Here is a 56,999-nt window from a genome sequence, read left to right on the forward strand (position 1 = left end):
CCGGCTCCGCATTCGCGCAGTCGGCCAATCTCACCATCTGGAGCTGGAATGTTGCCGCATCGGCATTGAAGTCCACGCTTCCAGGCTTCAACAAGCAGTTTCCCGATATCAAGATCACCGTCGAGGACCTCGGCAACAGCCAGGTCTTCGACAAGACGCTCGCAGCGTGTGCTGCCGGCGGCGACGGCTTGCCTGACATTGTCAGCATCGAGAATTTCGAGGCTGAAATCTTCTGGAGCCGTTTCCCGGATTGCTTTGCCAATCTGAAGGAGCTCGGCTACACGGCCGATATCCAGGCGAAATTCCCAGATTTCAAGCGCACCGAGCTTGAAGTCGGCGATGTCGCCTATGCCATGCCGTGGGATTCCGGTCCTGTCGCCGTCTTCTACCGCCGCGATCTTTACGAAAAGGCCGGCGTCGATCCGAGCACGATCAGCACCTGGGACGATTTCATCGCTGCCGGCAAAAAGATTTCCGCCGCCAATCCCGGCGTCGTCATGGCGCAGGCCGACTTCAACGGCGACAGCGAATGGTTTCGCATGATCGCTAACGAACAGGGCTGCGGCTACTACTCGACCGACGGCCAGAATATCACCATCAACCAGCCGGCCTGCGTCGCCTCGCTGCAAAAGGTGAAGGAGATGAAGGATGCCGGGACGCTGACGTCGGCCAACTGGGACGAAAAGATCCAGGCCAATACCGCCGGCAAGGCCGCAAGCCAGCTGTATGGCGGCTGGTATGAGGGCACCGTGCGCTCGACCTCTCCCGATCTTAAGGGCAAGTGGGGCGTCTACAGAATGCCGAGCCTGACGGCCGATGGCCCGCATGCGGCCAATCTCGGCGGTTCGTCGCTCGCCATTTCGGCGACATCCGCGAATAAGGAAGCCGCCTGGAAATTCGTCAACTACGCCCTCGGCACGGATGAGGGCCAGATCACCATGCTGAAGGAATTCGGTCTGGTCCCGTCGCTGCTTTCGGCTGAGAAGGATCCCTTCGTCAATGAGCCGCAGCCCTATTGGGGCGGCCAGAAGGTCTGGGCCGATATTCTGGCGACACTGCCGAAGATCGTACCGAGCCGCGGCACCGCCTTCCAGAGCGATGCGGAAGCCATCTTCAAGGCAACGCAGACGAAGTTCTTCGCTGGCGGCTATCCCGATGCGAAGGCGGCTCTCGACGATGCCGCCAACCAGATCGCATCGGCGACCGGCCTTCCGATCGCGCAATGAATGACGATGCCGGGCGCTTCAGGCGCCCGGCTTTCCCCCGGTTTGCAAAGCGGCCGGTCATTCGTTCGTGAGGAGGAGGCTTGATGCCGTTCAGAACCCGGAGCGCCTATGCGTTCCTCGCCCCCTATCTGCTGGTCTTTGCCACCTTCTGGGTCTGGCCGATCATCAATTCGTTCCTGATTTCGTTTCAGAACACCCGAATCAATCCGTGGAAATTCAGTTTTCAGGCCAATTGGGGCCGGCTCTTCTATGACCCGGCTTTCTACAACGCTCTCTACAATACGCTGATCATCCTGGTGATCCAGGTGCCTGTGATGATCGCGCTTGCGACTGTTATGGCCGTAATGCTCAATTCGCCGCTCTTGAAAGCGCGGCCGCTCTTCCGCTTCGCCTTCTTTGCGCCTGTCGTCGTCGGCGAGGTCGCCTATGCTGCCGTCTTCCGGCTGATGTTCAGCCTCGATTTCGGGATCATCAACAAGCTGATCTCGGCCGTCGGTCTCAGCCCGGTCTCCTGGTTCGACAACGCGAATGCCGCCATGGCGCTGATCATCCTTGCCGTCACATGGCGCTGGGCAGGCTACAACGCCATCATCATCCTCGCCGGCCTGCAGTCGATTCCCGATGATGTCTACGAGGCAGCGACACTCGACCGGGTGAGCAAGGTCCAGCAGTTCTTCCACATCACCCTGCCGCTGCTGAAACCGATCATCCTCTTTTGCGTGGTGCTCTCGGTGATCGGCACGATGCAGCTCTTCACCGAGCCCTTCCTCATCACCAATCGCGGCGGTCCCGGCGGCGGTACGGAGACCCTCGGCCTGCTGCTTTATCGCCAGGGCTTCACCTCGCTGAACTTCGGCTACGCCTCGGCGATCGCCTATACGATGGCGGCACTCGCCGTGGCGATCTCGCTTCTCAATCTCTGGGTCGGGAGGGATCCGAAATGAAATCCAAATCGCAATCCCTTCTGCTGCGCCAGATCGCGTTGCATGCCGCACTGGCGCCGCTGGCGATAATCTGGCTGTTTCCGCTCTGGATGATGTTCGTCTTCTCCACGATGCCCGACAACGGCATCTTCAGCCCTGACATCGTGCTCTGGCCATCGACCAACTTCGTCGAGAATTTCAAAAACCTGCAGGCCGATACCGATTTCATCGGAGCAATGGTGATCTCCATCGGCGTGGCGCTCATCTATACAGTGCTCTCGGTGCTGCTGACTTCGATGGCCGGCTGGGCACTGGCACGTTACCGTTTCGTCGGCCGCTCCGTCGTCATCGCCATCATCCTCGGCACGATCACGCTTCCCTTCTCCGTGGTCGTCATCCCGCAATTCATCATGGTGGCGCGCGAGTTCAAGCTGGCAAACACCTGGGTAGCTCTGATCGTGCCGCCACTGTTCAATTCGCTCGGCGTGCTGTTCATGCGGCAATCCTTCTCGATGATGCCGGGCGAGCTCTTCGATGCGGCCCGGGTCGAGGGCGTCAAGGAATGGCAGATCTTCCTGCGCATCGCCTTGCCACTGGCGCGCCCGACCATGGCGGCATTGGCGATCATTCTCTTTCTGCACTCGTGGAACAATTACCTCTGGCCGCTGCTGATCAATTCCAGACCGGGGATGATGACGGCGCCTGTGGCATTGGGAACGCTGATCGGCCTCACCAAGGTCTCCTGGGGCGGCATCATGGCCGGCGCGGTACTGCTGACGGCGCCGATCCTCGTCATCTTCGTGGCTCTTCAGCGCCATTTCATCGCCGGCATCGCGGCCGGCGCAATCAAATAATCGGGAGGCTGCATGGCAGAGCTTTCACTCAGCAACATCGTCAAGCGCTTCGGCGGCTTTGAGATCATCCACGGCGCCAATCTGGAGGTGAAGGACGGCGAATTCGTCGTCTTCGTCGGCCCCTCCGGCTGCGGCAAGTCCACGCTGCTCAGGATGATCGCCGGCCTCGAGGACATTACATCAGGCGAGCTTCAGATTGGCGGCAGGGTCGTCAACGACGTCGAGCCGGCCGATCGCGGCATCGCCATGGTCTTCCAGTCCTATGCGCTCTATCCGCACCTGACCATAGAGGAAAATTTGAGCTTCGGCCTGCGCATGAACGGCAACCCCAAAGCCGACACCGAGCGGCGCGTGCGCCATGTCGCCGAGATCCTGCAGATCACCGAGTTGATGAAGCGGCGGCCGAAGCAGCTTTCCGGCGGCCAGCGCCAGCGTGTCGCGATCGGCCGCGCCATCGTCCGCGAACCACAGGTCTTCCTGTTCGACGAACCTTTGTCGAACCTCGATGCGGAACTGCGCGTGCAGATGCGCGTCGAAATCTCCAGACTGCACAAACAGCTCGGCACGACGATGATCTACGTCACCCACGATCAGACGGAAGCGATGACACTCGCCGACAGGATCGTCGTGCTGCGCGCCGGCAATATCGAGCAGATCGGCGCGCCGCTCGACCTTTACGACGACCCCGCCAATCAGTTCGTCGCCGGCTTCGTCGGTTCACCGAAGATGAATTTCCTGAAGGCCGTGGTGGTCGAGGCGCAGCCGGGCAGGGCGGTGATCGCGTTGGAAAGTGACGCCAATACCCGTCTGACGCTGCCGGTCACCGATCCGATCGAAGCCGGTGCAAAGGTAACACTCGGCATCCGTCCGGAACATTTCGTCGATGCGGGCACGGGCGATGCCGACCTCACCGTCACCATCGACGTCGCTGAACATCTCGGCAATACCAGTTACATCTACGCCACCATCGGTCCCGAGCAACTGATCATCGAGCGGCCGGAATCGCGCGTCGCCGGCAATCGCGAAACGCTGACAGTCGGCCTTCCCGCCAGCCGCACATTCCTTTTCGACGGCGCCGGCAAACGGCTTCGCTGAACCAAATCCCAGGACAGAAAGACGAAAGAGGATTTTCCATGACTTCAGATCAACCAATCCGCTGGGGCATCATCGGCCCCGGCACCATCGCCCGCACCTTTGCCGATGGCGTCGCTCATTCTCGCACAGGGAAGCTGGTGGCGATCGCCACCCGCAATCCTGCAAAGCCGGGCCTTGCCGAAGGTTTCCCCGGCGCCCGCATCGTCGATGGTTACGAGGCGCTGCTGTCCGACAAGGAGATCGATGCGATCTATATCGCCGTCCCCCACACCGGCCATGCCGAATGGGGGATCAAGGCGGCACGCGCCGGCAAGCACATCCTGGTGGAAAAGCCGATCGCCCTCTCGGCCTATGATGCCGAAGCGGTTTACTACGAGGCGAAAAAAGCCGGCGTCTTTGCCGGCGAGGCCTTCATGTACCGCGTGCATCCGCAGACCGAGAAGCTGGTCGAGCTCGTCAAAAGCGGCGTCATCGGCACCGTTCGGATCATCCGCTCGAGCTTCGGCTTCAATATGGGCAGCTACAAGCCGGAACACCGGCTTTTCGCCAACGATACCGCTGGCGGCGGTATTCTCGATGTCGGCGGTTATCCGGTCTCGATGGCCAGGCTGATATCAGGCGCCGCAGAGGGCAAGGCCTTCCTCGAACCGGAGAAGGTTTCGGGCGTCGCCCATCTCGGAGAGAGCGGCGTCGATGAATGGGCATCTGCCGTGCTCAAGTTCCCGAACGAGATCATCGCCGAAGTCTCCTGCTCGATCATGGCGCAGCAGGACAATGTGCTGCGCATCATCGGGTCCGAGGGCCGGATCGAGGTTCAGGACTTCTGGTTCGCCTCCGGCCATAAGGGCGGCGTCGGCAAGATCGAAATCTTCAAGGGCGGCAGCCGAGAAACCGTCGAACTGAGGGAAGACCGCTGGCTCTATTCCTTCGAGGCGGATGCGGCCGGCGATGCCATCCGCGCCGGCAAGACCGAATTCAGCTCTCCTGGCATGAGCTGGGCAGATTCGATCGGAAACCTGCGTGTACTCGACCAGTGGCGCGCCTCGGTCGGTCTTGAATACGGCGTGGAAAAAGCCAGCAAGCGCACGGCAAACATTGCTGGCGGCACGGTCGCGCGCGGCAACAGCGTTCCGCAGCGTCAGATTCCCGGCATTTCCAAGCCGGCCTCGGTGGTGACACTCGGCTTCGAATTCTTCCCGAATTTTGCCTCCGCCTCGCTGACGCTCGACGCCTTCTATGAGGCCGGCGGCAATGCCTTCGACACGGCCTATGTCTATGGCGGCGGCAAGACGGAGGCGATCTTCGGCGACTGGCACACGAGCCGAAAGGTGCCGCGCGAGGAGATCGTGCTGATCGGCAAGGGTGCGCATTCGCCGCTCTGCTATCCCGATATGATCGCAAAGCAGCTCGACCAGTCGCTTTCCCGGCTGAAGACCGACTATGTCGATATCTATTTCATGCATCGTGACAATACCGACGTGCCGGTCGGCGAGTTCGTCGATGCCATGGATGCGGAGGTCAAGCGCGGACGCATCCGCGGCATATTCGGTGGTTCGAACTGGACCCGGGCGCGTTTCGACGAGGCGATCGCCTATGCCGAAAAAACCGGCAAGACGGCGCCGGCAGCACTTTCCAACAACTTCTCGCTCGCCGAGATGCTCGACCCGATCTGGGCCGGCTGCGTCGCCGCTTCCGATGACGACTGGAAAAAGTGGCTGAACGAGAAGCAGATCCCGAACTTTGCCTGGTCGAGCCAGGGCCGCGGCTTCTTTACCGACCGCGCCGGCCGCGACAAGCGCGACGATGAGGAGATCGTCCGGGTCTGGTATTCCGAGCGCAACTTCGGACGCCGCGACCGTGCCATCGAGCTTGCCAACAAACTCGGCCGCAATCCGATCCACATCGCACTCGCCTATGTGATCGCCCAGCCTTTCCCGGTCATTCCGCTGATCGGGCCGCGCACCGTCGCCGAGTTGGAAGACAGTCTCTCGGCGCTCGACATCAAGCTCACACCCGAGCAGGTGAAGTGGCTGGAAGGCTGAAGCAACAGGAAAGGGCGCGGTTTGAACCGCGCCCTTTGCATTTCTACTTGCGCAGCTCGGAAGCTTTCTTCCTGGCTGCGTCGTCCATCAGCTCATACCACATGGCGTTGAGGACGGCGAAGGCGGCGGCCAGCGGCAGGCCGAGGATCCATGCGAAATACCACATCGTTTCATCTCCCTCAGAGCAATTCCAGGAAAAGTGCGAAGCGGTTTTCCGTCCGGAATTGCGTAAAAACAAAAGGTTAGAGCGGTTCTGCTGAGCCGCTCTAGTAAGCGTGGCTATTTTTATCGGTGATCGACTTCTCATCGACCTTGCCCCACAGAACCTTGTAGACCCAGGCTGTGTAGGCGAAGATGATCGGCACGAAGATCACCGTCACCACAAGCATGATGAACAGTGTCATGTGGCTGGAGGATGCATCCCAGACCGTCAGGCTCGATCGCGGATCGAGCGAGGAGGGCAGGATGAACGGGAACATCGACAGGCCGACCGTCGAGATGATGCCAAAGATCGCCACCTTGCTGAAAAGCAGCGTCATGATCTCGCGCCTTGCCCGCATGGCAATGAAGGCCAGTGCCGCGCCGACGAAGCCGAGGACGGGTGCGATGATCATCCACGAATGAGCGCCGTAATTGGCAAGCCACGCGCCTTTCTCCAGCGCCACGGTCTTCAGCAGCGGATTGGAGGGACCGATCGGGCTGATATCGCTGGTGATGCGATAGCCACCGACGCCGATCCAAAGGAAGAGGCCGCCGAGTGCGAAAAGCACGATAACGGCAAGGGCGGCGATGCTGCCATAGCTTCTGGCACGCATTGCGACCGGGCCACTCGATTTCAACACCAGCCAGGCCGCACCATGCATCGTCAGCATGGCTAGGGAAAGCAGGCCGCAGAGCAGCGCATAGGGGTTGAGCAGCGCGAAGAACGAGCCCTCATAGAAGATCCGCATATCGTCGGCAAAGCGGAAAGGCACGCCCTGCAGCACATTGCCGACGGCGACGCCGAAGATCAGCGACGGCACGAAACCGCCGACGAAGAGCGCCCAGTCCCAGCCGCTGCGCCAGCTGGCGCTTTCCCGCTTAGACCGGTATTTGAAACCGACCGGGCGCAGGATGAGTGCGAAGAGGATCGCGAACATCGCCAGATAGAAGCCCGAGAAGGACACCGCATAAAGCGGTGGCCAGGCAGCAAAGATGGCGCCGCCGCCGAGGATCAGCCAGACCTGATTGCCTTCCCAGGTGGCGCCGATGGTGTTGATCGCCACGCGCCGTTCCGTATCGGTCCGGGCGACGAAAGGCAGCAGTGTGCCGACGCCGAGATCGAAACCGCCTGTCGTCGCAAAGGCGATCAGCAATACGCCGAGCAGCAGCCACCAGATGAGACGCAGGGTTTCATAGTCGATGAGTTCGTGAAGGATCATGGCAGGTCACTCCGCGGCCGGGACGAGGGTTTCGGAAATCAGATGGGCTTCCGGCTCGTCGTCCGGCTCCGGCCCTTGCCTGATCGCCTTGATCATCAGGCTCATCTCGATGACGATCAGCGTCGTATAGAGTGCCGCAAAACCGATGATGGTCAGAAGCACCGTGCTGGCGCCGAGGCTGGAGACGGCAGCAGCCGTCGGCAGCACGCCTTCGATCACCCAGGGCTGGCGGCCGAACTCGGCGACGATCCAGCCGAATTCGATGGCGACCCAAGGCAGCGGAATGGCAAACACCGCGATCCGCAGAAGCAGCGGGTACTTTTCGAGCTGGCGCCGCGCCGACAGCCAGAAGAAGGTCGCCGTCAGCAGGATGAAAAACATACCGAGACCGACCATGACGCGGAAGGACCAGAAGAGCGTCGGCACGTGCGGGATGGTGTCGCGCGCGGCCTGAACGATCTGCTCGTCGGTCGCCTGGCGCGGATCGTCGACGTAGCGCTTCAGAAGAAGAGCGTAACCGAGATCATGGCCGAGATCCTCGAAAGAGGTGCGCACTTCCTGCGCAACCTGGTCCTGTGCCGGTGCCGAACGGATCTGCATCAACGCGTCGTAAGCCTTGATGCCGTCGCGGATGCGGGTTTCGGCCTGCTGTTCGAGCTTGTCGATGCCGGGGATTTCGGTCGTCAGCGAGCGCGTGCCGATCAGACCCATGACCCAGGGAATGTGCACGGCAAAATGCGTTTCGCGCGCCTCCTGGTCGGGGAAGCCAAAGGCGGTGAAGGCCGCCGGCGCCGGTTCCGTCTTCCACATGCCCTCGATTGCCGCGAGCTTCATCTTCTGGTTCTCGGTCGCGAGATAACCGCTCTCGTCGCCAAGCACGACGACTGATAGAGCCGAGGCGAGGCCGAAGGAGGCGGCGACCGTTATCGAGCGCTTGGCAAGTTCGATATGCCGGCCCTTGAGGATATACCAGGCGGAGACGCCTAACACGAAGATCGAGGCGCAGACGTAACCTGCCGACACCGTATGGACGAATTTCGCCTGGGCGACGGGATTGAAGACCACGTCGAAAAAGCTTGTGATTTCCATGCGCATCGTCTGCGGATTGAGCGCCGATCCCACGGGGTTCTGCATCCAGCCATTGGCGATGAGGATCCAGAGTGCCGAAAAATTCGAGCCGATCGCCACCGCCCAGGTGGCGACGAGATGCCCGACCTTCGACAGCTTGTCCCAGCCGAAGAAGAACAGTCCGACGAAGGTCGCCTCGAGGAAGAAGGCCATCAGGCCTTCGATCGCCAGCGGCGCACCGAAGATGTCGCCGACATAGTAGCTGTAGTAGCTCCAGTTCATGCCGAACTGGAATTCCATGACGATGCCGGTGGCGACGCCGAGCACGAAGTTGATGCCGAACAGCCCGCCCCAGAATTTGGTCATCTGCCGCCAGATCTGGCGGCCGGTCATGACATAGACGGTTTCCATGATCGCCAAGAGCACGGACAGGCCGAGCGTCAGGGGCACGAACAGGAAGTGGTAAAGCGCCGTCAGCGCAAACTGGAAGCGCGAAAGCGCTACGATATCTAGTTCCATTGTCTTTCTCCCACGGTCCCACGCGGTACAGGCGTTCCTCAGCGCCGATCAGCGCTCAGGGCATGCGGTTTTGCTCAGTCCGGCCGAAGCCGGTCGAGCGCCTTTTCGAACGCCGCCTCTCCGCGGCGCGAAATTTCTGTGATACGGCCGCCTTCGATGACGGCGATGCGGTCGGCAATCGCAGCCTCGCGGCGGATATGCGTTGCGATCACCAGCGAGCGGCCCGCCGCCATCGCGGAAAGACGGGCGAGCACGTCGCGGGCAGTGACACCATCGAGGCCCTCGGTCGGCTCGTCGAGCAGCCAGAGCGGCGTGTCGCGCAGGAAAAGCCGGGCAAGCGCCAGACGGCGCGACTGGCCGCCTGAAAGTCCAAGGCCACCTTCGCCGAGCCGCGTATCGATCCCCCCAGGCATGGCCTCGACATCGGTAAGCAGGCCGGCGGCGGCAAGCGCTTCGCGAAGACGGGCCTCGTTCGCATCCGGGTTCGCAAGGAGCAGGTTGCCGCGCAGGCTGTCTTCGAAAAGCTCCGTCCGTTGCGTCAGCAGCGTTGCCGTCATCGCGGCAACGCTTCCCCTCCTTGCCGGAAATTCGCCGGAAAGGAGGGCAAGCAGGCTCGACTTGCCGGCACCGCTGCTGCCGATGACGGCGAGGCGTTCGCCCGGTTGAAGCGTGAGTTCGATATCCTCGAGCGCCGGCACGGTGGAGTTTTCATGGAAGGCTGACACCTTCGCCAGCGAAAAAACGCCTCCCGGCAACGGCACCGCCAATGGTTCGGGTGCCGCCGCAACGGCAAGCCGCGGCGCGATGCGCCTTGCCGCAAGCAGCGTCCTACCGAGTTCCAGGGCACCACGGCGTAGCGCTGTGAAGGGTTCGACTGCCGCAAAGGCGACGAGCAGGCCGAGTGCGGCGACAGGAGCGGTAATCACCTTCGTTTCCGCAAGTGCCACAACGGCAAGCAGCGATGCCGTCAGCAGCAGGGTCGAGACAAGGCCGAAGCCGAATGTCAGGCCGGTTTCGACACGGTTCAGCCGGTCGTCGGCGTGGGCAGAGTAGGCGTCGGCCGCAGCGATGATACCTGTCTGCGCGGCAAGGCGGCCGGCCATCAGCAGATCTGTCTTGCCGGCAACGAGATCGATCGTTCGCGACCGCAGCGCCTCGATGCCATGGGCGCGTCTGCGGGCATGTTTGCGCGCCGCCCGCCCGGCGATCAAGGGCAGGGCGAGGCCGGCACCGGCGAGAAAAAGGCCGAAGCACAGACCGAACAGGGGATGCATCAACCCCAGCACCACGCTTGCCGCCAGGGCTGCACCGATCGCGACCGCGGCCGGCACGAGGATGCGCAGGTAGAGGGAATCGAGCGCATCGATATCGGCCGTCAGCCGGAAGAGCAGCTTTGCGGGACGATGCAAAAGGGTGCGAGCCGCACCCGGTTCGGCAAAGCCGCGAAACAGCCTTTCGCGCAGGGCGGCGAGCACACTGAGGGTTGCGTCATGGGTCGCAAGCCTTTCGCCGTAGCGCGCGGCCGTACGGACGATAGCGAGCAGGCGGATGCCAGCTGAGGGCGCAAAGACGTCGAAGGTGATGGCGGCAGCGGCCGAAAGGCCGGCGAGCGAGGTGGCGGTGATGAACCAGCCGGACAGGCCGAGCAGGGCGATGCCGGCTGTCACCGTCGCTGCCGAAAGTGCTGCACCGAGCAACAGCGCACGCCGGCGCTCGGCAAGGAACAGACGCAGGATCGGCTTGAGGTCTGCAGCAAATCCGCTCATTCAGCGGCCTCCCTCATAACGATGTCGGCATCGATGCGCATGGCGCGATGCATGCGGGCGGCAAGCAGCGGATCGTGGGTCGCGACGATCAAAGTGCGGCCCCTGGCGAGCGAAAGCAGGCTGTCGGTAACCTCGGCAGCGGTGGCGGCGTCGAGATGCGCTGTCGGCTCGTCGGCCAGGATAATCCGGAGATGCGGATTGCAGGCGGCCCGAGCGATCGCAAGCCGAAGTGCCTCGCCGCCGGAAAGCCCGATCCCGCCTTCGCCGAGCGGCCGGTTGCCATAGGCGGCGGCGACTTTTCCGAGCCGGGCGGCGTCAAGTGCATCTGCCACATCGCCGCGTGGGATACCGGGCCTGCCGAGCGTGATATTGCCGGCGATGGTGCCGGCGAAAATATGCGGTCTCAGGCCGATCCACGCCATGTTGCCGCGCAAGGCGTGGGCGCTGTCATCCGCAAGTTCGATGCCGCCGATGACGATGCGGCCAGCGGTGCAGGGCGCCAGTCCTGAAATCAGCGAAAGAAGCGTCGACTTGCCGGAACCGCTGGCGCCAAGAAGCGCCAGATGTTCGCCGGCCGCGATATCGAGGTTGAAATCGTCGAGGATCAACGGCTCAGTGGCGGCGTAGCGGAAATCGACATTCTCAAGACGGATGGCCGGCGCTTCGGCGACGGCAGAGACCGCTGGCGCGACGTCGACTGCTCCTCGAATGGACAGGCCGCCGGCAGCGAGGGCGTCCAGGGCCTTCAGCGCCGCTTCGCCGGCCGCCCGATCGTGCCAGACAGCCGAGAGTTCGCGCAGGGGCTCGAAGAAGGCCGGCGCAAGCAGCAGGATGAACAGTCCCTCGGTCAGGTCGAGCCGGCCCACCCAAGTGCCGAAGCGAATTTCGCCGAGCAGGCTGAAACCGACATAGACCGCAATCATCGCCACGCCGAGCGCGGCGAAAAGCTCGAGCACCGCCGAAGACAGAAAGGCAATCTTCAGCACCGCCATGGTGCGCGCGCGCAGCGACTCCGCCTCCGACCGTAGGCGCAGTGCCGTTGCATCGACTGCGTCGAGCGCACGGATGGTCGCCAGTCCGCGCAGCCGATCGAGCAGGAAGCCGTTGAGGCCGCCGGTCGCGACGAGCTGTTTTTCGCTGGCCGCTTGGGCACGCCAGCCGATCAGCGCCATGAAGATCGGGATCAGCGGCGCGGCGAATAGCAGAACCAGCGCGGCGATCCAGGAGACCGGCAGGATGAAGGCAAGGATGATGAGCGGCACGAGGCTCGCCTTCATGCGCGCCGGCTGGAAACGGGCGAGATAAGGCACGATCAGTTCGGCTTGTTCGCCAATGACACTTGCGGCTTTACCAGAGGCGGGGCGGCCGCGATCGATGGGCGACGACATGGAAAGGGCCGCGGCGGCAATCTGCCGCCTGCGGCTGAGCTCGGCGCGGGCGGCGTGAAAGGCCAGGCGGCCGCCAGCCGCGTCGAGACAACTTCTTGCAAATCCGAGGACAAGGATGCCGAGGGCTGGCCAGAGAACGTCATGCAATCCGCCGCCATCGGCGATGCGCCCGACCGAGACGGCCAGCAATCCGGCCTGCGGAATCCAGATGGCCGCAGCCAGCGCCTGCAGCATCGCCGCCCTGCGGAGCCCGATTTTCGCCCCGTCGCGGCCGGGCGTAACGGCACCACCATCCCGTGGCCGAGCCTCTTGTGTGTCCTTCGCGTCGAAGAAAGCAGTGCCCATGGCGCTAACTCTTGTTCGCAGGGTTCGGCTGGCGGCTACGGCCGAGCGAAACGACCCGGTCCTTGGCCTCCAGAAGCTTGGTCACTTTCGCGCCGAGCGAGAGTAGCGTTGCAAGCCTTTCTGTTTCAAGTTGTTTCACGTCTTCATACCAATGCGTCAGCTGCTCGATCAGCGTGTGCATCTCGCTCATGCGCTGCTGCGCATGCCGCTCTGCGTCGCTCGCCGGCCGTTGCATCAGGATCTCCCGCAGAACCGAAAGCGTCGGATCGACTTCACGCTTCTTTCTCTCCTCGGCCAGCGTCCTCAATATGTGCCAGACATCGTCCGGCGTGGTGAAGAAATCGCGGCGATCGTCCGGCTTGTGTTTCAGGATGACGAGGTTCCAGGCCTGCAATTCGCGCAGGCTCATCGACACATTGGAGCGCGAGATGCCGAGCGATTCGGCGATCTCCTCCGCGCAGACGGGCGCGGGCGAAACGAAGAGCAGGGCGTAGATCTGGCCGACCGTGCGGTTGATTCCCCAGCGCGACCCCATTTCGCCGAAGTGGAGAACGAAGGACTGGACGAGAGGCGGAAGGTTCATGGTCGTTTCCGTTGCGTCTGTGATTTCAGAAATTTCTGAAATCACTATACTGACCTTCGCGTTCCTCCGGCAATCGGCAAGGCTGGCCTGCGTCAATTTGGATGTCCCTTCGTTGATCCTTGGCTAGATATAGCCGGACGCGACGTGGCTGAATTTGACTTGGATCAAATCCGTAGCGCTTTGCAGCGACGACGCAAAAACGCCCGGCGATGCGTTACGCATGCCGGGCGTTCTGTCGGATTGAGATGTCCAGGCCGCCGCCTGGTTTTGGTTCAGAAATGCCGTCAGGCTCAGATCAAGCCGGCCAGAAGACCGACGCCTGCTATGGCGGCAATGCCGCCGGCCGTACGCGTCACGAAAACGCCCTGACGTTCACCGGCCCGGCCGATGACGTAACCAAGCGCAAGGCCGGCGAGGTGCAGCAGTGCGGTTGCGATCATGAAGCCGGCGGCATAGGCGGCGCCGGCGGCATTTTCCGGCATTTCGGCGCCATGTGCGTGACCGTGGAAGATAGCGAAGACGCCGATGACACCAAGTGCTGCGGCCAGCGGCGCCTTGACGTTGAGCGCAACGACGGCGCCGAGGACGACGACGGACAGCGCGATGCCGATTTCAACGAAGGGAACGGCAATGCCGGCAACGCCGAGGGCACCGCCGAGCGCCATCACCAGGACGAAGGTCGTCGGCACGAGCCAGGTGGCGCGGCCACCGAGCTGAAATGCGAAAACACCGACCATCACCATGGCGAGGACATGATCGAGGCCAGAGATCGGATGGGCAAAGCCATGGCTGAAGCCGGCAGCTTCGCCGATCGCGGGATGGGCCGAGGCGACGGCTGGAAGCGCTGCGGCAGCCAAGGCAAGCAGGCCGCTCTTGATTGCTGATTTCATTGCTCATTCCCCTCGTGAATTTTCGAATATCCTGCGGCTGCCGAACACCGGCATGGTTCCAAGTCGCGTACATCACGCTAGTTCAAAGAATTCGCGCCGTCAACGAAAATGCCATGAAATACCAAGCCAATTCAAGTGCTTATCTGATAGGCAGATGCCGCTTTCGATAGCTTCTCCCAGCGCCCCGCGACTCAAGATCGAACTGGAAACCGTCCCCCACAGAGGCTATCAATCGTCCGGCAGAGACGGCGCAGACCGCCGTGATGGAGGAGACGCCATGACGAATACCGAACGGCCGCTGGCGATCAGCGCGCCCGAGCCGCGCACGCTCGATCTGATTTTCAGCGACAAGGCGCGCGCCGAACTGCATGCGAAATACGAGATCGTCGAGGCCGATCCCGAGAATATCGCCGGGCTCGGCGACGAGATCCTCGGAAGCGCGCGCTACATCATCGGCCAGCCGCCGCTTTCGGCCGAAACACTGGCCAGAATGCCGGCCTTGCGCTCGATCCTCAACGTCGAAAGCAATCTTCTCAACAACATGCCCTATGAGGTGCTCTTCCAGCGCGGCATCCATGTCGTCACCACAGGGCAGGTCTTTGCCGAGCCGGTCGCCGAAATTGGCCTCGGTTTCGCGCTGGCCCTAGCGCGCGGCATCGTCGACGCGGATGTCGCTTTCCGCCAGGGCACGGAACTCTGGGGCGGTGAGGGGAATGCAAGCGCGCGGCTGATCGCCGGCTCCGAGATCGGCATCGTCGGCTTCGGCGATCTCGGCAAAGCGCTGCGCCGGGTCCTGTCCGGCTTCAGGGCCCGCATCAGGGTGTTCGATCCCTGGCTGCCGCGCTCGGTCCTCGAGGAAAACGGCGTCGAGCCCGCAAGCCTTCAAGACGTCCTGACAAAGAGCGATTTCATTTTCGTCGCCGCCGCCGTCACCAGCGAAAACAGCAAATTTCTCGGCACTGAGGCCTTCGCCAGCATGCGCAGGGGCGCGGCCTTCATCCTGCTCAGCCGCGCCGATGTCGTCGATTTCGATGCGCTGATGGCGGCCGTATCGTCAGGCCACATCGTCGCCGCGAGCGATGTCTACCCCCAGGAACCGTTGCCGACCGATCATCCGGTGCGAAGCCTGAAAGGCTTCATCCGCTCGGCGCATCGGGCTGGGGCGCTTGACAGCGCCTTCAAGAAAATGGGCGACATGGTGCTCGAAGACATGGACCTGATGGATCGCGGCTTGCCGCCGATGCGCTGCAAGCGGGCGGAACGCGAGACGGTTTCCCGCATGCGTTCCAAACCGGTCGAAGTGAACTAGAACAGAATGCCGACGTGACGCGCCGCCTCAGGCGGCGCGCTGCTCGGAACCCTGGATCGCGGCGAGCTTCCAGTCGGCGTCGGGCTTGCGCACGAAGGTCCAAACCTCGGTGCTTTCGCTCGGACGGCGGTCGTCGCCGGAAACAACGCGGCCGCTGTCGCGTTCGACCATGGCGTCGACCGACGAATAACGCATGGCGAGCGTCGCAAATTCCTGGCCGTCTTCGCGCCAGGCCTCGGCGATATCGCCTTGCAGCAGCTTGACGTCGGAGACGCGGTTGCGCACGCCGTTGGTAGCGTTTTCGCCGAGTTCCTCGGCAAGATAGGACATCGCCTCGGGCGTCGTCAGCCGGCGCAACGTGCCGTAATCCTCGGCACCGTAAGCGGTCTGCACCTGGGTCAGCAGTTCTTCGAACTGATCGAGATCGGCCTGCGCCAACCCGATCTCGTCGCTCGGCCGATTGCTGCGCGACTGCCCACCGAAACCGCCTCCCGACCCGATCGCCGGGATTTGGAAGGACGACTTATTCGTCGGCGACATGTTATAGGACTGGCTCTGGCCGCCGACGCCGTAGGAAGGCTGGCGGCGGTTGGCGAAATAACGCATGGCGAGCATGACGGCGCCGCCGATCAATGCGATCTGCAGCAACATTCCGAGGAAGCCGAAGCCGCCGCCGAAACCGTGGCCGAGCAGCATGCCGAGAAGGCCACCGGCAATCAGACCGCCGATCATCGAACGGCCGAAGCCGCCGAAGAAACCGGGGCGCTGAGCGCCGAGGGGCTGCTGAGCGGTAGCAGGTGCCGTGGTCTGCGGACGCGGCGTCATCGACCGTTCGATCGGCGCTGCGGGGGCAGGTGCGGTGCGGGTGACAGGCGGGGCCTGGAAGGTGCGCGTGCCGCGGCTTCCGAAACCGAAGCTGCCGGCGCGGCGCGCCTCGGCATCGTCGAGGGAAGCAAAAACGGTGGCGCTCGTCAGTGCGGCAATTGCCGCGATCTTGGCAAAACGCGAAACGGCACTCGGCATTCCTGATCTCCTGTCATGCACAATCACGGCATGTCGGGACCTAATATAGGTACTCTTTCCCCGGTGTGAAGTTCTTCGGCTTCATTACTGGCAGACGTCGACCCAACTGGCGCCGGTCAGCTCGGCCAACCGCCCAGTTTCGATGCGCACGGCCGAGTTCGTCGAGCCGGCCGCCGGCACGACTTCATCGAAGCGTTTCAGCGAGATATCGCAATAGATGGGCAGTGGCGAAGGCAGGCCGAAGGGGCAGACGCCGCCGACCGGATGGCTGGTGATCGCCACGACCTCCTCAGCGCCGAGCATGCGCCCCTTGGCGCCAAAGGTGTCTTTGAACTTGCGATTGTCGAGCCTTGCCGTGCCGCCGGCTACGACCAGCATCATCTGCTCGCCGACGCGCAGGCAAATCGTCTTGGCGATCTGGGCTGGCTCGACGCCGTGGGCTTCGGCGGCAAGCGCCACCGTCGAGGAGCTCTCGGCGGTTTCGATGATTTCGATATCGGGTGCGTGGGCGCTGAGGAAGGCGCGGACAGATTCAAGGCTCATGACGCGATGCTAGCCCAGGAAATACGCAATTTGAAGCGTAAAAGACGCCTGTCGAAAACCGCCGCTTGCAAGTCGCGCGGACATCGTCATAATAATTTTGCACACGTGCTCAATTTTGTCATTCGGCCGTTACGTTCAACCCCTAGAGCGGGATACGCCACGTTTTCGTGGGGTTTCGGAGCGGTCATCATCAGCAGTGCTGACCCGTCAAGAGGCCTCACACTGCTCTTCTAGGGAGACGAAGAAGATGACCATTTTGCCGACTCTGAAATCGCTTGCCGTCGCAGCCGCCATCCTGGCCTCGACCTCCGCAATTGCACTCGCCAAGGACGTTCACATCAGCGTCTGGGCCGGCGGCACCGGCCCGAACGACGTCTATCGCCTCGACGCCATCGAGATCGCAGCCCAGCAGTTGCAGCGCGAAGCCGCTCTGAAGGGCGAAGACCTGAAGATCACCGTCGAGAAGAAGCCTTATTCCGGCTGGGACGACTTCAAGCAGGCGCTGACCCTTGCCGCCGAAGCCAAGACCGCCCCGAATATCGTCGTCAGCGGCCATGAAGACATCGCACCCTGGTCGCAGGCGGGCCTCATCGTTCCGATCGAAGATTATGTCGATCTCGACTCATGGCCGCTCAGCGACATCTATGAAAACCTGTTGAAGATCGCGTCTTATAACGGCACCGTCTACGGCATCCCGCAGGACGCTGAATCCCGCCCGATGTTCTTCTGGAAGCCTTACATGAAGGCGATCGGTTACAGCGATGCCGATCTGGACGCGCTGCCGCAGAGCGTCCAGGACGGCAAGTACACCATGAAGAACCTGCTCGAAGACGCCAAGAAGATGCAGGACAAGGGCCTCGTCCAGGCCGGCTACGGTTTTTATCCGCGCACCAGCAACGGCCCTGATTACTGGCAGTTCTACACCAGCTTCGGCGGCACGATGGAAGAAGGCGGCAAGCTCGTTTTCGACAAGGCGGCGATGACCCGCACCTATCAGTTCTTCGCCGATGCCGTGAAGGCAGGCGTCACCAAGAAGAACCACATCGGCATGCCGGGCGACCAGTGGTGGAAGGAAGTCGCCACCGGCAAGGCCGGCATCTGGGACGGCGGCACCTGGCACTATGCCCGCCTCGTCAATCAGGAGGGCCTGAAGGACTTCTTCGGCAACGTGATCTTCACGCTGATCCCCGCCGGCGAAGGCGGCAAGGCCAACACGCTGACCCATCCGCTCGTCTACCTGCTGACCGCAGGTCACGACCAGGAAGACACCGAGATCGCCGCCCAGCTGGTCAAGATCGCCTCCGAGCCGCGCACCAACGCGCTGCATGCGGTCAAATCAGCTCATCTCGGCATCTCCAAGTCGGAATCGACGGTCGACTTCTATTCGGCCGACCGCTGGACCCGTGAAGCCACCGAGCGCCTGCTGCCGCATGCCAATGCGATGCCGAACAATTCCGATTTCGGCAAATATTGGAACATCATGTGGAAGAACCTCGAAGCATCCTGGACCGGCGCCAAGACCGTAGACGCCGCGGTCAGTGATGCAGAGAGCGAGCTGAAGAGCACGCTCGGCGACAAGATCGTCATCCGTTAAGATCGAAGCACTCTTCCGGGCGGCGGCAGCGCCGCCCGGTCGGTCCGCGACGAGGGGGCTTCCATGAAATCGTCCAGAACGCTCGGACTGGTGATGATCGCGCCTGCCGCGATCATGATCATCCTCTTCTTCCTGATGCCGGTCGTTCTGACGGCGGTCTTTTCGATGACCAGCATGACGACGGCGACCGGCATATCAGGCGGTGTCTACCAGATCGCACCGAATTCCCTGATTGCGCTGAAATCGGCGCTGCCCGATATTGCCGCCGAAATGGCCGAACCGCGCTACACGATCGACGAGGCGGGGATCAAGGCTGTCGAGGGCCTCGGGCTGACACCGGGGATTGCCGCGGAATTGCGCACCAAACATGCAGGTGAGGTGTTCACCGCACGCCGCGACGTCGAGCGCATGATCAAGGATCTCGCCGACCGGCCTTCGACGCGCGATGTCAAGCAGATCTCCGAACAGTTCAACCGCTCCGTCCTCAACACCCGCTTCGACAGCAAGGAGCAGCTCTTTTCGGCGCTGGATAGTCTGGGTTTCAAACTGACAGCTGAGCAGAAGGAAACGGTCGCCAAGGCCACCTATACCGGCTGGGTTTGGACGACCGACAATTTCTCGCGCATGACAACCTCACCCGACATGGCGCGCGTGCTCTTGAATACCGTGCTCTACGTCGCGCTGGTGCTGATGCTGTTCAATGTCGGCTATGCGCTGCTGCTGGCCATCTGGACGCATTACATGCCGCCGACGCCAGCCTCGATCTTCCGCGGCATCTGGCTCCTGCCGCGCATCACCCCTGTTGTCATCTACGTCATGCTATGGAAGTGGCTTGCCTGGGATACCGGTTTCATTTCGATCCTGATGGGCAAGTTCGGCTATCCGCCAAAGAACTATCTTCTCGACAACGCCTATAACGCCTGGTTCTTCGTCGTGCTGATCAACGGCTTCATCGGCGCCTCGATGGGCATGCTGGTCTTCTCCTCGGCGATGAAGGCCATTCCGAAGAGCCAGTTCTATGCGAGCGAGGTCGACGGCGCCTCGCGCTGGCAGCAGATCCGCTACATCATCCTGCCGCAGATGCGCTGGCCGATCCTCTTCGTCACCTGCTACCAGACGCTGTCGCTGCTTGCCTCCTTCAATGAAATCCTGCTCGCGACCAATGGCGGACCGGGCAATGCGACCGAAGTCTGGGCGCTCTCTGCCTATCACACGGCGCTCAGAAACTATGCCGGCAACCTGGAATACGGGCTGGGTGCCGCCATGGCGCTGGTGCTCGTCGTCATCGGCGTGACGCTGTCGCTGCTCTATCTGCGCGTCTTCAACTACGGCACGCTTGTCGCCAAGCCCTTGATCGAGGATTGACCATGGCCGAACGATCGCAGCCCTCGGCAAATTACCGCAGCTGGCCGGTCATAACGGCGCTGACCATCGTCAGCCTGCCGCTGCTCCTGATGTATGTCTATCTCTTCCTCGACACTGTGACGGTCAAGCAGGCGGATGCGCTGCTGCCTTCGGGCTTGACGCTCGACCACTGGCGCTTCCTGTGGCAGACGACGGAGGGCAAGGCGAACATCTGGCAGGTGACTGTGAATACGCTGCTCTTTGCTGCCTGCACCACCAGCCTCGTGCTTATCGTCTCGTCGATGGCGGGCTATGTGCTGTCACGACTGAACGTACCGGCGCGCGGCTTCTTCCTTGCCGGCGTCATGGTGCTGCATGCCTTCCCGTCCGTGACGCTGATCATCGCCATCTTCATCGTGCTGCAGATGATCGGCCTCTACAATTCGCTGCTCGGCGTCATCCTGGTAAAGGCGGCGATCGACCTACCGCTCGGCATCTGGCTGATGAAGGGCTTTTACGACACAGTGCCGTGGGAAATCGAGATGGCCGGCGTCGTCGACGGCGCCTCGCGCTTCCGGGTCTGGCGCAGCCTCGTGCTGCCGCAGGTCAAGCCCGGCATCATGGCGCTCGGCCTGTTCTCTTTCCTCTCCGGCTGGGGCGAATTCATCCTGCCGCAGGTGCTGGCGCCTGGTAATCAGGTGCAGGTGCTTTCGGTCTATCTCGCGGCCTTCCTCGCCGACGATAACAATTATGACTTCAACATGTTCAAAGCGGTCGGCGTCTTCTACCTCGTTCCGGTGCTGATCGTTTACGCGCTCTTCAACAAATATCTCATGAACATCTATGGCGGCGGGAGCAAAGGCTGATGCGCATCCTCCTCGACAATTTTTCGAAGAGCTTCGGCTCCACCAAAGTCATCGAGAACATGACGCTCGAAGTCGGCAGCGGCGAGATGCTGGCGCTGCTCGGCCCTTCCGGCTGCGGCAAATCGACGACGCTGTTTTCCGTCTGCGGCATCCACCGGCCGAGCGGCGGGCGCATCCTCTTCGGCGACCGCGATGTCACCGATCTGCCGAGCCAGGCCCGCAATGTCGGCGTCGTTTTCCAGTCCTATGCGCTCTATCCGCACATGACGGTCACCGAGAACATCGGCTTTCCGCTGAAGGTGAAGGGCATGCCGGCTGCCGAGATCCGCAAGGAAGTCGACCGCATCGCTGCCCTCGTTCAGATCGGCAACCTGATGGGCCGCAGGCCGGCCGAGCTTTCCGGCGGCCAGCAGCAGCGTGTGGCCCTGGCGCGCGCGCTGATCCGCAAGCCGGATGTGCTGCTGCTCGACGAGCCGCTCGCCAATCTCGACGCCAAGCTGCGCCTCGAAATGCGATCGGAAATCCGCCGCCTGCAGCGCGAAACCGGTATCACCGCCATTCTCGTCACCCACGACCAGGTGGAGGCGATGAGCATGTGCGACCGCATCGCCATCATGAAGGAGGGCGAGATCGTCCAGATCGCCACGCCGGCTAAGATGTACAATGATCCGAAGACCGCCTTCGTTGCCGGCTTTCTCGGCAATCCGCCGATCACCTTCCTGCGCGGCGTCGTGGACAAGGGCGCCTTCACCATCCCGCAAAGCGAGATCCGCGTGCCGCTGCCTGTGACCATCGGCGCCGCCGAAGGTACCAAGCTGATGCTCGGCGTCCGGCCGGAGCATTTCACGCCGGCAGGCGACATTACCGTGCCGGGCAAGGTCACCTTTGCCGAAACGCAGGGCCGCGAGAACCTCTACGACGTGGCTCTTCCCGGTGGACCGCTGTTGCGTTCGATCCAGCCGGTCCGCAGCGATATTCACGTCGGCGACGACGTCCGCTGGGCGATCGACAGCCGCGGCGTATTCGTTTTCGACGAAAATGGCAGGAGGCTCTGATGACCCGCGATTTCTCGGCATTTTTCGAGCGTTACGGCTGGCCGTCGGGCAAGGGCCGGCTTCCCTTCTGCATCGGCCATCGCGGCGCCAGCGGCCATGAACGCGAAAACACCATCACCGCCTTCCGCCGCGCCGCCGAACTCGGGGCTGAGATGTGGGAGCTCGATACGCAACTGACCAAGGACGGCGTGGTCGTGGTCTCGCATGACGACCACCTCGAGCGCGTCTTCGGCATCGACCACCGCATTTCCGAGATGACGGCGGCGGAGCTTGCAGGGCTCGACGGCGTCGACGTGCCGAGTTTTTCGGAAGTTGCCGCTCTCGGCCGCGAGACCGGAACCGGTCTCTACGTCGAACTCAAAGCGCCCGGAACCGGCTTGCTTTGCTGGCGGCACCTTGCCGAGATGAACCAGCGTTTTGCCTGTCTCGGTTCCTTCGATACGGCTCAGGTGCGCGAACTTCGCGACGCCGCCTGCGATTTTCCGCTTTCCGTGCTGATCCGTGTCGGCCACGATCCGCATGCGCTCGGCGACGAGGCCGGCGCCGATATTCTGCATCTTTGCTGGGAGAGGGCAGGCGAGCGTCCGCAGGATCTGGTGACGGACGCGCTGATGCGCCGCGCCTTCGAGGAAGGCCGCGAAATCGTGCTCTGGCACGAGGAACGGCCGGCCATCCTCGCTGATATCATGAAACTTCCGGTTCTCGGCATCTGCACGGATCTGCCCGATCTGATGCGGCCCCCGGCAGGCAGGGAAAAAGCAGTTGGCAGACAAGGGTAAGGGACCGCGCAAGGTAACCTCCTTCGACGTGGCGCGCGTGGCCGGCGTCTCGCGCGCTGCCGTGTCGCGCGCCTTCACGCCGGATGCCAGCGTCTCGCCGAAGACGCGCGAAAAGGTCTACCAAGCCGCCAAGGAACTCGGCTACCGGGTCAACTATCTTGCCCGAAGCCTGACCAACAAACGCTCCGATCTCGTCGGCCTCGTCGCTGCCGGCCTCGACAATCCGTTCCGCACGCTGCAGATCGAGAATCTGGCAAGAGTGCTGCTCGCCCGCAATTTCCGCCCCATCCTGCTGCCAACCTCGCCTGAGGCCGATACTTCGACGGTCATCGGCCAGCTGCTGCATTACGCCGTATCAGGAGTCATTGTCACCTCGGACGCACCGCCGACCGAGATCTGCGAGCAGTGCGCGGCCGAGGGTGTGCCGATCGTGCTGATCAACAAGGGCAACGACATTCCCTTCGTCGACCGCATCATCTCCGACGACCGCATGGCCGGCCATCTCGCCGCCACCCACCTGATCGACAGCGGTGTGCGAAAGCCCGCCGTGATGGCCGCCCCTGCCATATCCTATACGGCGCGGCGGCGCAGCGAGGCCTTCATCGCACGCTGCAAGCAGTTCGGCGTCGAGGCGCAGTTTCTGCAGGTCAGGATCAACAACTACCGGAGCGGCTACGACGCTGCAGCCGAACTTGCCGCATCCGGCATCGACGGGCTGTTCTGCGCCAACGACTACATGGCCTGCGGCGTGGTCGATCGCATCATGCAGGGCCGCGGCCGCGAGGATGCGCCGCCGCTCTCCATCATCGGCCATGACGACATTCCTCAGGCGAGCTGGGCCGCCTACGATCTCACGACCATCCGCCAACCCTGCGACGTCCAGGCCGAAAAGACGGTCGACCTGCTGATGAGCCGCATAGTCGAGCCGGACCTGACGGCGCGTGTCGAATTCACGCCGGTGACACTGATCAAAAGAAGGACTGCGTGATGAATTCCGTATTCGATCCCGCCGCCATCCGCGCACGGGCGGAGGTCGCCATCACCGTCGCCCTCGAGGTCGGACGGGAGGTTGCCCGGTTTCGGCGCGACTCTGACCCCGGCTCGCTTGCCGTCGAGAACAAGGGATTGCAGGATTTCGTCACCATCGCCGACAGGAGGGCCGAGCAGGCAATACGCGACGGCCTACTCTCGCGTTTTCCTGATGATACGTTCATGGGCGAAGAGAGCGGCGGACGATCGGGCGAGGGCGGCACCTGGGTCGTCGATCCGATCGACGGCACGACCAACTATATCAGGGGCTTCCGGCACTGGGGCGTCTCGATCGCCTTCGTCGTCGGCGGAAAGGTGGAGATCGGCGTGGTCTACGACGCCGCCGGAGACAAAGTCTTTCACGCCGTGCGCGGCGGTGGCGCCTTCAAGGACGGGATTCCGGTCCGTGCTGCGGCGACCGCCGATCCGGCCAATGCTCTTGTCATTCTCGGCCATTCCCGCAAGACGAGTTTCGACGACCATCTCGCGCTCTCGCGGCGGCTCCACGAACGCGGCATGGATTATCGCCGCATGGGCGCGGCGGCGATTGACCTCGTTCGCGTTGCCGAGGGTGCTGCCGACCTTTATTACGAACGCCATCTCAATGCCTGGGACATGCTCGCCGGCGCGCTGATCGCCGAAGAGGCCGGCGCTGCGGTGGCGATGCCACCGGTAGACAAACTGCTTGCGCAGGGCGGACCCGTCATCGCCTACTCGCCGGGGCTTGCCGGCGAATTCGCCTTCATCCTCGACATCGAGGGGCTATAGATACACCTCTCCCACAGACGCGATCCGCCTGATTTGTGAGACTGCGAACTTTGCCCGAAGTTAGGGAACGCCTGTTACGCAACAACGCGATTGCGACCGGTCTTTTTCGCCGCATAGAGATTCTGATCGGCGATCGCCAAAATCTCGTTCGGAGACTTGGCAGACAGGGTACTGGCGAGACCTATGCTGATCGTGACGTGCAGCCCGTTGCAGATCTCAGACCAGTCCCATCGTTCAATGGCCGAACGCAGCCTTTCGCAGAGATCTGCGGCGCCTCGGGGAGCGCCGGCGAACAGGACGACGAATTCCTCGCCGCCAAAGCGAATTGCCTGATCGGTAATGCGTAGCTGGCTGCGCAATATGGTTCCAATGGCACCCAGGACCCGGTCGCCGATCATGTGAGAGAAGTTGTCGTTGATCGACTTGAAGTGATCGACATCCAGCATCGCGATGGAATATGGACGCTTCTCGGATGTCAGCGCTTTAAAGCGGCTGTCGAGATATTTGCGATTATAGAGCCCGGTCAGTGCGTCCAGATAGACGGCATTGGCAAGGATATCGGTTTGCTCCTGCAATTTCTGATAGGAGGCCTCCAGCGTGTCTGCGCGCTTCGACTCCGTTTCGGCAACTTCCTTGAACCGTTTGGTTTCATAGTAGATTTCGGCGAGACGTGCGCGTCGCTGCGTACTCTCGGCACTATTGCGCAGATAGGCTTGGTGGTATTTCTTATGTGCCTCCAGCGCCGGATCGAACTGCCCCAGCCCCTCATAGGCCTGCGACAGATAAAGATAGATCTGCACATAGGAATCGAAACTTCCGCCGGCGTCGATCAGCTCCACCGCCTCGAGCAGCGGCGACAGGGCTTCCGTAAATTTTCCGGAATTGTTGTAGATCTGGCCCAAAGTGTAGAGATATTGCTGCCTGTCCCTGACATAGCTGTTCTCTTGAAACAGCCGATAGCGGACCATGCACTGGAGCGCCTTCTCATGCTCGCCCAGGTGGCTGTAGAACTCGGCTTGGTTGCCGAGACAGAGGCGAGCGGCCCAGCTGTCGCCGATCTCGATTGCGATGTCGAGCGCCTGTTCGGTCAGTGCCAGCGCTCTGACCAGCATCTGGTGTTCTTCCTCCGGCTGGCCGAGCGCCCGCGCGATATATCCGCCTTCCGAATGAGCGCCGCCGAGATTGATGAGCCACCAGCATTCATAGTTCTTATTGCCAATCGATCTGGCGAGTTCGACAGACCTCTCGCTCATCAGGATGGCCCGGTCGGGCTGTTTGTTGCACCAGAAGATAATTCCGATGACGTTGGTGGCCAGGCTTTGTGCTTTCGGGTCCGCGGCCTTGTCGGCCAGATCCAACGCGCGGGTCGCTTCTTCGATTGCTTCCTCCGGCAAGCCCAGTTCCAAGAGCAACCATCCGAAATAGGCCCGGGCAACGGCTTCCTCTTTGCGCTCCCCGGTCAATTTCCAGAAGTCTATCGCCCGCCGGACATGCGTCAGTCCAAGTTCGGCCTTGCCGATTTGAAAACAGTACCAGGCAATATCCGTGTCGCATTGCGCGGCGAGCCGGTCGTCGCCCCGCGCCTTGGCATCAACAAGAATTTCGCCGGCCAGTGTAAGGGCCTCAACCGAACGGCCTGTACATCCAAGGTGCCACGCTTCCTGTAAGCTGGAATTTGCTTGTCGAGTATTTGCTTCGGCATCAACAACTTGCATATCGGACACCAACATTTGTCTGCTGGCTATGGATAGCATCAGAAGTTTAAAATGATGCAAACTGCAAAAAGCAGGCGACAAACCTGGAAACAGGGTATCGAAAGCCTCTCACACCTTTCGCCATCATGCTCCAACGTCCGCCGGTTAATCGGCCATGCGGCGGCGCCAGGCGCGTTCGGTCGCCGGTGCCTCGTCCGTGGTGATCTGATCCGGCTTCAGGGCCATCAGCGTCGAAAAGCCTAGCCATTCCTCTTCGCTGAAACCTGCCTCCGGATCCTTCAGGGTGAAGGTCCAGGCATCGACGCGTTTGCCTTCGTCCTGGCAGAGCGCGATCATGTCGAGGCCTTCATTGGCGGCACCAAGGATCAGCGGCCAGTGGAGATAGATCGTGTCCGGTTCGGTCGGGCCGCGCAGGTCGGCACGCAGTTCCGTCTCGACCGCCTTCCAGCCGTTGGCCTTTTTGATATCGTAGAGCTTGTCGGTCGGATCGATCCCTCGCAGAAGATGGGGAAGCTTCTCCTTGACCGCGACGATGAGGTCGAGGCTGCCGCCGCTGACGATCACCGAGGCGGCGATATCCTGGAAATGCGCGGCCAGATGCGCAATGCCCCTGGCGCCGATCGCTTCAAAGTCGTCCTTCATGTCGAATTGCAGCAGCGCGGCCGGGTGGGCCGATTGGAGCATGGCGGCGAGATCCTCGCTCAAGATCAGCGGCCGGTCGCCCTCCTGCATCCTGATAGCGGTGAGGTCACCGATGCTCTTCTTGCCGATCGCTCCCTGCCCAGTCGTTTCACCTTCGAGCTCCTCATCGTGCAGCACGACGAAACCGCCGTCGGCGCGGACGCGCAGATCGAGCTCCATCGAGGCGCCTGCTGCAAATCCCTCCGCCATCACTTCGGCTGAGAACAACGGATCGGCAAACCGCTTGCGCAACCGGTGCCATTTCAGGCGGGTGCGATGCCCCTCATGTGAAATCTCCAGGCCCTGCGCATCCAGCAATCTTGTCATCTGCACCAAGTCTCCGCGATTGCTACTCTCCTGCCTTGATGAACCATGATTATCAAGGGCCGAATACGGCTTTCATCGACTGTAGGCTGCGGATATTGCCTCCGAAGCGGCTGATATATCCGAGGGATGGCCTGCCTGCCTGAGGGCGGCGCCATACGCCACGACATTCGACAGCACCGTCTGGAATGCGGCGCGCGGACCCGTGTGGTTCAGCCGCACGAGACGGGCCGGCGCGGTTCCGACGCCTTCGGTCACCTCAACCCCGAGCTGCCCGGCAGCTGCGATCAGCGCGGCAGGCGCCAGCGCCTCCGGCACAGGCACGGCCGTGACCAGGTTCGACGCTTTTACTGCCGGCACCCAGGCTGGGGCTCCGAGTGCGGCAAGCCCCGCTCGTGTCGCCGATGCTGCCAGCGCATGGCGGGCGACGACATTTTCCAGGCCTTCAGCCTCGATGCGGTCAAGCGCCGCCTCCAGCGCGAAGAATTCCAGCGGCGGCGGTGTTCCCGGCAGGCCGCGTCGGCCGCCATCGACCCATGACTTCTGATCCGCCAACGACAATATCGAATCGCGCGCGGCGCCATCTCTGAGAATGAGATCCCAGGCGCGGCCGCTGACCGAGAGTGCGGACAGACCGGCCGGCCCGCCGAGCGCTTTCTGCGGGCCGATCACGGCGATGTCGATGCCGAGATCGTCGACATAGAGCCGGTGGCCACCGACAGAGGCGACCGCATCGACGACGGTGACGACACCGCGGGCACGCGCAAGCGCCAATATCTCCGGCAGGGGGTTGAGAATGCCGCTCGCGGATTCGGCATGAACCAGCGCGAGCACGTCGATCTTCGGACCCGTCTGGAGCGCTTTGGCGACTGCTTCGATCTCGATCGGAAGGCCCGGTTCGGCGACGATATCGGCGACCGCCGCGCCACCCCGCCGCAGCCATTGCCCGAACCAGCCGCCATAGGAGCTGGTGACGATGTTGAATGCTGTCAGGCCAGGGCGCGCAAGGCTCACCGCCGCCGCCTCGAGCGCCACCACCGCTTCTGCCTGCACCAGCAATATATCGTTGCGGCTGTGCAATATGCCGCCGATCCTGTCGGCGAGGACGGCGTAGCGCTCCGCGGGATAGGAGGGCACGCCATGCAGGGGATTCCAACCAAGATCGGGCATGGATACTTCCTTCAGCAAGGATCGGTCACGAGACGAGGGACGGCTGCAACGAGTGCGCGGGCGGCCTCCGATTGCGGCGCGGCAACGACCGCCGCTGCCGGGCCGGTCTCGACGATCCGCCCGCCATCCATGACGGCGATGCGGTGGGAGACGGCCCGGACCACGGCAAGATCGTGCGAAATGAACAGACAGGCAATGCCCTGTTCTTTCTGCAGATCGACCAGGAGCTCGAGGATCCGGCCGCGCACGGTCACATCGAGCGCCGAGACCGCCTCGTCGAGCACCAGCAGCGATGGCCGCGTCGCAATCGCCCGCGCAATCGCCACACGCTGCCGCTGACCGCCGGAGAGCGAACGCACCGGACGTGCGGCATGATCTGCGGTGAGGCCGACACGCTCGAGCAGCATGGCGATCTCGGCGGGGCGCTGGTTCTTCGCGGCGACGCCGTGGATGCGAAGCGGATCGTCGAGCACCGCACCGACGCTCGCCAGCGGATTGAAGGCCGCAAGCGGATCCTGAAACACCATCTGCATACGCGCCCGCCGGCGGCGCAAAGACGCGCTATTCAGCGCGAGCCAATCCTCTCCCTCGAAACGGATCGAGCCGGCATCGGCGCTGAGAAGCCGCAGCAGGATGCGCGACAGCGTCGATTTTCCACTGCCGGAGGCGCCGACGAGACCGAGCGTTTCCCCTGCCGCGATGGTGAGCGACACATGATCGACGGCAGCAACCTGGCGGCCTGAGGAAGAAAACCCTTTCGACAGGTTTTCGACGGAAAGCAGCATGTCGTTCATGACGCCACCTCTTCGATCAGCGGTGGCGTCGCGAGGTCGCGATGGCTGGCGATGAGGGCGGCGGTATAGTCGCTTTTCGGCGCAGAAAGCACCGAACGGACGGGGCCTGCCTCGACCAGCCTCGCATTGCGGAAAACGGCGATGCGATCGACAAAGCCGGAGGCAAGCGCGATGTCGTGGGTGATGAAGAGCAGCGTCAGGCCGTCCTCGCGCACCAGCCCGTCGAGCAGGCCGACGATCTCGGCCTGGACCACCATATCGAGCGCGCTGGTCGCCTCGTCGGCGATCAGCAGCGCCGGTTTCGCAGCGATGGCCGCCGCGATCGCCACGCGCTGGCGCTGGCCGCCGGAAAGCTGGTGCGGAAAAGCCCGCATCGCCTTATCAGGCTGCGGTATCCGCACCCGCCCGAGCAATTCCTCGGCCCTGATATACGCCTGTTTCCAGCTGAGGCCGAGATGGCGCCTGGCGCCCTCGGCGATCTGCTCGCCGATCGTCAGGACGGGGTTGAGGCTCGAGCCCGGGTCCTGGAAGACAAGGCCGAAATCGCGGCCCGGGCGGGGTGGATGCCCAAGTGCAGGCCAGAGCAATTCGCCCTGGACCTTCGCTCCCTCCGGCAGCAGGCCGGCAAGTGCTCGCGCGAGCGTGCTCTTGCCGGAGCCGCTTTCGCCGATGATCGCCAGCCTATCGCCGGCTGCGATATCGAGGTCGACGCGGTCGAGGGCGGCATTCCTGCCGCGACTATAGGTGACCGAAAGCTGCCGCAGGCTGCAGAAAATGCTCATGCCGCCCTCGCACCGTCGTCGCCAAGCGCCTTGCCGAGGCCTTCGCTGAAGAGATGGACGCCGAGCACGGTTACGGCCAGTGCCGCACCCGGTATGACGGAGAGATAGGATGCCGAACGCAACACGCTGCGGCCCTCGGCGATCATCGAGCCCCAGGTGGCGATATTGGGGTTGCCCAGACCCAGGAAGGAAAGTGCTGCTTCGGTGAGGATCGCGCCGGCGACGATGGTGGCGGAAAGCGCCAGCACCGGCGGCAGCGCGTTCGGCAGGATTTCCCGGAGGGCGATCTCGGCCGGATGCATGCCGATCACCCTTGCCGAGGCAACGTAATCCTGCTCGCGGATCGCCAGCACCTGCGCTCTCGTCAGCCGGGCCGGATCGGCCCAGGTGCCGAGCGCAATGGCAATGACGACGACAGGCGTCGACACCCCGATGGTGCTGACGAAGGCAAGGGCGAGCAAAAAAGCCGGCACGATCTGGAAGGCGTCGACAACCCGCATCAGCGCCTCGTCGACGAGCCCGCCGGCAAAACCGGCCGCCATGCCGACGCAGAGCCCCAGCACCATGGCCGAAAACGCTGCCGCCAGGCCGACGGCGAGCGAGGTTCGCGCGCCATAGAGCAGGCCCGCCAGGACGTCGCGGCCGAGCCGGTCGGTGCCGAGCGGAAAAGCCGGATCGGTGAATGGCGTCAGCAATGCACGGCCGGCAATTCGCAACGGATCGCCCGGTGAAAGGATAGGGGCGAGCAGTCCGGCCAAAATCAGGACGAGAAGGATCGCAAACCCGATCACACCTTCCGGCGTGCGCAGCAGGCGGCTCATGCACCGCCCTCCGAGGCGCCGATGCGCGGGTCGAGCGCGGCATAGACGAGATCGACGAGGAAATTGACCGAGATGACGAGGACGGCGCTGGTGACGACGATGCCCATTAACAGCGGCGCGTCGCGGCCGTTGACCGCCTCCTGCGCCAGCCGCCCGAAACCCGGGATTGCGAAGACGCTCTCGATCACCACGCTGCCGCCGAGCATCGCCGCCGATTGCAGCCCGAGCATGGTGACGAGCGGCAGCAGCGCATTGCGCGCCACGTGGCGCAGCACGATCCGGCTCCGCGATAGACCCTTCGCGCGGGCGAACAGCACGAAATCGAGCTTCCAGGCCTCGGCCATGCCACTGCGCATCACCCGCAGGAACAGAGCGAGATAGATCAAGGCGAGCGCGCCGACCGGCAGAACCAGATGGTCGGCGATATCAAGAGCGCGCGAAAATCCTGTGTTGCCCGAAGCGATCGTCTCGACGCCGGCGATCGGAAACCAGCGCAGCTTCACCGAAAAGGCGATGCTCAGCACCAGGCCGAGCCAGAAGCTCGGAATGGCATAGACGATCAGCGAACCGATCGACAGCAGCCGGTCACGCAGGCTGCCCGGCCGCGCCCCGGCGAGGATGCCGAGCGCCGAGCCGAGGCCGAAGGAGAGTGCGGTGGCGCTGCCCATCAGCAGCAGCGTATTGGGCAGGCGTTCGGCAATGAGCGCACCGACCGGCCGGCCGAAGGCGACCGACCAGCCGAGATTGAGCCGCGCCAGCGAGGAAAGATAGAGCCAGAGGCGGGCGAACATCGATTGGTCGAGGCCGTAGCTCTCGCGCAGCGACTGCCTAAGTGCGGCATCGCCGCCGCCGATCGAGCCGAGATAGGCGTCGACGGCATCGCCCGAGGCTGACTCAAGCAGGAAAAAGGTGAAGATCACCACGATCAGCAGCACCGGAATGCTGCTGATCGCCCTGCGCCTCAGGAGGATGATGGCTCGTTTCACGCCGGACAGGGCCTCTGGAAGAGAATTGCCGCCGATTCTATCACGATTGCAGCGCGGTATCGCCCCAGTTCGAGACAGCCCAGCGCGGATTGTCCGCGACGTTGAGCACGGTGTCGCGCGCAACAGTGATGAAACCCCATTCCGCGACGTTGATCAGCGGCAGGTCGGCGACGACGAGTTGCTGGAACTTGCGGTAGAGATCGGTGCGCGCCGCCGTGTCGATGGTTTCGGATGCCTGCAGGATGATCTTGTCGAGTTCCGGATTGACGTAGCCACCCTGGTTGGAGAAGGGCACGCCGGCTGGCGTACCGGACTGGACGAGAATGGTGGTGGAGATCGCCGGGTCGCCGCGGAAGACCGGCGGGCCGACGGCGAGATCGAAGTCGTGATCGGTATAAACAGCCTTCTGGTGCGCGGCCGCATCGGCATTGACGATCTCGGCATTGATGCCGATGACGGCCAGCGCCTGGCGAAGGTAATCGCCGAACTGGCGGGTTTCGTTGAAATAGGGCGCGGGGCGAAGCTTCAGCGTAAAGCGGTTGCCATCGGGCCCCTGCTTGTATCCGGCCTTGTCGAGAATGTCGTTGGCCGCCGCCGGATTGAAATCATAGGCCGCGACATCCGGCGTGTAGAACTGCGGCGCATTCTTCGGCACGGGACCGGTGGAGGCGGCGGCGTAGCCGAGGAAGATCGTGTCGACCACGAATTTCTTGTCGATTGCCTGGGCGATCGCCTGGCGCACCCTGAGGTCGGCAAGCTCCTTGCGGCGATGATTGATCTCGACGACGAGCTGGTAGGTCAGGGCCTCATAGCCCTTCGAGATCACCTTGATGCCGGCGACCTTCGAGATACGATCGAGATCGGCCAGCGGCACAGCCGAGAAGGCGGCAAGCTGGATTTCCTCGGCTTCGAGCGCCGAACCCGCTGCTTCACGATCGGGCAGCACGCGGAAGATGATCTCGTCGAGTTTCGGCTGGTCCTTGTCCCAATAATTCTCGTTGCGCGCCAGCCGGTAATATTCGCCGGGCTTGTGTTCGGCGAACTTGAACGGACCGGTGCCGACGAGCGTATTGTTGGCCGGGTTGGTGGCGATATCGGTCCCGTCGAAAATATGCTTGGCAACGACGCTTGTTACAACAGGCAGCGCGTTGCGGATCAGCTGGAACGGCGTCGGCTTGGAGAAGCGGAAGATGGCGGTGTAATCGTCAGGTGTATCGACGGCTTCGAGATTGGCAAAGACCAGGCGGCCGAGATTCTGCAGCGGCTTCCAGATGTTGAGTGCAGAGAAGGCGACATCGACCGAGGTGAACGGCTTGCCATCGTGCCAGGTGACGCCATCGCGCAGCTTGAAGGTGACGGAGAGGCCGTCATCCGAGCCCTCCCAGGAGGTGGCGAGGCGCGGCGAAAGCCCATCCTTGCCGTCGAACGACGCTTCGGCGAGCGGCTCGATCACCTTGCTTGCGACGAAAAAGACGCCGTTCGAGGCGACGATGGCAGGGTTGAGGTTCTTCGGCTCGGAATCGGCCGCAACGATCAGCCGGCCGCCGCTGGGTGCAGCCTGCGCAAACGCCTGCCGGGCGAGCGCCGTCGAAGCAAGCAGCAGGGCGGTGCCCTTCATCAGCGTGCGCCGCGAGATAGATGATACGGTCATGACCCCTCCTGATCGGTGAAATTCGGGTGCCCATATTCAGGGCGAAATGCAAATTGTCATAGAGGTTAGATTCGAATGGTTGGGCTGGGCGAGATATTTTTTGTCACCCAGCCATTATTCGCTCAGCCGTTGGCCGCGACACGGGCAGGCTCGGTGAAGAGATTACGATAAGCGGCACCCGGATGCGGCGCGACAAGCCGCGGCCCCGCTCCCCCGAGTTTTTCCCGCAACGTCCCCTTGGCGTAGTCGGTCTTGTAGACGCCGCGCTTTTGCAGTTCCGGCACCAGCAGATCGACGGCATCCTCGAAACTCTCGGGCGTCACGGCATAGGCGAGGTTGAAGCCGTCGACATCGGTGTCCTCGATCCATTCCTGCATCAGATCGGCGACCGTTTGCGGCGAACCGACGAAAACAGGACCGAAACCGCCGATGCCGACCCAGTCGGCCATTTCGCGCACCGTCCATTCCTTGGTCGGATCGATGGTGGTGAAGGTCTCGACAGCCGATTGCACCGCATTGGTATGGCGGTGCCGCAGCACCTCGTCCGGCCCGAACTGGCCGAAATCGATGCCGGTCCAGCCGGAGATCAGTGTCAGCGCGCCCTCGAAGGAGGCGTATTTGCGGTATTCGTTGAACTTCCGCTGCGCTTCCGCATCGGTTTCGCCGAGGATCACGGTCTGCAGGTTGAAGGCGAGGATTTCGCGCGGGTTGCGGCCGACCCGTTCGGCCGCCTCGCGGACATTGGCGACGTAACGCTTCAGCACCGCCTTCGACGGAGAGGCGACGAAGATGCATTCGGCATGGGCGCCGGCGAAATCCTTGCCGCGGCTGGAGGCGCCGGCCTGATAGAGCACCGGTGTACGTTGCGGCGAGGGTTCGCTCAAGTGAATGCCGGGCACATTGAAGTGCTTGCCGGAATGGCGGATCGGATGGACTTTTTCCGGATGGGTGAAGATACCGCTTTCCCGGTCGCGGACGACGGCGCCGTCTTCCCAGCTTCCCTCCCAGAGCTTGTAGCAGACCTCGAGATATTCCTCGGCGAGATCGTAGCGGTCATCATGCTTCGTCTGTGCCGGCTGGCCGATATTGAGCGCGCCGCTGTTGAGGTAGGAGGTGACGATATTCCAGCCGACACGTCCCTTGGTCAGGTGGTCGAGTGTCGAGATGCGGCGGGCGAAGGTATAGGGATGCTCGAAGGAAAGCGACGCCGTCAGGCCGAAGCCGAGGTGCTCGGTCTCGTAGGCCATGGTGGGGATCAGCTGCAGCGGGTCGTTGACCGGCACCTGCGCCGAATGGCGAAGTGCGGCATCGACATTGCCGTTCAGCACATCGTAGACGCCGAGCACGTCGGCGATGAACAGCCCGTCGAACTTGCCGCGCTCCAGCGTCTTTGCCAGATGCACCCAATAGTCGAGATCCTTGTAGGTCCAGGACTTGTCGCGCGGATGGCGCCAGAGCCCTGGCGACTGGTGTCCGACGCAATTCATGTCGAAGGCGTTCAGCCTGATTTCGCGGGTCATGTCTTTCTTCCTTGGAATTAGGGATTGCTGCGGCCGAGGCCGTAGGTCAGCGCTAAGGCTCCGACGAGCACGGCGCCCTTGACGAAATCCTGGGTGTAGTAAGGGGCGTTCAGCATGGTGAGGCCGTTCAGCAGCACACCGACGAAGACGGCGCCGGCAATGGTGCCAAGCACGTTTGGACGTCGCAGCTTGAAGACGGCAAAGCCGATCAGTGCTGCGGCAACCGAATCCATCAGCAGCGAGCCGCCGGAGGAAATGTCGCCGCGCCCGACGCGGGCGGCAATCACGATGCCGCCGAGCGATGCCAGCGTGCCCGATATGACATAGGCGAGCGTCTTCAGCCGCACGGTCGAGGCACCGGCAAGCCGGGTCGCGACCGGTGGCGACACCGGCCCTAGCCGCTTCGGCCGGGCTACGCGGCGCAAAGGCGCGGCCATCGAGCCGAACCATGCCGCCATCGGCCGGAAGCACGCCGGAAAGGATCTTGACCAGCGTCGATTTGCCCGCGCCGTTTGCGCCCATCAGCGCCACGATCTCGCCGCGCTCCATAGAAAAATCAGCGCCGGCAAGCGCCCGCGTCGACCCGAAACTGCGGGTGATATTTTCAATGTGAAGAAGCGGCATCGACAAAGGTCCGGGACTGCAATCGAAGCCGGAGTGTGCCCTGTCCGGGCGGTCGAACTCCAGGCACGCCTTTCCCCCGCGAACTGCCCTCGGGAAACAAAGAATCTCCCGCAGCCCATAAAATCGGATCATTTACTCTACTAAAAACATAGAGATTATATCTAATAATCCGACGCGTCGCGAGGGCTTCCAGACCTGTCAGACGACGCTCCCGATTGCTAGAAGGAACGCGACGATGAAATCCCTCGCACGGCTCGCACTGTCTGCCGCCGTCATTCCGTTCATTTTCATTCAAGGCGCAAAAGCCGACGGTCTGTCCGGCGCTCCTGCCCCTTTCGACAAGGGCGGCGTCAAGGTCGCGCTGATCAGCTACATCTCGGCGGGCGATTTCTTCCAGGCCTATCAGGCGGGGGCTGAAGCCCAGGCCAAGGCGCTGGCTATCGACCTGCGCATCTTCCCCGGCCGGCAAGACGCCGCCGAGCAGCGCGAGCAGATCCTCCAGGCGATCAATCTCGGCGTCTCCGGCATCGTCATCGACCACGGTCTGCCTGAATCGCTCGGCGACGTCGTGCAGCAGGCGCTCGACAAGGGCATCAAGGTCGTGGCCTTCGACGTCAACCTCAACAATCCCAAAATTCCGCAGGTGGAGCAGAGCGACCACGAACTCGCATCATCGGCGCTTGAACAGGTGGTGAAGGACAACGGCAACAGCTTCAGCGCCGGTTATGTCTATGTTGCGGGCTTCGCGCCGCTCGACCGCCGCAACGAGGTCTGGGACAAGTTCAAGACGGACAATAAAGGCGTGGTCGAAAAGGCCCGCTTCGGCAATGTCAGCGACACGACGGCGACTTCGACCGCCGATCAGGCGAAGGCCGTGCTCACTGCCAATCCCGATATATCGGTCGTCTTCGCCCCCTATGACGAATTCGCTCGCGGCGTGAAGCTCGCCGCCAACGATCTCGGCATCGCCAAGAAACTGAAGATCTATTCGGCCGACGTGTCGACGGCCGATATCCAGGAAATCACCGAGGAAGGCAGCCCGTGGGTTGCGACCGTCGCGACCAATCCTGCCGTCGTCGGCGCCGTCTCCATTCGCGCCGCAGCCCTCGAAATCGCCGGGCAGACGGTTCCCCACCAAATCACCGTGAAGCCGACGCTTCTGACGCAGGAGAGCCTGCGTGCAGCCGGCGTCAAGACGATCGAGGAACTGGCCGAAAAGATCCCGGCCTTCAGCACGAGCGATGCGGCGACCGCCAGCTGGATCCCGGACAAGCTGTTCTGAGACCTCGCACTTCGATCCTTCCGGCGGAAGCGTGTGGCTCCCGTCGGATCATCTTTTTGGAGAATTGGAGTTCCGCCCATGAGCCAATCCAATGTCGTCTTCGCGGCCAGCCGCAACCCGACGCGCGACGACCTCTTTGCCCGTGCGGAGGATATCTCTGCCGACCTTTCCAGGCGCGCCGCAGACCTCGATCGCGAAGGCCGACCGCCGCTTGGCGAAATCGTCAAATTGAAGAATGCCGGCCTGCTCAATGCGCTGCATCCCCGTGAGATCGGCGGCGGTGGCCTCGATTGGGTGGACGGGCTGAGGCTGGTGCGCATTCTCGCCCGTGGCGAGAGCTCGATCGGCCAGCTGCTCGGCTACCACTATGTCAACAGCCAGTACATCTATTGGGCGCTTGATGCCGCCCGCGCCCATGCGCTGGGTAGCGATACGGTCGCCAGGAACCTCTATTGGGGTGCGGCCGTCAATCCGCGCGATCCCGGGCTGGTGCTCACCCGTCGCGGCAATGGCTATGTGCTGAACGGACGCAAGTCCTTTTCCACGGCGGCTCGGGTCTCCGATTACATCAATGCCAATGCGACGCTCGACGACAAGATCGCCGGTTTCGCCGTGCCGACCAATCGTCAGGGTTACGTCGCCAATGACGACTGGGACAATATCGGCCAGCGCCTGTCCGACAGCGGCAGCGTCGAGTTCCGCGACTTCCCGGTCTACGAGGAGGACTTCGTCGGCGCGCCGGCAGCAGCCGACGCAGCGCCGCCGGTGCTTTCGACCTTCAATACGCCGTTCATCCAGCTGGTCTTCGTCAACTTCTATCTCGGCACCGCCGAAGGCGCGCTGCAGGCTGCCGTCGACTATGTCCGCACCACCACCCGGCCGTGGATCACCTCCGGCGTCGAGCGTGCGGCGGATGATCCTTATATCCTCGAACGCGTCGGCGAATTCACCGCAGCTGTGAAGGCCTCGGCAGCCCTTGCCGACAATGCGGCATCAGCCGTGCAGGCGGGCCTTGCCCGCGGCCGCGATGTGACGGCGCGCGAGCGCGGCGAGGCGGCGGCGGAAGCCTATGCCGCCAAGGTCCACGCCACCCATGTCTCGCTCGACATCACCTCGCGCGTCTTCGAGCTGACGGGCGCGCGCTCGACGGCCGACAAATACCGTTTCGACCGTTTCTGGCGCAATGTCCGCACCCACACTCTGCACGATCCGGTCTTCTACAAGGCGAAGGAAGTCGGTGAATTCGTGCTGAACGACAAGATACCGGAGGTCAGCCTCTATAGCTGAGGCGCCACGCTGTCATCGAAAGCAAAAACCCCACTGCCGGCCCCGGCGGTGGGGTTTTCGGTTGGAAGACGGAGAGATTTCAGAGTGCGCCGTTCTTCGGCGGTGTCACACCGTTCAAATGGTAGTTGCCGACGACGTGATATTTCCAACGCACGGGATCATGCAGCGTATGGGTGCGGGCATTGCGCCAGTGGCGGTCGAGGTTGAGGCCTGTTTGTACCGACGAGGTTCCGGCAAGCTCGAAAAGCGTGTTCGAGGCCTCGAGTGCCACTTCGGTCGTCAGCACCTTCGCCGCAGCGACCGCCAGCGTCGCCGCGATCACCTTTTCCTCCGTCGTCTCGACCTGCGCGGCATCGACCTTGTGGCCGGCGCGCTCCACCAGAGCCGTTGCGGCTTCCAGCCGGATGGCGATCTGGCCGACTTTGGCGATCGTCAGCGGATCGTCGGAGGCACGCTCAAGGCCGCTATCCATCCAAGGGCGCGATTTCGTCCTGACGAACTCCAGCGTTTCGGCAAAGGCCGCCCGTGCGATGCCGAGATCGACGCCGGCATGGATGATCTGACCAACGGAACCGATCGTCGTCGGCCGCTCGAAGCCCTTGTGATGGAAGACCACGGAATCGGCGCTGACATAGACATTGTCGAGGATCGTCGTGCCGCTGCCGGTGGTGCGCTGGCCAAAACCGTCCCAGTCGTCGACGATCTCGACACCTTCGGTGCCCTTCGGCACGAAGGCCATGGTCAACCGATCCTCCGGATCGAGCGCAAAGATGGTGATCCAGTCGGCGAAGAGGACGCCGGTCGAATAGAATTTGCGCCCGTTGATCCGGTAACCCGGACCGTCGCGGCTGATGCGCGTATTGTAGTGGCCGACCGTCTTGGTGCCGCGCTCGGAAAGCGCATTGCCGAAACGATCGCCGGCCAGCACGCGGCTGAAGAAATAGCGCTGCTGCTCCTCGCCGCCGTCGGTTCTGAGCGCCTCGAGAATATAGAAATGGTTCTGCGGGATCTGGCCGATCGAGCCGTCCGCCTCCGACAGGATCGCGGTGATCTCGGCAAGCACGGCGTTGGAGACGTCGAGCCCGCCATATTGCGAGGGCACGGTGATCGCCAAAAGGCCGGACTGGGCGATGAGATCGAGTTCGCTAAACGGCAGTATCCGCTCTGCGTCACGCTCGGCGGCGCGCGCGGAAAATTGCGCCGCCAGTCTGCGGGCAGTGGCGATCGCCTCCTCGTCGCTGCCGATACGGTCGGCCACGGGCCGGATCTGGTCTGCTTGCCTCAGCACGGTGTTCATCGATGTCTCCATTTCTGACGGCCCTATCGGTGAAAGAAATCAAGCGTCGAGATAAGAGTACAAATTCTATAGATGTGATAGAAAATGAAAAGTGTTTGCTTATCGGCTTCTGACTGCCGCGATTAGTGTCTCAGACGGGCGGTTCTGCGAAAACGTGGCCGGAAAAGCACCGAAATCGCTACCGGAAATTAGCTGAGCCGGCCTCGATTTGAATTCGTCGAGTTCCTACGTAACCGATATCCGATGCGTCGCTGCAGCGGCTTCAGACAGAACGCCCAATGCGGGGCAGGCGGCCGCCTTGCCCGATCCATGAGGAAAGTCATGACCCCACGGCAGTTGCGCCTCGGCGCCTTCATGCGTCCCGTCAGCCTGCATACCGGCGCGTGGCGCTATCCCGGCTCTTATCCCGACGCCAATTTCAATTTCGCGCATCTGAAGTCCTTCGCGCAGGCGCTGGAGCGGGCGAAATTCGATGCGTTCTTCATGGCCGATCACCTTGCCGTGCTCAACATGCCGGTCGAGGCGCTGCGCCGCAGCCACACCGTCACCTCCTTCGAGCCCTTCACGCTGCTGTCGGCGCTGGCGGCGGTGACGGAGCGTATCGGCCTCGTCGCGACCGCCTCCACCACCTTCGACGAGCCCTACCACATCGCTCGTCGTTTCGCCTCGCTCGACCATATCAGCGGTGGCCGCGCCGGCTGGAACATCGTCACGACGTCCAACCCCGACGCCGCGCTCAATTTCGGCCTTGACGAACATGTGGAGCACGGCGAGCGGTATCATCGCGCCCGGGAATTCTACGATGTCGTGACCGGGCTTTGGGACAGCTTCGCCGACGATGCTTTCCTCCGCGACCGGGAAAGCGGCCTGTTCTTCGATCCGGAAAAGATGCATGTGCTCGGTCACAAGGGCGAGGAACTGAGCGTGCGCGGGCCGCTCAATATCGCCCGGCCGCCGCAGGGCTGGCCCGTCATCGTCCAGGCCGGCCAGTCTGACCCCGGCCGCCAGCTTGCCGCGGAGACCGCCGAAATGGTCTTCTGTTCGCCGCGCGATCTGGCCGCCGGCAAAGCGCTTTATGCCGATATCAAGGGTCGCATGGAAGCCATCGGCCGCAACCGCGACCATCTGAAGATCCTGCCCGCCGCCTTCATCATCGTCGGCGACAGCATCGACGAGGCCCGCGCCAAGCGCGCCACCCTCGACAGCCTGGTGCATTACGACAGCGCCATCGCTTCGCTTTCGATCGCGCTCGGCCATGACGCTTCGGGCTTCGATCCCGACGCACCACTGCCGGCCGATATTCCCGACACCAATGCCAGCAAGACCGGTCGCGCCCAGGTGCTGAAGCTTGCGGCGGAAGAAAATCTGACGGTGCGCCAGCTGGCGCAGCGTTATGGCGGTTATGCCGGCCTTGCCTTCGTCGGCACGCCGGCCAGCATCGCCGACGAGATGGAGCGCTGGCTTGACGAGGAGGGTTCGGACGGTTTCAACATCGTCTTTCCCTATCTGCCGCAAGGTCTCACCGACGTCACCGAACGGCTGGTTCCCGAACTGCAGCGCCGCGGCCTGTTCCGCAGTGAATATGAGGGCACGACGCTGCGCGAGCATCTCGGATTGCCGCGGCCGGAGAACCGGTTCTTTGCATCAGGTACATGAGGGGGCTCGCTTCTGCTTTCCGGAAACAAGCCGATAGCGCTCAGGCCATGACCCCAACCCGAAACGCGTCGCTTTCGCCCGGCATCAGTTCGAGGGGCCAGATGATGTTGCGCTCGCCTCCCGGATGGAAATCTCGATAGGCCGGCATGTTGGCGAGAAGCATCCGGCCGAGCGCGACACCGAGATCGTAGAGCGAGATGCGGAAGCAGCTCAGCGACGGCTGCAGGAAACGTGCGCGCGGAGCGTCGCGGAAGCCGATCACCGCAAGGTCGCGGCCGGGCATGACGCCGGATTCCATCAGGCGGCGGTAAAGGCCGATCGCCATCAGCTCGTAGATCAGGATCACCGCCGTCGGCCGCTCTTCGAGCAGCAGCAGCTCATGGGCCGCCTGATAGCCGCCCTGTTCACTCGACTTGACGCGAATGACGAGCGAGGGGTCGAAGGGAATATCGTGGCGCTCGAGCGCGCGGCGATAGCTGTCGATAAAGAGATAGCCGAGGTTGGCCTCGCTCGATGGCGCGGTGATCGCGATCCGGCGGTGGCCCAGCGTGATCAGCCGCTCGACGGCATGGTCGGCCACGCCCTCGAAATCGAGATCGATCCAGGGGAAATTGCTGGCCGAAAGGCTGCGGCCGAGCGCGACGAAGGGGATCTTCGCCCGCGATAGAAAGTCGATGCGCCGGTCGACGCGCCGCGTGTCCGAGATGATCATCGCATCGACGATGCGCCGCGCCACCATCCGCTTCAGATATTCGTGCGGGTCCTCGTCACTCGGGCAGGGCAGCATGATGAGGTCGAGCTTGTGGCGGGCAAAGACGCTCTGCAGGCCGCTGGTGACGCCGAGGAAGAAGTTGTCGGCGTTCTCGACCGTCTCCTTGCTGGATTCGATCATCAATCCGATGACCTTCGTCTCCCCCTGCCTCAGGCTCCGCCCAGACTGGTTGGCGACGTAGCCGAGTTCCTCGGCTGCTGCCAGCACCCGCCGGCGGGTTTCCTGATTGACATCAGGCTTGCCGTTCAGCGCGCGGGAGACCGTGCCGATCGAGATATGCAAGTGTTCGGCAAGCTGGCGAATCCCCTTCATCGCTGACGATTTTCCCGGGAGCATGATGCCGAAAAGTGTGCGCGGTTTTCGGACGACATCATGCTCCATTTCTATAATTCAGATCCGTCCGGATCTGGGCCCGTAATTTCCCATTTGGCGTCTATTGACACCGTAAAATGTTTCCGCATACAGTCGTAAACGTTTACGGAGTGCGTGTCACGAGGAGAGTTGACACCATTCCCCTGGAGGAAATCGTGAAATTCAGTGCCATTCTGTGCGGGTGCGGAGCTATGTCCAAAGGTTGGTTGCGCGCCATCGCTTCCAACCCGCTGCTGGCCGACTCCATCACCATCGTCGGCCTTGTCGACCTGAGCCGGGAGACGGCGGAAAAGCTTGCCGCGGAGTTCGGCCTTGAAGGCGCCGTCATCGGTTCGGACCTGTCCGACGTCATGGCGGCCACAAAGGCCGACCTGGTCTTCGATATCGTCATTCCGGCCGCGCGCTACGACGTCGTTTCGACGGCACTCAAAGCCGGCTGCCATGTGCTCAGCGAAAAGCCGATGGCCGCATCGCTTGCCGAGGGCGCTGCGCTGGTCAATCTTGCCGCCGAGACCGGCCGCATCCACGCTGTCATCCAGAACCGTCGCTTCATATCAGGCGTCAGGCGCCTGCGCCGCTTCGTCGACAGCGGCGCGATCGGCGAACTCACCGGCATCCATTGCGACTTCTTCCTGGCGCCGCATTTCGGAGGCTTCCGCGAAGAGATGGACAACGTCCTGCTTCTCGACATGGCGATCCACACCTTCGATGCGGCGCGCTACGTCGCCGGCCGGAAGCCGCTTGCCGTCTATTGCGTCGAGCGCAATCCGAAGGGTTCGTGGTACCGGCACGGCGCCTCGGCCAATGCCATCTTCGAATTTTCCGACGACATCGTCTTCACCTATCGCGGCTCCTGGTGCGCCGAGGGCGAGCGCACCAGCTGGGAAAGCCAATGGCGCCTCGTCGGCTCGAAGGGAATGCTCACCTGGGATGGCGAGGAGAGTTTCAAGGCGACTGTCGCCGGCGAAGAGCCCGGCCTTTTGCGTGGGCACGCTGCCGTAAACGTTCCCGGTCCGCAACATGACGAGGAAACCCATGGCCATGCCAGCGTCATCGCCGACTTCATCGCGGCGATCGGCACCGGCAGACGGCCCGAGACGGTCAATTCCGACAATATCCGAAGCCTTGCCATGGTCTTCGGCGCGATCGAAAGCGCCAAGACGGGCAAGCGTGTCGAAATTTCAGCATAGGATGAACTGACGTGAGCAACCCTGCCAAATCCATTCGCATCGGCACCATGGTCAGCGGCAACAAGGGCGATGCCGCTACCCGCATCGGCGAGATCGCCGAAATGGGCTTTGAAAGCTTCGAACCCTTCTTCTGGCAGACGACCAAGGGCCAGGACCTTGCCGAACTCGGCAAACGCTGCCTCGATGCGATCGGCGACCGCGACATCACCATCTCGACGCTCGGCATGTTCGGCAATCCGCTGGAAGAAACCGAAATCGACCTCGAGACGCTGCAGGGCTGGAAGAACTGCATCGACAATGCCCATCACTTCGGCGCCACCTGCGTTGCCGGCTTCACCGGCCGCATCCGCGGCAAGCCGCTGACCGACAGCCTGCCTCGCTACAAGCAGGTCTGGAGCGAGCTTGCCAAGCGCGCTGCCGACAAGGGCATCAAGATCGCCTTCGAGAATTGCGCCATGGACGGCAATTGGGCAAGCGGCGACTGGAACATCGCCCACAATCCCGATGCCTGGGAACTGATGTTCAACGAGACCCCGGATGATAATATCGGTCTGGAATGGGAGCCGTGCCATCAGATGGTCTATCTGATCGATCCTTTGCCGCAGATCCGCAAGTGGGCGCACAAATTCTTCCATGTCCACGGCAAGGATGCGACCATCCGCTGGGAGGTCATCAAGGAACACGGTATCTTCGGCAAGGAGAAGTTTGTCTTCATGCGCACGCCGGGCTTCGGCGACAGCAACTGGACCGACATCATTTCCGAGCTGCGCCTTGCCGGCTGGTCCGGCTCGATCGACATCGAAGGCTGGCATGACCCGGTCTATCGCGACGCGCTTGAGATGACTGGTCAGGTTCACGGGCTCAACTATCTGAAGAAGTGCCGGGGTGGAGATTTCGTTGTTGATCCCTGATCGACCGCCTAAGCTATTGCCACCGGGCTGGGAGGCCCGGCGGCTCCATGACTGACTAACTTGGGTCTTTTCGCGGCGCAGCCGCTTTTTTGGGAGGAAAGCATGAAAAGAATTGCAAGACTTGCGCTAGCACTCGGCACGGCGATGCTGATGACTTCGGTCGGCCATGCCGAACAGAAGACCTTCAAGATTTGGTGGTTCGAGGAGCCGACCACGGCTCAGGGCATTGTCTGGAAGAAAGCGCTCGAGGAGTTCAAGGCGAAACATCCGGACATCAACGTCAGCTTCGAGCAGAAGACCTTTCAGCAGTTGCAGGCCTCAGGCGGCATGATCCTCAATTCCGATCAGGCCCCCGACGTGCTCGAGTACAACAAGGGCAATGCGACCGCTGGCTTGGTTGCAAGCCAGGGATTACTGACCAATCTGGATGACTATGTGAAGAAGGAAGGCTGGGACAAGATCCTTAACGAAGGCGATCTTGTCCTTAGCCGTTATGACGAAAAGGGCATCTATGGCTCCGGCCCTGTTTGGGGCGTTTCGGTCTTCGGCGAATATGTTTCGTGCTTCTACAATATTGACATGTTCGAAAAGGCAGGCCTCAAGCCGCCGACGACGCTCGAAGAGTGGGTCGCTGACATGGAAGCCTTCAAGCAGAAGGGTCTCACACCTCTCGCGCTCGGCGCCATCGACACCAGTGGCCAGCACTTGCTAGCCTCTCTAGCCTATACCAAGGCCGATGACGCCTGGGTCCAGAATTATCAGGGTTTGAAGGCTCCCCTCGACGGCGCGCCCTACCTCTATGCGGCGCAGACATTGCTCGACTGGGTCAAAAAGGGCTACATCAACAAGGACTCCACGGGCATGAAGGACCCGGACGCGGCTCTGCTCTTCACCTCCGGCAAGGCGCCGATGTACGTCTCGGGCACTTGGAATCTCGGCACCTTCGCCTCGACCATCAAGGACTTCAAGTGGGGTCAGTTCGTCATTCCGACGCCGAAATATTCGGTCGGCTCGACAGGCAATCTCTGGGTCGTTCCCAAGGGTAGCAAGAATCCCGATCTCGCCGCCGAGTGGATCAGCCTGACCTTGTCGCCGAAATACCAAGCTGAACTCGGCAATGCCGGCGGCGTGCCGATCGCCGCTGATCTTTCCGTCATCACCAACCCCATCGGTAAGAACGCCGCAGCGGTTTTCAAGCAGATCTCTGACAAAAGCGGCCTCGGTTTCTATCCTGACTGGCCGGTTCCCGGCTACTACGACGTGCTCAACCAGAAAGACACCGGTCTCTTCCAGGGCAGTCTTACTGCGGAGCAGTTCGTGGAACAGATCAAGCAGGTTTACGACGACACGCAGGAAAATCAGTAGCGCGACCTTGAATGCTGGGCTGCGCCCAAGGCGCAGCCCAGCATGCGAGGCTGAAGGAAGAATGATATGGCCATATCCAGCCAGCGATCGAGCGACGGTTCACGAAGCTATAGCCTCTATCTCATTCCGGGGACGATCGGCTTCATTCTAATCGTACTCATACCGCAGCTTGCTAATCTCGGGCTGAGCTTCACGGCATGGAAAGGCGTCGGAACGCCACGACCGGTCGGCCTGCAGAACTATCATCGCCTGCTGACGGATGATCAATTCTGGGGATCGATGTATCACACGCTGCTGTTCATCGTTTCGATGACCGTCATACCGGTGTGCATCGGCCTGGTGTTGGCCGCTCTGCTGTTCGACTATGTCAGGGACCAATTCGGTGAATGGGTATCGAGCTTTTTCAGGGCCGGTTTTTACTTACCGCAGATTCTGCCCGTAACGGTCGCGGGCGTTCTCTGGGGCTGGATTCTGAATCCCGTCGGTGTCATCAACATCACGCTAAAGGCCATCGGCCTGGGTAATTTCGCACAGAACTGGATCGGCGATGCGACATACGCGCTTGCTGCCGTCTCGCTCGTCATTGTCTGGATACAGGTCGGCTACTGTCTGGTGGTTTTCATGGCCGGTCTTTCGCGTATCGACCCTTCTCTCTACGAGGCTGCGGAGCTCGATGGGGCAAACTGGTGGAGCCGGTTTGTGACGATCACCATTCCACTTCTGGCGCCGGAGATTTTCGTCGTTGTGCTGACCACGCTGATCGCAGCGCTTAAAGTCTTTGCGCCAATCTTTGTCATCACCGCCGGCGGCCCCGACAATGCCACCCTCGTGCCATCCTATCTGACTTACTACCACTTCTTCACAACACAGCGCGTCGGCTATGCCGCGGCCATCGCGGTCGTGCAAACGACTCTGACGATTGCGTTGGCTGTCATTTTCCTACGCTTCCAGAGCCAGCAGGAGTCGAAGGAGTAGATCATGGCTTACTCAGTTCTCAGCGATGTTACGACCAAGACAAAGGCGACGGCGGCAGCCGATCGCGCGCGACGCGATCCCATGCGGTGGGTGGTGCTGGCCATCCTTATTCTACTCCTCGCCTTTACGCTCTTTCCCTTTTTCCTTGCTCTGCTCAACGCCGTCAAGGCCAGTGCCGAATACGCGGTTGGCGGACCGCTATCGATTCCCCGGTCGATCGATCTCACCGCGATCGAGAAATTCTGGACGGTGTCTGATTTCAGCCGCAAGCTGCTCAACAGCGTGGTGATCAGTCTCGCTGTGTCAGTGTTGGGGGTGCTGATAAGCCTGTTCAACGCATATGCGATTGGGGTCGGCAAGGTGCCGGGTTCGCGCGTGATTTTGGTGGTCTTTCTTCTGGGCATTATGGTGCCGCAGGAGTCGATCATTTACCCGCTATACTACATGGCCAAAGCGAGCGGTCTCTACGATACGCAGCTTTCCGTGATCATCATTTTCGCGGTCCTGCAAAGCGCTTTCGGGACTTACCTGCTATCGACCGTGCTGAGTACATTTCCCAAGGAAATCCTCGAAGCGGCCGAGATGGATGGTTCGACCCACTGGAAAACGCTCTGGTTCGTAGTCGTCCCAGTACTGCGGCCGACACTCATGGTCCTGGGAACCTTCTTTTTCATCTGGACTTGGAACGAATTCTTGATCCCGCTCGTCATGCTGGTGTCCAATAACAACCAGACGGTCTCGGTCGCCATGGGCCTCACCCGCGGTCAGAATATGTCGGACCCGGTGCTGCAGGCCTCGGCGGCTTTCCTGGGTATAATACCGACCGTGATCTTCTTCTTGATCTTCCAACGCACGCTAACGCGCGGCATCGCCGCCGGAGCAGTCAAATGACGACATTTTTCACCCTTGGCCATCTCATCGGTCCCGGTTGGGGACCAGCAAGGTTTTCGGCATGAGCCAGGACATCCAGATCGAACTCTTGGGCATCGAGAAGCACTACGGCGCCTTTCACGCGCTTAAGAATGTCAACCTTTCAATTCCCAAGGGCACGTTCGTCGCGCTGGTCGGTCCGTCCGGATGCGGCAAGTCCACGTTGCTCCGCTCGCTTGCCGGGCTGGAAAAAATTACCGGCGGCACGCTGAAGATTGCCGGCGAGGTGATGAACGACGTGCCGCCGCGGGCGCGCAATATCGCCATGGTTTTTCAAAGTTACGCCCTGTATCCGCATATGACGGTGGAACAGAACCTGACCTATTCGCTGAAAATGCACGGCGTCCCCAAGGCTGAGGCAAAGCAGAAAGCCGAGGAAGTCGCTGTCATCACCGGTCTTTCCCGGCTGCTCGACCGTTATCCGCGCCAGCTTTCGGGAGGCCAACGGCAGCGTGTAGCCATGGGCCGCGCCATCATCCGCAACCCCCAGGCCTTCCTGTTCGACGAGCCGCTTTCCAACCTTGATGCAGCGCTCCGTGTCTCGATGCGCAAGGAAATCCGCGCCCTGCACGACCGGCTGGGCGCCACCTCGGTGTATGTCACCCATGACCAGATCGAGGCGATGACGATGGCCGACCATGTGGTGGTGATGCGCGATGGCGTCATCGAACAGCAGGGCGCGCCGCTCGACCTCTACGACCGGCCGGCAAACCGGTTCGTTGCCGGTTTCATTGGCTCGCCGGCCATGAATTTCATTCCCGCGATGGCCGCGGAAGACGGCAAGAGCCTGATCCTGGACTTCGGCGCGATGAAGCAGACGCTTGCGATCACCCGTGCCATCGAGCCCGGACGTAAGCTCGTCGCCGGCATCCGTCCGGAACATATCGGCGTCGTCGAGCCCGGACATGGCAGCTTCGATGTGCCGATTGCATTTGTCGAATCGACCGGCTCCTCGACCTTCATCGTCGCGGAGACCCAGCCGGAACTGACGATCGTCGAGACGCGCCGCGACAGGGTCAAGGCAGGAGACATGATCGGACTTTCGGTCGATCCCGACCAGATCCATCTCTTCGACGCCTCGACCGACCACGCCATATAAAGGCCGCGGCCCGTCGGCTTGCTATTGTCAAAATCGAACCGGGTGACACCGTCGAGCCAGATCTCGCAAGCATCGCCGGCGACTGGCTGCGCGACAAGCTCGAGCCGACGATCGCCTGACGGCCTGCCAGTCGAGCTTCGATCGGCAAGAAAAATAGATCCTGCACATTCATCGCTGTTGACAACGGCGAGCAATCGATATTGTCTTGTAAAGCGCTTTACTAAACCGCTTTACAATAGGTCCAATCAATGGCCAAGGGAACGACACCAAGTCTGAAGGATGTTGCAGCCGCGGCCAACGTGTCGGTCACGACAGTGTCGCGTTTCGTCAACGGAAGCCTCGATCTTCCCTTTCAGACCAAGAAGCGCATCGAGGATGCGATCAAGACGCTGAACTACCGGCCGAACCCGCATGCGCGTCGCTTAAGCAGGGGGCGCTCGGACACGATCGGCCTCGTCGTGCCCGATATCGCCAACCCTTTCTTCGCGACCCTTGTCGCCGCCGTCGAGCAGGCGGCCGATGAAAAGAAGCTTGCGGTCTCGTTGCACGCCACGCTCAACCGGCCGGGGCGCGAGATCGAATATCTGCAACTGATCGAGCGCAATCACGTCGACGGCCTGATCTTCGTCACCAACCATCCCGACGACGGTGCGCTCGCTGCCCTCATCAACGGCAGCGGCAAGGTCATCATCGTCGATGAGGACATTCCGGATTCGAAGGCGCCGAAGCTGTTCTGCGACAATGAGCAGGGCGGTTATCTCGCCGGCCAGCACCTGGCCGAGCAAGGCCATCGCCACGTCCTCTTCATCGGCGGCGACGAGCGCATGATCAGCGCCCGCAGGCGTTATGACGGCCTGCTGAAGGCGCTGAGGGAGCGGCATGGCGAGGAAGCCCGGGCCGACCGCTATGCCGGCGAGTATACCATCGAATACGGCCGTGCGGCGGCGCTCGAATATCTCGCCGGAGACCGAGAGGCGACGGCGATCTTCGCCAGCTCCGACGAGATCGCCATCGGGCTCGTCGAGGTCTTCGGCAGCCGGGGCGTCTCGATCCCCGGCGACATCTCGGTCATCGGCTTCGACGATGTCGGCCCGCTTCATCTTTTTGCGCCGCCGCTGACGGCGATCCGCCAGCCGGTGCGCCAGATCGGCCGGCGATCGCTGGAACTGCTTCTGGAAACCAATTGGCACGAGTGGAAACCATCCGCTTCGGAGGAACTGGTGCCTGTCGAAATCGTGGTGCGGAACTCCGTTGCGCCGCCTGCGAAATAATAATCAGCAACGTCAAAAAACCAAAAGAGGATGAGAACATGACACTGAATTTGACAAGACGAACGATGATCGCAGCCGCCGGCTTTACGGCATTGACCTTCATCGGCCTGTCCAGCGCTGAGGCGCAGGAAAAGAAGACGGTCGCACTGGTGCAGATCAACCAGCAGGCGCTTTTCTTCAACCAGATGAATGAGGGCGCCCAGAAGGCGGCCGATGCTGCCGGCGTCAAGCTGGTGATCTTCAACGCCAACAACGAGACGACGGCGCAAAACAGCGCCATCGAAACCTACGTCCAGGAAAAGGTCTCCGGGCTTGCCGTCGTGGCGATCGACGTCAACGGCATCATGCCGGCGGTCAAGCAGGCGGCCGATGCCGGCATTCCCGTCGTCGCCATCGACGCCATCCTGCCTGATGGTCCGCAGAAGGCGCAGATCGGCGTGGACAATGCCGCGGCCGGCGCCGACATGGGCAAATACTTCCTCGACTACGTCAAGGCGAACATGGGCGGCAAGGCCAAGCTCGGCGTTGTCGGCGCGCTGAACTCGTTCATTCAGAACATCCGCCAGGACGGCTTCGAGAAGACCCTGAAAGGCGTTGACGGCATTGAAATGGCCGGCGTCGTCGACGGGCAGAACATCCAGGACAACGCCCTTGCGGCGGCCGAAAACCTGATCACCGCCAATCCTGACCTGACCGCGATCTACGCCACCGGCGAGCCGGCCCTGATGGGAGCGATCGCCGCCGTCCAGAGCCAGGGCAAGCAGGATAAGATCAAGGTGTTCGGCTGGGATCTGACTGCCGAAGCCATTGCCGGCATCGATGCCGGCTTCGTCGTCGCCGTCGTCCAGCAGGATCCGGCCGCAATGGGCGGTGCCGCCGTCGACGCGCTCGTCAAGGCCTCGGCCGGCGAAGCCGTCACCAAGACGATCTCGGTGCCGATCACCATCGTGACCAAGGAGAATGTCGAGCCATACCGGGCCGTCTTCAAATGATCGAAAGCGGACAGCATGACATCGCTGCCGCCGGTTCCGGAGGGGGCGCACCCTCCGGAACCGGCACATCCGGCGGCACCCGATCCGACCCGCGCATCTCGCTGCGCGGCATCCGCAAGTCTTTCGGTTCGCACCAGGCGTTGCGCGGCGTCGATCTCGACATCTTCCCCGGCGAATGCCTGGGCCTCGTCGGCGATAACGCCGCCGGCAAATCGACGCTGACGAAGATCATCTCGGGAACCTACATTCCCGATGCCGGCACCATCACCATGGAAGGTGAGGAGGTTCGCTTCTCCGGCCCCGCGGACGCGCGTGGCAGAAATATTGAAATGGTGTTCCAGGATCTCAGCCTCTGCGACCATATCGATGTCGTCGGCAATCTCTTCCTCGGCCGCGAACTCAGTCGCGGGCCGTTTCTCGACACCAGGACGATGCTGGCGGAAGCCCGCAAGATGCTGGATTCGCTTGAGATCCGCATCCCGAGGCTGACCGGGAAGGTCGCCCAGCTTTCCGGCGGGCAGCGTCAGGCGATCGCGATCGCACGCGCCGCCTCCTTCAAGCCGAAGGTGCTGATCATGGATGAGCCGACGTCGGCACTTGCCGTCGCCGAGGTCGAGGCGGTTCTGGCCCTGATCAACCGCGTCAAGGCAAATGGGGTTTCGGTGATCCTCATCACCCACCGGCTGCAGGATCTCTTCCGGGTCTGTGACCGCATTGCGGTGATGTACGAGGGCACGAAGGTGGCCGAACGGCAGATCGGCAGCACCAATCTCGAAGATCTCGTCAGGCTGATCGTCGGTGAAGGAGCCAGGCAATGACGGCTTATACGGAACGCGGCCACGGCTCGCGCGTCGCCGATTTCTTCGGTGAACACGCACAGGTCCTGTCGATCGCCATTTTCTTCCTCGCCTGCATGATTTTCTTCTCGATCGGCAGCGAAACCTTCTTCACGCTCGGCAACATCCTGAACATCGTGCGCCAAGCCGCTCCCATCCTGATCGTCGCCATCGCCATGACCTTCGTCATCATCACCGGCGGCATCGATCTTTCGGTCGGATCGCAGGTCGCGCTCGTCAATGCGGTTGCGGCGATCATCATGGCGATGGGTGTTCCCTGGCCGTCGGTCGTCATCGGCATGATCGTGCTCGGCGGCTTCATGGGGCTGGTGCAGGGCTGGTTTACCGCCTATCAGGGCATCCCGGCCTTCATCGTCACGCTTGCCGGCCTCTCGATCCTGCGCGGCCTGGCGCTCTATCTGACCCAGGGCTATTCGATTCCGATCAAGGATGCGCCGGGCTTCTTCGCGCTCGGTCGGGGCGAAATCCTCAGCTTCCCGATCCCAGCGGTCATTGCCGTCGCCATCGCCATTCTCGGCTATGTCGTCATCACCGCGACCAAATATGGCCGGCAGGTCGTGGCGGTCGGCTCTAATGCAGAGGCGGCGCGGCGCGTCGGCATGCCCGCCAAATGGATCATCGCCTCGGTCTATATCATCTCCGGCGTCGCCTGCGCCGTCGCCGGCCTGCTGATCGCCGCTCGCCTCGGCTCCGGTTCGTCCAATGCCGCCGTCGGTTTCGAGCTGCAGGTAATCGCCGCCGTGGTGCTCGGCGGAACGTCGCTGATGGGCGGACGCGGCACCATCCTCGGCACCGTGCTTGGCACGCTGACCATCGCCGTAATCGGCAACGGCCTGATCCTGATGCACATATCGCCGTTCTTCACCCAGATCGTCACCGGCGCCATCATCCTCGTCGCCATCTGGCTGAATACGCGCATCTTCACGGCCAATTTCCATTTCCGGCTGGGCAGGAAAGGATGAAGCGATGAGCGAGCAGACAACAGAAAGCCTGTCCGAAGCCCATGTCCGCTCCGGCAAGGTGATGACCGTTACCGGCTCCATCTCGGCGGATGCACTCGGCGTGACGCTGATGCACGAGCATATCCTCAACGACTGCCGCTGCTGGTGGCATGCGCCGAAGACGCCGGAACGGCAATATCTCGCCGAAAGCTTCGTCTGCATGGAGATCCTCGGCGAACTCCGGCAGGACCCCTTCGTCAACAAGCACAATATCACGCTGGATGACGAACATCTGGCAGTGACAGAACTCAAGGATTTCGCCGCGGCGGGCGGGCGCACCGTGGTGGAACCGACCTGCAAGGGCATCGGCCGTGATCCCCTGGCACTCCAGCGCATCTCGAAAGCATCCGGTCTCAACATCGTGATGGGGGCGGGTTATTACCTCGGCTCCTCACATCCTGAAGGCGTCGCCGCGATGAGCGTCGACGAGATCGCGGGTGAAATCGTCCGCGAGGCGAGGGAAGGGGTCGACGGCACCGGCGTCAGGATCGGCCTGATCGGCGAGATCGGCGTCTCCTCGGATTTCACCGCTGAGGAGGAGAAGTCGCTGCGCGGTGCGGCACGCGCACAGGTGCTGACCGGGCTTCCGCTGATGGTGCATCTGCCGGGCTGGTTCCGTCTCGGCCACCGCGTGCTCGACGTGGTGGCGGAGGAGGGGGCGGATCTCCGCCACACCGTGCTTTGCCATATGAATCCGTCGCATGACGACATCGCCTACCAGAGCGAGCTGGCGGAGCGTGGCGCCTTCATCGAATACGACATGATCGGCATGGATTTCTTCTATGCCGACCAGCAGGTGCAATGCCCGAGCGACGAGGAGGCGGCGCGTGCGATCGTGCGTCTCGTCGAGGCCGGTTATCTCGACCGGATTCTTCTGTCGCACGACGTCTTTCTGAAGATGATGCTGACGCATTACGGCGGCAATGGCTACGCCTATATCCTCCGCCACTTCCTTCCCCGTCTTCAGCGGCACGGCCTCGACAGGACGGTTCTCGACGAAATGATGCGCAGCAATCCGCGCCGCGTCTTTCATGCCGGAGCTTAGCTCCATCAATTCAATCGATCACAGGTACCGCAGACCATGACAAAAAAAATCCTCCTTGTCGGCGAGAGCTGGGTCAGCTCCGCCACGCATTACAAAGGCTTCGACCAGTTCGGCAGCGTCACCTTCCATCTCGGCGCCGAACCGCTGGTCAAGGCGCTCGCCGGCAGCGCCTTCGAGCTCACCTATATGCCGGCGCACGAGGCAGTGGAGAAATTCCCCTTCGAGATGGCCGGGCTCGACGCCTATGACGCCATCATTCTCTCCGATATCGGCGCCAACTCGCTGCTGCTGCCACCGGATGTGTGGCTGCATTCGCGCACCGTGCCGAACCGCCTGAAGCTTCTGAAGGCGTGGGTGGAGAAGGGCGGCGGCCTGCTGATGGTCGGCGGCTACTTCTCCTTCCAGGGCATCGACGGCAAGGCGCGCTGGCGGCGCACCCCCGTCGAAGACACGCTGCCCGTCACCTGCCTGCCGTATGACGACCGCGTCGAAATTCCCGAGGGCACCGTTGCTGAGGTCGTGAAGCCGGAGCATCCGACGATGCAGGGTCTCGAAGGCGCCTGGCCGGTGCTTCTCGGCGTTAACGAGGTCGAAGTGCGAGACCGTGCCGATGTCGAGATCGTCGCGCGCCTGCCGGAGGATCAGGGCGGCCATCCGCTGCTCGTCGTCGGCACGTACGGCACTGGGCGGACGGCAGCCTGGACGTCCGATATCGGCCCGCACTGGCTCTCGCCCGCGTTCTGCGAATGGGAAGGCTATGGCCGGCTCTGGAAGAACATCCTCGGCTGGCTCACCGAAAAGCAGGCGTGATTTCAGCGCGCGGCAGGAATTGGAAAGGGAATGACATGCAGGAAATTTCGGACAGGCCGTCCAACGCCATCAGGGATATCTTCGGCAGGGACAAGGTTCTGATCGGCATGATCCATTGCCCGGCCTTTCCGGGCGCGCCGCGCTACCGGGGGGCTGCGATGGATGCGATCTACGACGCGTGTATGCGCGACGCCGAAGCTTGCGTGGAAGGCGGCCTGCATGGGCTGATCATCGAAAATCACGGCGATGTGCCGTTTTCGAAGCCCGAGGATATCGGCCCCGAGACGACCGGCTTCATGTCCATCGTCACCGACCGGATCGCGCGCGCCGCCGGCATTCCGCTTGGTGTCAACGTGCTGGCCAACGCACCGATTCCAGCCTTCGCCATTGCCATGGCGGGTGGCGCCAAATTCATCCGCGTCAATCAATGGGCCAATGCCTATGTCGCCAATGAAGGCTTCATGGAGGGCAGGGCGGCCGAGGCCATGCGCTACCGCTCGCTGTTGAGGGCCGAGCACATCAAGGTCTTTGCCGACAGCCACGTCAAGCATGGCAGCCACGCCATCGTCGCCGACCGCTCGATCCAGGAGCTGACGCGCGATCTCGCCTTCTTCGATGCCGACGGCGTCATCGCCACCGGCCAGCGAACCGGCAATTCGGCAACGATGGAAGAAATCGAGGAGATCGGTGCGGCGACACACCTGCCGCTGCTCGTCGGCTCCGGCGTCAACAAGGACAATATCGTCGATATTCTCGCCCGCACCAACGGCGTCATCGTTGCGTCTTCGTTGAAGCACGGCGGCGTCTGGTGGAACCCGGTCGACGTCGAGCGGGTGCGCGCCTTCCGGGCGGCGGCTGAACCGGGACTGGAGGGCTGAGCATGGCGGCAGAGAGCCTTTCGGCCCGCATCCTGCGCGAGAACGATGCTGTCTTCCGGACGATGCTGAGCCACCGCTTCGTCGAGGACGTCAAGAACGACAGGCTGAGCAAGGCGGCTTTCGAACGTTATCTCGTCTATGAAGGGGCCTTCGTCGACAGCGCCATCTCGATCTTCGCCTATGCGGCGGCGACCGCCAAGACGATGATGCAGAAGCGTTGGCTGATCGCGGTTCTCGATGCGCTCGCCAACGAGCAAATCGCCTATTTCGAGCGCACCTTCGCCAGCCGCGGCATCGATCCCTCGTCCTTCGATACCGGCATCGCCGAGGTCGAGGCCTTTCGCACCGGCATGTTGGAGATCGCCCGCCAAGGCGGTTTCCTCGACACGGTCGCGGCGATGTTTGCGGCCGAGTGGATGTATTGGACCTGGTCGAAGGAAGCAGCCAACCGCCCGATCAGCGATCCGCTCTTGAAAGAATGGGTCGACCTGCATGTCGATCCGAACTTCGCCGCCCAGGCGCAATGGCTGAAGAATGAACTCGACATGACAGGAGAAACGCTGGAAGAGGATGAAAAAGCGCGGCTCAGCGCGATCTTCGGCCGGGCGATGCAGCTCGAGGTCGATTTTCACGATGCGCCTTACCTTTAGCCTCACCTTGCGAAAGCGGATGCATGCGCGCCTACATAATCGGTAACGTCGCCATCGACGAAACCATCGCCGTTTCGGAACTTCCCTTCATCGGCGCCTCCATCCTGGGCAATGCCGGGGGTAGCGATCTCGGCGGCAAGGGCACGAACCAGGCTGTCGTCATGGCTCGCTGCGGCGTTCCGACAACGCTGGTGGCGCCCGTCGGCAGGGATGCGAGGGCCGATACGATACGCCATTACCTCGCGGACGAGCCGCTTCGGAGCGAACTGATCGAAATGGAAGATGCATCGAGCGACGTCTCGATCATCTTCCGGCTGCCGGGCGGCGAAAATGCCATCGTCACGACGACGCAATCGGCGCAAAGCCTGTCCCTCTCCGATGTCAGGCGTATCCTCTCGACGGCGGGCTCCGGCGATCTGATGATGCTGCAGGGCAACCTCTCCGACCGGACGACGCGCGACATTCTCGAACATGCGAGAGCGATCGGCATGGTCACCGCCTTCAATCCCTCGCCGGTGCGCTCCTATTTCTCCGATCTCTGGGATCTGATCGACATCGCCTTCCTGAACAAGGGCGAGGCGCAGGCCCTCACGGGAACGACGGGCAGGGATGCTGCCGAATATCTTCTGAGCCGGGGGCTGCGCGAAATCGTCCTGACGCTGGGCGGCGACGGCGCGACGCTCGTGAACCGGCACGATAGTATCGAAGTGCCCGCCCAGGTCTGCGATGTTGTGGATACAACGGGCGCAGGCGATACCTTCATGGCCGCAGCACTTGCATCCTGCGCGCTGCGCGGGCAGCGCCTAGACAGATTAGCCATCGAACACGCAGTTGCAGCCGCAGCCATCACCGTCTCAAGAC

Annotated in this window: 51 protein-coding genes and 2 pseudogenes (2 of these 53 running past the window's edge); 31 read left to right on the top strand and 22 right to left on the bottom strand. The window is 62.2% G+C overall.

All coding sequences use genetic code 11. The features are described 5' to 3' along the window. The 5 genes from C3Y91_RS00980 to C3Y91_RS01000 form a co-directional block, all read left to right on the top strand. On the top strand, window positions 1–1,226 hold the 3' portion of the coding sequence (locus tag C3Y91_RS00980) for an extracellular solute-binding protein (RefSeq protein ID WP_017992297.1). 49 nt of this gene lie to the left of the window's left edge; 1,226 of the gene's 1,275 nt are visible here — the last part of the coding sequence; its start codon lies off the left edge, out of view; the stop codon is at window positions 1,224–1,226. An 83-nt stretch (window positions 1,227–1,309) separates the two neighbouring features. Further along, window positions 1,310–2,170 carry a carbohydrate ABC transporter permease gene (locus tag C3Y91_RS00985; protein WP_018484203.1) on the top strand — a complete coding sequence of 287 codons (861 nt, stop codon included), beginning with the start codon at window positions 1,310–1,312 and terminating at the stop codon, window positions 2,168–2,170. Continuing rightward, window positions 2,167–3,003: a carbohydrate ABC transporter permease gene (locus tag C3Y91_RS00990; protein ID WP_003549196.1), complete on the top strand. Its 837-nt coding sequence runs from the start codon at window positions 2,167–2,169 to the stop codon at window positions 3,001–3,003. The genes C3Y91_RS00985 and C3Y91_RS00990 overlap by 4 nt, the downstream gene beginning before the upstream one ends. Before the next feature lie 12 nt (window positions 3,004–3,015). Further along, entirely contained in the window at window positions 3,016–4,098 is a 1,083-nt protein-coding gene (locus C3Y91_RS00995; protein WP_168574882.1) for an ABC transporter ATP-binding protein, read from the top strand. Window positions 4,099–4,136: 38 nt separating this feature from the next. Next, window positions 4,137–6,140, top strand: a complete 2,004-nt coding sequence (locus tag C3Y91_RS01000; protein WP_168574883.1) for an aldo/keto reductase — start codon at window positions 4,137–4,139, stop codon at window positions 6,138–6,140. A gap of 43 nt (window positions 6,141–6,183) precedes the next feature. Here the strand turns inward: C3Y91_RS01000 and cydX are convergent, their stop codons facing one another. The 7 genes from cydX to C3Y91_RS01035 all read right to left on the bottom strand — a co-directional run bounded on the left by cydX (window position 6,184) and on the right by C3Y91_RS01035 (window position 14,120). Continuing rightward, the gene (gene cydX, locus C3Y91_RS01005; protein WP_018069319.1) at window positions 6,184–6,306 is read right to left on the bottom strand and encodes a cytochrome bd-I oxidase subunit CydX; all 123 of its coding nucleotides are present in this window, start codon (window positions 6,304–6,306) and stop codon (window positions 6,184–6,186) included. A 100-nt stretch (window positions 6,307–6,406) separates the two neighbouring features. Continuing rightward, window positions 6,407–7,561: a cytochrome d ubiquinol oxidase subunit II gene (gene cydB / locus C3Y91_RS01010; RefSeq protein ID WP_168574884.1), complete on the bottom strand. Its 1,155-nt coding sequence runs from the start codon at window positions 7,559–7,561 to the stop codon at window positions 6,407–6,409. A 6-nt stretch (window positions 7,562–7,567) separates the two neighbouring features. Beyond that, window positions 7,568–9,148: a cytochrome ubiquinol oxidase subunit I gene (locus tag C3Y91_RS01015; RefSeq protein WP_130705714.1), complete on the bottom strand. Its 1,581-nt coding sequence runs from the start codon at window positions 9,146–9,148 to the stop codon at window positions 7,568–7,570. A 74-nt stretch (window positions 9,149–9,222) separates the two neighbouring features. Further along, the gene (locus tag C3Y91_RS01020) at window positions 9,223–10,914 is read right to left on the bottom strand and encodes an amino acid ABC transporter ATP-binding/permease protein (RefSeq protein WP_168574885.1); all 1,692 of its coding nucleotides are present in this window, start codon (window positions 10,912–10,914) and stop codon (window positions 9,223–9,225) included. After that, window positions 10,911–12,647 (bottom strand): thiol reductant ABC exporter subunit CydD, encoded by a 1,737-nt coding sequence (gene cydD, locus C3Y91_RS01025; protein ID WP_168574886.1) that lies wholly within the window; start codon window positions 12,645–12,647, stop codon window positions 10,911–10,913. Before cydD ends, C3Y91_RS01020 begins: the two co-directional genes overlap by 4 nt. A gap of 4 nt (window positions 12,648–12,651) precedes the next feature. Further along, window positions 12,652–13,230 carry a GbsR/MarR family transcriptional regulator gene (locus tag C3Y91_RS01030; RefSeq protein ID WP_130764334.1) on the bottom strand — a complete coding sequence of 193 codons (579 nt, stop codon included), beginning with the start codon at window positions 13,228–13,230 and terminating at the stop codon, window positions 12,652–12,654. Between the two features lie 290 nt (window positions 13,231–13,520). Beyond that, on the bottom strand, window positions 13,521–14,120 hold the full coding sequence (locus tag C3Y91_RS01035) for a HupE/UreJ family protein (RefSeq protein ID WP_018069325.1): 600 nt from the start codon (window positions 14,118–14,120) through the stop codon (window positions 13,521–13,523). A 277-nt stretch (window positions 14,121–14,397) separates the two neighbouring features. Between C3Y91_RS01035 and C3Y91_RS01040 the strand changes: the two genes are divergently transcribed. Next, on the top strand, window positions 14,398–15,429 hold the full coding sequence (locus tag C3Y91_RS01040; RefSeq protein ID WP_168574887.1) for a hydroxyacid dehydrogenase: 1,032 nt from the start codon (window positions 14,398–14,400) through the stop codon (window positions 15,427–15,429). Window positions 15,430–15,456: 27 nt separating this feature from the next. On the opposite strand, the gene C3Y91_RS01045 is transcribed toward C3Y91_RS01040, so the two are convergent. Together C3Y91_RS01045 and C3Y91_RS01050 are read right to left on the bottom strand one after the other, a co-directional pair. Continuing rightward, window positions 15,457–16,452 (bottom strand): Tim44 domain-containing protein, encoded by a 996-nt coding sequence (locus C3Y91_RS01045; RefSeq protein ID WP_168574888.1) that lies wholly within the window; start codon window positions 16,450–16,452, stop codon window positions 15,457–15,459. An 84-nt stretch (window positions 16,453–16,536) separates the two neighbouring features. Then, a complete protein-coding gene (locus C3Y91_RS01050; protein WP_018069328.1) occupies window positions 16,537–16,995 on the bottom strand; it encodes a YbaK/EbsC family protein in 459 nt (152 codons plus the stop codon). A gap of 247 nt (window positions 16,996–17,242) precedes the next feature. Between C3Y91_RS01050 and C3Y91_RS01055 the strand changes: the two genes are divergently transcribed. The 7 genes from C3Y91_RS01055 to C3Y91_RS01085 all read left to right on the top strand — a co-directional run bounded on the left by C3Y91_RS01055 (window position 17,243) and on the right by C3Y91_RS01085 (window position 24,430). Further along, complete coding sequence (locus C3Y91_RS01055; protein ID WP_018069329.1) at window positions 17,243–18,589, top strand: extracellular solute-binding protein; 1,347 nt, start codon at window positions 17,243–17,245, stop codon at window positions 18,587–18,589. A 63-nt stretch (window positions 18,590–18,652) separates the two neighbouring features. Then, the gene (locus tag C3Y91_RS01060; RefSeq protein WP_130698450.1) at window positions 18,653–19,954 is read left to right on the top strand and encodes a carbohydrate ABC transporter permease; all 1,302 of its coding nucleotides are present in this window, start codon (window positions 18,653–18,655) and stop codon (window positions 19,952–19,954) included. 2 nt (window positions 19,955–19,956) lie between these two features. Continuing rightward, window positions 19,957–20,799: a carbohydrate ABC transporter permease gene (locus tag C3Y91_RS01065; protein WP_027688801.1), complete on the top strand. Its 843-nt coding sequence runs from the start codon at window positions 19,957–19,959 to the stop codon at window positions 20,797–20,799. Then, window positions 20,799–21,854 carry an ABC transporter ATP-binding protein gene (locus tag C3Y91_RS01070; RefSeq protein ID WP_168574889.1) on the top strand — a complete coding sequence of 352 codons (1,056 nt, stop codon included), beginning with the start codon at window positions 20,799–20,801 and terminating at the stop codon, window positions 21,852–21,854. Before C3Y91_RS01065 ends, C3Y91_RS01070 begins: the two co-directional genes overlap by 1 nt. Then, a complete protein-coding gene (locus tag C3Y91_RS01075) occupies window positions 21,854–22,633 on the top strand; it encodes a glycerophosphodiester phosphodiesterase (protein ID WP_168574890.1) in 780 nt (259 codons plus the stop codon). The genes C3Y91_RS01070 and C3Y91_RS01075 overlap by 1 nt, the downstream gene beginning before the upstream one ends. Continuing rightward, window positions 22,617–23,621 carry a LacI family DNA-binding transcriptional regulator gene (locus C3Y91_RS01080; RefSeq protein WP_168574891.1) on the top strand — a complete coding sequence of 335 codons (1,005 nt, stop codon included), beginning with the start codon at window positions 22,617–22,619 and terminating at the stop codon, window positions 23,619–23,621. Before C3Y91_RS01075 ends, C3Y91_RS01080 begins: the two co-directional genes overlap by 17 nt. Further along, the gene (locus tag C3Y91_RS01085; protein WP_130801240.1) at window positions 23,621–24,430 is read left to right on the top strand and encodes an inositol monophosphatase family protein; all 810 of its coding nucleotides are present in this window, start codon (window positions 23,621–23,623) and stop codon (window positions 24,428–24,430) included. Before C3Y91_RS01080 ends, C3Y91_RS01085 begins: the two co-directional genes overlap by 1 nt. 74 nt (window positions 24,431–24,504) lie before the next feature. Here the strand turns inward: C3Y91_RS01085 and C3Y91_RS01090 are convergent, their stop codons facing one another. From C3Y91_RS01090 to C3Y91_RS38645, 11 genes and pseudogenes are all read right to left on the bottom strand, one after another. After that, window positions 24,505–26,160, bottom strand: a complete 1,656-nt coding sequence (locus tag C3Y91_RS01090) for a GGDEF domain-containing protein (RefSeq protein WP_024320121.1) — start codon at window positions 26,158–26,160, stop codon at window positions 24,505–24,507. A 129-nt stretch (window positions 26,161–26,289) separates the two neighbouring features. Further along, window positions 26,290–27,153 carry a glycerophosphodiester phosphodiesterase gene (locus C3Y91_RS01095; protein ID WP_024320122.1) on the bottom strand — a complete coding sequence of 288 codons (864 nt, stop codon included), beginning with the start codon at window positions 27,151–27,153 and terminating at the stop codon, window positions 26,290–26,292. Between the two features lie 72 nt (window positions 27,154–27,225). Further along, window positions 27,226–28,320, bottom strand: a complete 1,095-nt coding sequence (locus C3Y91_RS01100; RefSeq protein ID WP_024320123.1) for an aminotransferase class V-fold PLP-dependent enzyme — start codon at window positions 28,318–28,320, stop codon at window positions 27,226–27,228. An 11-nt stretch (window positions 28,321–28,331) separates the two neighbouring features. After that, complete coding sequence (locus tag C3Y91_RS01105) at window positions 28,332–29,114, bottom strand: ABC transporter ATP-binding protein (RefSeq protein WP_024320124.1); 783 nt, start codon at window positions 29,112–29,114, stop codon at window positions 28,332–28,334. Beyond that, window positions 29,111–29,896, bottom strand: coding sequence for an ABC transporter ATP-binding protein (locus tag C3Y91_RS01110; RefSeq protein ID WP_130801238.1), 786 nt, complete (start codon window positions 29,894–29,896; stop codon window positions 29,111–29,113). The genes C3Y91_RS01105 and C3Y91_RS01110 overlap by 4 nt, the downstream gene beginning before the upstream one ends. Next, window positions 29,893–30,717: an ABC transporter permease gene (locus C3Y91_RS01115; protein WP_027688792.1), complete on the bottom strand. Its 825-nt coding sequence runs from the start codon at window positions 30,715–30,717 to the stop codon at window positions 29,893–29,895. Before C3Y91_RS01115 ends, C3Y91_RS01110 begins: the two co-directional genes overlap by 4 nt. After that, entirely contained in the window at window positions 30,714–31,703 is a 990-nt protein-coding gene (locus C3Y91_RS01120) for an ABC transporter permease (RefSeq protein ID WP_130662998.1), read from the bottom strand. Before C3Y91_RS01120 ends, C3Y91_RS01115 begins: the two co-directional genes overlap by 4 nt. Window positions 31,704–31,743: 40 nt before the next feature. Continuing rightward, the gene (locus C3Y91_RS01125) at window positions 31,744–33,354 is read right to left on the bottom strand and encodes an ABC transporter substrate-binding protein (RefSeq protein ID WP_168574892.1); all 1,611 of its coding nucleotides are present in this window, start codon (window positions 33,352–33,354) and stop codon (window positions 31,744–31,746) included. A gap of 122 nt (window positions 33,355–33,476) precedes the next feature. Continuing rightward, a complete protein-coding gene (locus C3Y91_RS01130; protein ID WP_130801237.1) occupies window positions 33,477–34,874 on the bottom strand; it encodes an LLM class flavin-dependent oxidoreductase in 1,398 nt (465 codons plus the stop codon). A 17-nt stretch (window positions 34,875–34,891) separates the two neighbouring features. Further along, window positions 34,892–35,251: pseudogene (locus C3Y91_RS01135) on the bottom strand (ABC transporter permease); the annotation flags it as partial. Window positions 35,252–35,339: 88 nt separating this feature from the next. Then, a pseudogene (locus tag C3Y91_RS38645) lies at window positions 35,340–35,630 on the bottom strand (ATP-binding cassette domain-containing protein); the annotation flags it as partial. Between the two features lie 103 nt (window positions 35,631–35,733). Here C3Y91_RS38645 and C3Y91_RS01145 point away from each other — a divergent pair. Beyond that, window positions 35,734–36,780: a substrate-binding domain-containing protein gene (locus tag C3Y91_RS01145; RefSeq protein WP_027688786.1), complete on the top strand. Its 1,047-nt coding sequence runs from the start codon at window positions 35,734–35,736 to the stop codon at window positions 36,778–36,780. Between the two features lie 78 nt (window positions 36,781–36,858). Beyond that, window positions 36,859–38,067 (top strand): acyl-CoA dehydrogenase family protein, encoded by a 1,209-nt coding sequence (locus C3Y91_RS01150; protein WP_130801233.1) that lies wholly within the window; start codon window positions 36,859–36,861, stop codon window positions 38,065–38,067. Between the two features lie 79 nt (window positions 38,068–38,146). Here C3Y91_RS01150 and C3Y91_RS01155 read toward each other — a convergent pair whose 3' ends face one another. Continuing rightward, a complete protein-coding gene (locus C3Y91_RS01155; protein WP_024320134.1) occupies window positions 38,147–39,364 on the bottom strand; it encodes an SfnB family sulfur acquisition oxidoreductase in 1,218 nt (405 codons plus the stop codon). Between the two features lie 321 nt (window positions 39,365–39,685). Here C3Y91_RS01155 and C3Y91_RS01160 point away from each other — a divergent pair, with 321 nt between their 5' ends. Further along, window positions 39,686–41,020 (top strand): LLM class flavin-dependent oxidoreductase, encoded by a 1,335-nt coding sequence (locus C3Y91_RS01160; protein ID WP_130829026.1) that lies wholly within the window; start codon window positions 39,686–39,688, stop codon window positions 41,018–41,020. A gap of 40 nt (window positions 41,021–41,060) precedes the next feature. Here the strand turns inward: C3Y91_RS01160 and C3Y91_RS01165 are convergent, their stop codons facing one another. After that, window positions 41,061–42,104: a substrate-binding domain-containing protein gene (locus tag C3Y91_RS01165; protein ID WP_130674338.1), complete on the bottom strand. Its 1,044-nt coding sequence runs from the start codon at window positions 42,102–42,104 to the stop codon at window positions 41,061–41,063. 215 nt (window positions 42,105–42,319) lie between these two features. On the opposite strand from C3Y91_RS01165, the gene C3Y91_RS01170 reads away from it, so the two are divergent. The 15 genes from C3Y91_RS01170 to C3Y91_RS01240 form a co-directional block, all read left to right on the top strand. Beyond that, on the top strand, window positions 42,320–43,354 hold the full coding sequence (locus tag C3Y91_RS01170; protein WP_168574893.1) for a Gfo/Idh/MocA family oxidoreductase: 1,035 nt from the start codon (window positions 42,320–42,322) through the stop codon (window positions 43,352–43,354). An 11-nt stretch (window positions 43,355–43,365) separates the two neighbouring features. Beyond that, window positions 43,366–44,265 (top strand): sugar phosphate isomerase/epimerase family protein, encoded by a 900-nt coding sequence (locus tag C3Y91_RS01175; protein ID WP_018069353.1) that lies wholly within the window; start codon window positions 43,366–43,368, stop codon window positions 44,263–44,265. Window positions 44,266–44,367: 102 nt separating this feature from the next. Continuing rightward, window positions 44,368–45,630 (top strand): ABC transporter substrate-binding protein, encoded by a 1,263-nt coding sequence (locus tag C3Y91_RS01180; protein ID WP_075223681.1) that lies wholly within the window; start codon window positions 44,368–44,370, stop codon window positions 45,628–45,630. 66 nt (window positions 45,631–45,696) lie between these two features. Continuing rightward, window positions 45,697–46,605, top strand: a complete 909-nt coding sequence (locus C3Y91_RS01185) for a carbohydrate ABC transporter permease (RefSeq protein ID WP_024320141.1) — start codon at window positions 45,697–45,699, stop codon at window positions 46,603–46,605. A gap of 3 nt (window positions 46,606–46,608) precedes the next feature. After that, window positions 46,609–47,496 (top strand): carbohydrate ABC transporter permease, encoded by an 888-nt coding sequence (locus C3Y91_RS01190; RefSeq protein WP_018069356.1) that lies wholly within the window; start codon window positions 46,609–46,611, stop codon window positions 47,494–47,496. 61 nt (window positions 47,497–47,557) lie between these two features. Beyond that, the gene (locus tag C3Y91_RS01195; protein ID WP_130770005.1) at window positions 47,558–48,634 is read left to right on the top strand and encodes an ABC transporter ATP-binding protein; all 1,077 of its coding nucleotides are present in this window, start codon (window positions 47,558–47,560) and stop codon (window positions 48,632–48,634) included. 248 nt (window positions 48,635–48,882) lie between these two features. Further along, window positions 48,883–49,905, top strand: coding sequence for a LacI family DNA-binding transcriptional regulator (locus C3Y91_RS01200; protein WP_018069358.1), 1,023 nt, complete (start codon window positions 48,883–48,885; stop codon window positions 49,903–49,905). 38 nt (window positions 49,906–49,943) lie between these two features. Next, window positions 49,944–50,897: an ABC transporter substrate-binding protein gene (locus C3Y91_RS01205; protein ID WP_018069359.1), complete on the top strand. Its 954-nt coding sequence runs from the start codon at window positions 49,944–49,946 to the stop codon at window positions 50,895–50,897. Next, window positions 50,894–51,715: an ATP-binding cassette domain-containing protein gene (locus tag C3Y91_RS01210; protein ID WP_130792202.1), complete on the top strand. Its 822-nt coding sequence runs from the start codon at window positions 50,894–50,896 to the stop codon at window positions 51,713–51,715. Before C3Y91_RS01205 ends, C3Y91_RS01210 begins: the two co-directional genes overlap by 4 nt. Beyond that, on the top strand, window positions 51,712–52,716 hold the full coding sequence (locus C3Y91_RS01215; RefSeq protein ID WP_018069361.1) for an ABC transporter permease: 1,005 nt from the start codon (window positions 51,712–51,714) through the stop codon (window positions 52,714–52,716). The genes C3Y91_RS01210 and C3Y91_RS01215 overlap by 4 nt, the downstream gene beginning before the upstream one ends. A gap of 4 nt (window positions 52,717–52,720) precedes the next feature. Continuing rightward, entirely contained in the window at window positions 52,721–53,800 is a 1,080-nt protein-coding gene (locus C3Y91_RS01220; protein WP_027688775.1) for a phosphotriesterase family protein, read from the top strand. Between the two features lie 36 nt (window positions 53,801–53,836). Continuing rightward, a complete protein-coding gene (locus C3Y91_RS01225) occupies window positions 53,837–54,610 on the top strand; it encodes a glutamine amidotransferase (RefSeq protein WP_018069363.1) in 774 nt (257 codons plus the stop codon). A gap of 35 nt (window positions 54,611–54,645) precedes the next feature. Next, window positions 54,646–55,488, top strand: coding sequence for a BtpA/SgcQ family protein (locus C3Y91_RS01230; protein ID WP_018069364.1), 843 nt, complete (start codon window positions 54,646–54,648; stop codon window positions 55,486–55,488). Between the two features lie 2 nt (window positions 55,489–55,490). Beyond that, window positions 55,491–56,138 carry a TenA family protein gene (locus tag C3Y91_RS01235; RefSeq protein ID WP_024320149.1) on the top strand — a complete coding sequence of 216 codons (648 nt, stop codon included), beginning with the start codon at window positions 55,491–55,493 and terminating at the stop codon, window positions 56,136–56,138. 23 nt (window positions 56,139–56,161) lie between these two features. Then, window positions 56,162–56,999, top strand: the 5' portion of a protein-coding gene (locus tag C3Y91_RS01240) for a ribokinase (RefSeq protein WP_130815058.1). Its footprint extends 56 nt past the window's final position; the window shows 838 of its 894 coding nt (coding positions 1–838); the start codon lies at window positions 56,162–56,164; its stop codon lies off the right edge, out of view.

Source organism: Rhizobium ruizarguesonis, from assembly GCF_012349115.1.
Lineage (GTDB): Bacteria > Pseudomonadota > Alphaproteobacteria > Rhizobiales > Rhizobiaceae > Rhizobium > Rhizobium ruizarguesonis.

Bases quoted from the DNA above. Each gene is read 5' to 3' on its own strand.
- cydB (WP_168574884.1), bottom strand. From the start codon at position 7,561: ATGATCCTTCACGAACTCATCGACTATGAAACCCTGCGTCTCATCTGG.
- C3Y91_RS01020 (WP_168574885.1), bottom strand. From the start codon at position 10,914: ATGAGCGGATTTGCTGCAGACCTCAAGCCGATCCTGCGTCTGTTCCTT.
- C3Y91_RS01145 (WP_027688786.1), top strand. From the start codon at position 35,734: ATGAAATCCCTCGCACGGCTCGCACTGTCTGCCGCCGTCATTCCGTTC.
- C3Y91_RS01235 (WP_024320149.1), top strand. From the start codon at position 55,491: ATGGCGGCAGAGAGCCTTTCGGCCCGCATCCTGCGCGAGAACGATGCT.
- C3Y91_RS01110 (WP_130801238.1), bottom strand. From the start codon at position 29,896: ATGAGCATTTTCTGCAGCCTGCGGCAGCTTTCGGTCACCTATAGTCGC.
- C3Y91_RS01030 (WP_130764334.1), bottom strand. From the start codon at position 13,230: ATGAACCTTCCGCCTCTCGTCCAGTCCTTCGTTCTCCACTTCGGCGAA.
- C3Y91_RS01185 (WP_024320141.1), top strand. From the start codon at position 45,697: ATGGCCATATCCAGCCAGCGATCGAGCGACGGTTCACGAAGCTATAGC.
- C3Y91_RS01150 (WP_130801233.1), top strand. From the start codon at position 36,859: ATGAGCCAATCCAATGTCGTCTTCGCGGCCAGCCGCAACCCGACGCGC.
- C3Y91_RS01015 (WP_130705714.1), bottom strand. From the start codon at position 9,148: ATGGAACTAGATATCGTAGCGCTTTCGCGCTTCCAGTTTGCGCTGACG.
- C3Y91_RS01205 (WP_018069359.1), top strand. From the start codon at position 49,944: ATGACACTGAATTTGACAAGACGAACGATGATCGCAGCCGCCGGCTTT.
- C3Y91_RS01220 (WP_027688775.1), top strand. From the start codon at position 52,721: ATGAGCGAGCAGACAACAGAAAGCCTGTCCGAAGCCCATGTCCGCTCC.
- C3Y91_RS01210 (WP_130792202.1), top strand. From the start codon at position 50,894: ATGATCGAAAGCGGACAGCATGACATCGCTGCCGCCGGTTCCGGAGGG.
- C3Y91_RS01180 (WP_075223681.1), top strand. From the start codon at position 44,368: ATGAAAAGAATTGCAAGACTTGCGCTAGCACTCGGCACGGCGATGCTG.
- C3Y91_RS01090 (WP_024320121.1), bottom strand. From the start codon at position 26,160: ATGTTGGTGTCCGATATGCAAGTTGTTGATGCCGAAGCAAATACTCGA.
- C3Y91_RS01070 (WP_168574889.1), top strand. From the start codon at position 20,799: ATGCGCATCCTCCTCGACAATTTTTCGAAGAGCTTCGGCTCCACCAAA.
- C3Y91_RS01100 (WP_024320123.1), bottom strand. From the start codon at position 28,320: ATGCCCGATCTTGGTTGGAATCCCCTGCATGGCGTGCCCTCCTATCCC.
- C3Y91_RS01190 (WP_018069356.1), top strand. From the start codon at position 46,609: ATGGCTTACTCAGTTCTCAGCGATGTTACGACCAAGACAAAGGCGACG.
- C3Y91_RS01125 (WP_168574892.1), bottom strand. From the start codon at position 33,354: ATGACCGTATCATCTATCTCGCGGCGCACGCTGATGAAGGGCACCGCC.
- C3Y91_RS01155 (WP_024320134.1), bottom strand. From the start codon at position 39,364: ATGAACACCGTGCTGAGGCAAGCAGACCAGATCCGGCCCGTGGCCGAC.
- C3Y91_RS01115 (WP_027688792.1), bottom strand. From the start codon at position 30,717: ATGAGCCGCCTGCTGCGCACGCCGGAAGGTGTGATCGGGTTTGCGATC.
- C3Y91_RS01225 (WP_018069363.1), top strand. From the start codon at position 53,837: ATGACAAAAAAAATCCTCCTTGTCGGCGAGAGCTGGGTCAGCTCCGCC.
- C3Y91_RS01215 (WP_018069361.1), top strand. From the start codon at position 51,712: ATGACGGCTTATACGGAACGCGGCCACGGCTCGCGCGTCGCCGATTTC.
- C3Y91_RS01160 (WP_130829026.1), top strand. From the start codon at position 39,686: ATGACCCCACGGCAGTTGCGCCTCGGCGCCTTCATGCGTCCCGTCAGC.
- C3Y91_RS01000 (WP_168574883.1), top strand. From the start codon at position 4,137: ATGACTTCAGATCAACCAATCCGCTGGGGCATCATCGGCCCCGGCACC.
- C3Y91_RS00985 (WP_018484203.1), top strand. From the start codon at position 1,310: ATGCCGTTCAGAACCCGGAGCGCCTATGCGTTCCTCGCCCCCTATCTG.
- C3Y91_RS01230 (WP_018069364.1), top strand. From the start codon at position 54,646: ATGCAGGAAATTTCGGACAGGCCGTCCAACGCCATCAGGGATATCTTC.
- C3Y91_RS01075 (WP_168574890.1), top strand. From the start codon at position 21,854: ATGACCCGCGATTTCTCGGCATTTTTCGAGCGTTACGGCTGGCCGTCG.
- C3Y91_RS01195 (WP_130770005.1), top strand. From the start codon at position 47,558: ATGAGCCAGGACATCCAGATCGAACTCTTGGGCATCGAGAAGCACTAC.
- C3Y91_RS01055 (WP_018069329.1), top strand. From the start codon at position 17,243: ATGACCATTTTGCCGACTCTGAAATCGCTTGCCGTCGCAGCCGCCATC.
- C3Y91_RS01085 (WP_130801240.1), top strand. From the start codon at position 23,621: ATGAATTCCGTATTCGATCCCGCCGCCATCCGCGCACGGGCGGAGGTC.
- C3Y91_RS01165 (WP_130674338.1), bottom strand. From the start codon at position 42,104: ATGAAGGGGATTCGCCAGCTTGCCGAACACTTGCATATCTCGATCGGC.
- C3Y91_RS01095 (WP_024320122.1), bottom strand. From the start codon at position 27,153: ATGACAAGATTGCTGGATGCGCAGGGCCTGGAGATTTCACATGAGGGG.
- C3Y91_RS01050 (WP_018069328.1), bottom strand. From the start codon at position 16,995: ATGAGCCTTGAATCTGTCCGCGCCTTCCTCAGCGCCCACGCACCCGAT.
- C3Y91_RS01060 (WP_130698450.1), top strand. From the start codon at position 18,653: ATGAAATCGTCCAGAACGCTCGGACTGGTGATGATCGCGCCTGCCGCG.
- cydX (WP_018069319.1), bottom strand. From the start codon at position 6,306: ATGTGGTATTTCGCATGGATCCTCGGCCTGCCGCTGGCCGCCGCCTTC.
- C3Y91_RS01130 (WP_130801237.1), bottom strand. From the start codon at position 34,874: ATGACCCGCGAAATCAGGCTGAACGCCTTCGACATGAATTGCGTCGGA.
- C3Y91_RS01040 (WP_168574887.1), top strand. From the start codon at position 14,398: ATGACGAATACCGAACGGCCGCTGGCGATCAGCGCGCCCGAGCCGCGC.
- C3Y91_RS00995 (WP_168574882.1), top strand. From the start codon at position 3,016: ATGGCAGAGCTTTCACTCAGCAACATCGTCAAGCGCTTCGGCGGCTTT.
- cydD (WP_168574886.1), bottom strand. From the start codon at position 12,647: ATGGGCACTGCTTTCTTCGACGCGAAGGACACACAAGAGGCTCGGCCA.
- C3Y91_RS01105 (WP_024320124.1), bottom strand. From the start codon at position 29,114: ATGAACGACATGCTGCTTTCCGTCGAAAACCTGTCGAAAGGGTTTTCT.
- C3Y91_RS00990 (WP_003549196.1), top strand. From the start codon at position 2,167: ATGAAATCCAAATCGCAATCCCTTCTGCTGCGCCAGATCGCGTTGCAT.
- C3Y91_RS01200 (WP_018069358.1), top strand. From the start codon at position 48,883: ATGGCCAAGGGAACGACACCAAGTCTGAAGGATGTTGCAGCCGCGGCC.
- C3Y91_RS01065 (WP_027688801.1), top strand. From the start codon at position 19,957: ATGGCCGAACGATCGCAGCCCTCGGCAAATTACCGCAGCTGGCCGGTC.
- C3Y91_RS01035 (WP_018069325.1), bottom strand. From the start codon at position 14,120: ATGAAATCAGCAATCAAGAGCGGCCTGCTTGCCTTGGCTGCCGCAGCG.
- C3Y91_RS01045 (WP_168574888.1), bottom strand. From the start codon at position 16,452: ATGCCGAGTGCCGTTTCGCGTTTTGCCAAGATCGCGGCAATTGCCGCA.